Raw genomic sequence first — 57,671 nt, 5'->3', positions numbered from 1 at the left:
CATCGACTAAAGTATCTCTACGTTCTTGATAAATACCGCGGTTTTTCTCACAAAAAGCAGCGCCATTTCTTAGTGCAGCACATGCTGCTTTTTGAATTGGTAAAAACACTCCGTAATCTGTATTTGATTTAAACTGAGTAAGCGCACGAACAATTTCTTCATTTCCAATCATATATCCGATACGACTACCTGCTAAACTATAACTTTTTGATAAAGAGTTGATTTCTACGCCAACTTCTTTAGCGCCAGGTACAGAGAGGAAGCTAATTGGTTTATTACCATCAAAATAAAATTCAGCATAAGCAAAATCATGGACAACAATAATGTTATGCTTTTTCGCGAATGCAATTACCTCTTTAAAGAAATCTTCATGAGCCATTGCTGGAACAGGATTCCCTGGGAAGTTTAAAATCATCATCTTCGCCTTATTGGCGATTTCTACAGGGATAGCTTCTAAGTTAGGTAAGAAATCATTTTCTTTCTTTAAAGGCATGTAGTAGGATGTTGCACCAGCCATTTGAATGCCTGTTTCATAAGCTGTATATCCTGGATCAGGAACTAATATAATATCTCCCGGATTCGCATAAACCATAGGTAAATGAACGAGTCCATCTTGTGACCCCATTAATAATAAAACTTCTTTATCGGCATTTAAAATAACGTTATGAGTATTGTTGTAATATTCAGTAACAGCTTCGTGAAATTCTTGAATACCACTTAATGTGTATCCATAGCTTTCTTTTTCACTTGCTGTATGTACCATTTCTTCTCTTACAAAATCGGCAGGCGGCATATCAGGATTCCCGATACTTAAATCAATCATTTTATGACCTGCTGCAATTTTTTCTTTTTTATAGGCCCCTAATTCACTAAATATAGAAGATTGGAATGCTTTCATTCTAGTTGCTAACGTGTAAGTCATCAAAACCCCTCCTAAAAACAGTGTTTTCTTTCTGCGTTTTTAATTATTCTGAAAACACATGGTTACATTTTATCATTTTTTTATGAAAATTAAAACGATTGACAAATTTAGAGGGAGGATTCGTCTTTTTTGAAAGGGGCGCAGTAAATAAGAATCGGTTAACTGAACTGTCTATTATATCTTTCTATACTGTTTAGGATGTTTTATAGTTTTTGTTGAGTATTTCCCGCATATTTTGGATAAAAAAGAACACGAAAACGAGGCCTATTATACCACTAAGCCAATAGTATGAATTTCCTGTCGTGAATTTTTCATAAAATGAAAGTGCATTCCATAGGATTAGGATAATGGAACAGATTGTTGATACAATTAATGAATTTAAACTTCTCAAAAAAAGCACTTCGCAGTAAAAAATGTTATTATATAATATTACATTTAAATTAAAAGATTTAAAAGAGGGAAATGTTTTTGAGAAAGCTTTCTAAAGTAAAATAACGCAGAAAATATTTTCTGCGTTTTATATGGAGTGTAATCATTTCTTTTTATATGTACATAATCTTTCCACTGCATAAAAGTATACATTTAATGTACTATCAACAACTTTTATAGTTTGATCCGACGTAAATGAGTTACCATAATCAATATGATACACATTAGAATCCTTTACAAATGAACCTTTGTATAAATCTTCTTTTTTCTTTGTTGTTTGCATTTCCACTAAATTTTGAATGATTTTTTCTTTCTTTTCTTCTTTTACAACTGTTTCAAATTTATAAAATGCAGGACAAAGACCATTTTTGTTGTCAACGACTTCCCAAGAACCGTAAATATCATTATTGCTACATCCACAAAGTAGCATGATGAATATTGGAATAATTAATACAAACTTTTTCATTTTGTGCTCCTTTCTTTTCATTTTCATTTAACGTGCGAATCCGATAGGGATATTGTAATAAATAAAGTTTAAATTTTTATAAAGAATTATTTAATTTCACATAAAAATTTAGAGGGAATTGAATAAGCATGAATCTAGTGTAAAGTCAGATTCATGCCTAGTGTGCTATCTTATGTTTTGTTTTTTGTGGATAAATGAAGCGGATAGAAGAATGACAATGCCATTTAAAATATATATATTTACAATAGAAAATATTAGGTTGCCTGCTCCAAAACTAGCTTTATTGAATATAGAAGTGAAAGCTGAAGTAGTCAAAAAGATAATGGGAGTTAACAGTAAAAATATGAAACCTGCCACAATTCTTCTTTTAAAGTTATGTTGAGAAAGGGAAATGGCTAAAAAGTTTAGGATGCTAAACATAGCAATTACAAAGAGAAGGATAATAACTAGCTGTACGCCCTCAGACATTTTCGCACCTCCAGGATATCTTGTTAATATACTATATTCGAATGCAAAAGAGGGTACTCCTTTAAATAATTTCAATAAGTGTAATAAATAAAGTTTTATATAAAAAAGAAGCATGGATTAATCTAATAGGATCCATGCTTCTTTGTTTATGTTATAAATTCGCAGATTGCGGCGGTTGTTTTTCATACTGTTTCTGTTTAGAAAGCGATATGAAAATAATTAATAATGAAATGACGCCGAAAATTAAGACCATGTACTGTAATCCAATCGTATCTAAGAAGAAACCTGTACCGAGTAATACGATTTGGAACATAACTCTCTCAAACATATTACGGAATGAGAAGAGACGGCCGTGATAGCTTTTTTCCACTTTTGTTTGGAAAATTGTCGACATGATAGGGAAGAAGCAACCGACACTAAAACCAAACAAACCAAATGATGTAAGAGACATCCATTTTATATCGCTAAAGAACAATGAAAGGTGTGCAAAAGCGGTACAAATAGCGAAGAAATATAATAATTTTTCAGGTTTGAAATGATCAGATAAACGTTTTATAACGAAGGCCCCTAACATAAATGCGACACCTTCAATTGTATATATAAATCCTTTAATCGTTGGATCATGTTGCATTTCGCTAATATTAATTACCATTAAATTAAATCCAGCTATAAATAATAGAGGGATAATACTTAATATAAGTGCTGTGAAAGCAATTGGAATTCCTTTTAAAATACGAAATACTTCCATAAAGCTATTATCTTTTGCAGCTTGTTTACTTGGTGTTGTTGATTTCTTATCTTTAAATTGTAGGAAGAAAGTCGAGAGGAATAATAAAGCGTATGCTGCCATTGAGAAGGCATACATATACTGTAAACTCATTACAACTAAAAGAATTCCACCTAGTGAAGTACCTGCAATACGAGCGATTGTACCTACATTCATATGTACACCGTTCATTTGTAATAACTCATGCTCACGTACGATGAGTGGAATTACAGATTGTAATGCAGGAAAATAAAATGCAGCTGAAATTTGAAGCGCAACCATAAATGCAATCATAAAGGCGATACTTTCAAATTGGATAGCGAAAAACATAAAAATAACACTAATAACACGACCAAACCCGGCATAAAGAAGAACTTTTTTCTTTTCATACTGATCGATGACACGACCAGCCATAGGACCAACTAGAACACCTGCTAATAGTCCGATAAATAATATAACTGATTTCATGAAATCAGAAGGGACATATTTTTGCATAAATTCAAGGTTGCCAAGAATACCAAGCCATAACCCTAGACCAGCAATAAACTCCCCAATTAAAACGATCCAAACATTTTTATTACGCCACATAATGTAAAACCTCTCCGTCTTTTAAAATGAAAAACTCGTATATAAAACCTCCTTATTTTATGTATTATTTTTAACGAACTTTTTTAGAGTCAGAGTCTATATTACGTGTTTCATGAGTGGATTTCAATCTTTTTGATTTGTCAAAAATTTGATTTGTTAGTTGATAAAATAAGTAAATCAAAATGCAAATATTAGAGGGGTGAAAACTAACTAAAAGTAGGAGTGAATATCGAAAAAATAAAAAAGCAAGAACGTATAGCTACGTCTCGCTTTTCTCAATAACATTCACTTTGCAGCATTTAAGCTCTTTTCCAATAGCTAAATCACTAAAAGATAATGGATCAACAACATCGGCACTTGCACCGTAATATATCACAATAACGTGATGTTTCTCTTGATGCTTTTTGTAATTAAGCAGAATATTCTTCTTTACGCACTTCGAAAAATTCATTACGACGTAAGTAATTATATACTTTCTCGGAAACCTCTTCTTCTTCAGACATTAAGAAACGATGATCAAAAGCATAGAATGATTGACCTTTAATTAATTTTACGTAGTATATTTTACACGCCTCCTCTAGCAGAATTGGAACTTACCTAATAATATGATGGCCTAGATGTACATGAACCATACTTGGAGTTTCAAAGGATGGAAGGAAAGAAGTTAAGCGCATTGAAAAAGCTTACAAAACTGTAATGTTGTTGTCACGTTTTCCGATAGTTAAAAATAACCAATCTCCTCTATACTACAAATAAGTTACATAAAATTAGGGGGTAAAAAGATGGATGAAGTAATTGGAGAAGTTGTAGCAGGTATTTGTGAATTTGTAGTTGAAATAACGGCAGATGCTATTGGTAGCCTAGCTTCAGGAAATGAAAAAAGGGAAGATGAAACTATATAGAAGATTAACAAACAGATTTTAGCATACTTAAAAAACTGTGAGATACATTCTTACAGTTTTTTATTTTTTCAAAGCATTATATGTAATCTGTCTAAAAGAGGAATTGAAAATATGAAATAGAACTTATTAGTTATCTGAATCGTGTAAATAACAATAGAAAGAAGATGATAAAATGAATAAAGAAGAGCTTGTAAAACAACAATTTGGTAATAATGCGGAAAAGTATGTGAAAAGTAAAATTCATGCAAAAGGACCGGATTTACAATATGTAGTTCAACAAGTTGAGTCTCGTCATAATAATCGTCTTCTTGATATTGCTACTGGCGGTGGACATGTTGCAAATGTTTTAGCTCCATTGTTTAAAGAAGCAATTGCTTTAGACTTAACAGAAAAAATGTTAGAGAATGCGAAAAATTTTATTATAAATAATGGACATGAAAATGTAACTTTTGTCGCTGGAAACGCTGAAAGTTTACCGTTTGCCGATAGTTCTTTTGATACGATTACGTGCCGAATTGCAGCACATCATTTTACGAATCCAGCTCAGTTTATTTATGAAGTAAATCGTACGTTAGAAGATAATGGATTGTTTATTTTAATAGATAATGTTTCACCGGAAAATAATGAATTTGATACATTTTATAATTTTATAGAAAAAAAGCGGGATCCGAGTCATGAACGAGCGCTGAAAAAAACAGAGTGGATTACTTTATTAGAGAAAAATACTTTGCAAATGCAGTCATGTCTTACTTTTGACAAGAAATTTGAATTTGACTGGTGGTGCGATATGATGAATGTACCTTTGCAGAAGCGGGTGAAGTTAACAGAATGTATGATGAAAACATCAGTTGAAATGCAAGAATTCTTTAACATTCAATATGAAAATAATAAAATCATATCGTTTTATACTGAAATGGCATTGTTTGTATGTAAAAAAAGTTCGACATTAAAAAGATAAATTTCTTGCAGTCTTTTCAAAGTACGTTATACTTAGTAACAGAGAAAATGAGAATTGAGGAAATGTAATAATGATTCGCGTACGTATTGAAGGAACTGAAGAAGAAATGCTTGAATTTATGGAGAAAATGCCGGATATTCCTGGATTTGAAAAAACACATATGAGAGAACCGAGAAAAGGAAATAATCCAAAATACGATTCAAGTAAAAATGTACTAGCATATTTATCTTATAAAAAGATTGAAGTCGCCAATAAATAGGCGGCTTTTTTAGTTTGCACCGTTTCACAGCCTTGTCTTTTTTACATAATAATAGTAGTAGATAATGCTGAAGAGGGGTGAGTATAGTTAATAAGAAAATCATCTTTTTTGGAGACTTTGGTATTGATGATGCTGTGGCGTTAATTTATGCAAATAAAACATGTAAATTAGATATTATAGGTATTGTTGCTGAATATGGGAATGTATCGCGAGAAATTGTAACAGAAAATGTGTATTTTTTAGAAAGATACTATGCTACAGAAGTAAAAATCATTGAGGGTGCAGCAAGACCGATGACGGCTGAAGAACCTTTGTTCTTTCCAGAAATTCATGGAGATCACGGTTTAGGTCCAATTATTCCACCTGATATGAGGATTTGTAAACGGGAAAATTTTTGTGAATTAATTAAGTTAATTGAACCTTGTCCAGAAGATATTATTATTGTAGCGACTGGGCGATTAACAACATTGGCAACTTTATTTTTATTATATCCAAATGTCATGGATAAAGTATGTTCGTATTATATTATGGGCGGTGCTTTTTTATTTCCTGGTAATGTTACTCCTGTATCAGAAGCAAATTTTTATGGAGATCCAATCGCCGCAAATATCGTGATGAAGTACGCAAAGAATGCGACTATTTATCCGTTAAATGTAACGCAAGAAGCCCTAATTACTCCTGAAATGGTGGATATTATCAATAAAGAAGGAACAGGGCAGGCGAAACTTATTAAGCCAATGATTGATTTTTATTATGAGAACTTTTATAAAAAAGAATACCCTGGTATTGCTGGAAGTCCAATTCATGATTTACTTCCGTTTATTTCGTTTATAAATGATGATATTTTTGAATATAAAAAATCAGCAGTTTGGATCAGTACGACAAATGACGTAACAAGAGGACAAAGTGTGGCAGACTTTAGGAAAATAGCTGAGCCGACACGATTTGATGATCGGCCAATACAAAGAATTGCGGTTGGTTTTAACTATCCTGCATTTAAAGAAGAGTTTATGCGGACAATATTGAAGCCTGATTGTCCATAATCTGTGAAATATGAAGGATTTCCACCATAAATTGAAAAAATGGTTGTTCATTATTTTGAAATAATCTAATAGTTGGGCTGTATGAATAACTTATGAAAAATGTAACATAACTAATGGTAAGCAATTGTTTCTAATTATATTTTGATTGGTGAAACATAAAGGAGGGTATCATATGATTTGGTCATTAATCGTTGGTGGTATATTAGGATGGCTTGCTAGCTTAATTACTGGCAGGGATGTACCAGGTGGTGTAATTGGTAATATTATTGCTGGTATTATCGGGTCTTGGATTGGTACGAAATTACTTGGTAGTTTCGGCCCGGTAATCGGCGGATTTGCAATTATTCCAGCTTTAATCGGTGCGATTATTTTAATCTTCATCGTAAGTTTCTTATTACGAGCAATGCGAAAATGAATGACAGGACTGTTTACATTTGTAAGCAGTCCTTTTTATATGTTATGCTAGTATTATACATTCAGGAGGTGTCAGCATTGAAAACATTTACAGTAAATTTCCATCAAGAAGATAATGCTAAAGCGACAACAGTACATAAATTAAGTGAAGAGGACTTCAATAAAGCAACAGAAAAAGGTACTCGTCATCTATTTGATTTAGATACAAACGTTGGATTCTTCGTATTCTTTGACGCAGAAGATGCAGAAGGAAATGATCAATACTTAATGCTACAATATGAAGGAGATCATGAAGAGCCAACTGCGTGCTACGGATTTGATTTAAAACTATACTATCAATTTTTAGCACTATACTTAAACGATCTTGAATTCCAAGGCGAAACGGATGAGGAAGAGGAAGAATATGGCCCAATTCATCATTTAGCTCACTTACTTTACCATATTGTTGAAGATGGTAAGTCAATCGAAGTGTAAAAATACATATGTAAAGCTGTCCTATTTGGACAGCTTTTTTCATTTTCTCAAGCAAAATATACAAAATTTCCGCTATAATTTTTAAATATCTTGATAATTATATGTATAGGAAGTGAAGTATTTGTTTACGATTGAGAACTATAAAAATTCATTAATAAAAGGACTAGAAGCAAAATCTTCTGATTTGATTGAAAGGTTAAAAGCGACAACACAGCTTAATTATTATAAAGAAATAGATTTATTAGATTTTACTGTTTTTGTTCAGTCATTTGAACTGTCTATCGTTATGTTTTCAATGGATGGAGAAGCTAATGAAGTCTTTTATGAGGGAACTGACGAAGAGATTTTTTCTGGTAGCTATGATGTAATGGATGACGTTACATATTATACGTTTAGTGATGAACAATCTGATGAATTTTGGGATTTTCACGAAAAAAATGATGAAAAGTTATCTGAAATTGAAACAAAAGCTATAGTAGAATGGTTTGCGGTATGCTGGAATAAAGCTGGTGGTATGAATGTTAAATTACCATCTTACTTTAGTTTTCATGATTATGATACATGTTATGATTTGCATAACGGTAAATGGATTTCTGATGGTGATAAATGGTTTGATTAAACAGAAAAGGCAACAAAGAAGGCTCATCTTTCTTTGTTGCTTTTTCTGTTTAAGGAAGGATTGCAGTGTAAATGGCGAGAAGGGATATATAAGGAGATGGAAAACATGATAAACAATACAATTCCAAGTTTTTTGAAATTATGGGAAAGTAACGAAGTAGAATTAGCTGTCCTCAATCAATACTTCACTTCGCATCCAGAGATATTTGAAGAATACTTTAAGTATCATTGTCCTAAAACGAAAGAACGTCTTTCTAATGCCATTAACCTATATCCCGCAAAAATAGAAGATATTCGTATCATTGCAGAATCACTACCAATCATTATTCAAGAGGTAACGAATGAATATCATAATAAATTTCACTTTGATGTAAAAATGAAATTTCACTTATTTGTTGGAGGATTTGGCTCTAATGCATTTGTAGAAAGAGAAATTATTGGAGACATGTTTTTTGCGGCAGAAAAATTATCTCCTCATTTAAATCACCTTCGTGTTATTGTCGCTCACGAAATAGGACATATATATCATAATGTTATGTTACAAAATGATGGAATGGACTGGAGGAAAGCAGAGTGGGCCGATGCGACAGTTAATTTGTATCGTGAAGGTGTTGCAACATATTTATCAAAACAAATTATGAAAGGTTTAAATGAATCAGTATATTACTCATATGACAATGATGGTGAACGTTGGTTACAATGCTATATAGAAAATGAAGAACATATAAAGAAACGTTTTTTGGAAGATTATATAGAAGGATGGACGTTTGAAAAAGAGAAAGAGTGGTTTCGGTTATCTGGCGGACAGTATTTTGGATACAACCGACTCGGTTATTTTTTAGGAACTGCTTTTGTAGAATATGTTGTACAAGCATGGGGAGAGAGTGAAGTATTTACTTTTTGGAATAAACACAATTTAAAAAGTAGTGTATTGGATTGGTTATCGAAATGAATAGCATTTAATAGGGAGCTGAAATGTATGAAATTGTATGTAAAGATTGTTTTATTATTTCTTACTTTTACATGCATATTTGCCTTAGCGGCATGTAAAGGAACAGATGAAAAAAAGGAAACAAACCCAACTTCGGAAAATAGTAAAAACGAACAGAATAATTCTTCTGAACAAAAGAAAGAGCCTGAGGTTAAATCAAATACCGATTCAAATTCGAAAGATACAGTAATAAATCAAAAATCAATTAACCACGTTAAAAATTTGTTTGAACTAGCGAAAGAAGGAAAAGTGCCTAATGTTCCTTTCGCAGCTCATACAGGAGATATCGAAGAAATAGAAAAAGCGTGGGGGAAAGCTGATAAAACGGAGCAAGCAGGAAACGGAATGTACGCAACCTTTACAAGTAAAAATGTTTCCTTCGGTTTTAATAAAGGATCACAAGTTTTTGATGTACGCTCCTATCATGCAGAGCTAAAGTTAATTACATTACAAGAAATTGAAAAGGCATTAGGAAAACCAAACTCAGTTAAAGTAAATGGTGAAGATAAAATATATGTATATAAAGTAAACAATCAGTTTGAGTTAAAATTTATCATTCCAAAATCGACTGGTAAGGTAAATCATATTTCGGTATTTTCGCCAGAGGATAGTATAAATAAAATGGCAGGGTAATAAAGAAGGCTATCACCAAAGGTCATCAAGACTTTTGTGATAGCCTTCTTTTTACTGTTAAAAGGATGAGGAAAGCAGCCTATAAAACATGAGGAGTATGCTCTGAAATGTCTTTTTTTATTTTATTACGCTCTAAATTGTGAACAAAAAGAGCTTGAATAATGCCCCCAATTATTAAGAAACAAGCACAAATATAAAATAGCATACTGCCGTTTAGTTTGCTTAATAAAACCGCACCAATAACAGGACCGCACGTTCGAGATACATCCCAATGTAAGCCGTAAATTGAAAAATACAATCCACGTTTATCTGAAGGAGCGATTTCTGAAACGAATCGAAGTAAATGATTTAAAGCAATACTTCCACCGATGACTAAAAAGAGTAATGTGAAAAATAGTGACGCGATTGTTGCTGAAAGCCCGTAGCCAAGTGCAGCTACTGTATAGCAGGCATAAGAAATAATGATGATTTTAGCCATGGAAAATCGCTCAGACCATTTCACGAGGAAAACTTGCAGAAAGATTTCCATAATAGCTTTGCATGTTGAAATAAAAACGAGTATGAGTTCGAAATCCGGAAAAGTATGTTTCACGAAGATAAGATAATTCGTCTCAGTTTGTGCATAAAAAAAGCTAATAGGAAGTGTAGAAACCATAAGTCCAAATACGGCGTAATGTTTGCGTACAAAATGTTTTTGAGATGATCCTTCAAGCTTTTGCGTTGGTGTTGTCATTGCCGGAGCGGTTTCTGGAAGCTGTGTCCAAACAACGAGTGCATATACTATAAGTGCAATGCTTTGCACCGTAAATACATATTCAGGATGAGTCTTATAAAAAATAGCACCAATTAAAGGGCCGATTAGGGTACCTATTGCTCCCATCGTTTGCAGAAGAGAGAAGATTTCTGCTTGCTGCCCATGTTTTGTTAAATCAGCTATTTGTGCACGTTGAGCAGGAATATATAAGGAACGGCCAATCCCATTTATGACATATAACAAAGCAAATATAAAAACGGATTGAGCAAAGATGAAGCTACCGATTGCAACGCTTTGTAGCAATAAGCCGAGTAACATAATTTTCTTTCGTCCATATTTATCAGTGACTCTTCCAGCAATAAGTGTAAATATAATGTCCGAAAGCGGTTGTAACCCGAAAATAAGCATAGTCATCATAATATTGCCGTTTAGCATCTTATTAACGTAAATAATCATAATAATAGCTAACATTGACTCTGTTGTTCGAGTTAATAATTCACCGCACAGTCTAATGATAATTGGTTTATTGTAACGTAATAAAAGATGATTCAATATTATTTCCTCCTTTCTATATTGAAATGATATGATGAAAGGAGAATTAGAAAAAGGGTAGAAAGAATAGGGAGTATTTTTCACCTTTTAGGGGGAAGATGATGTTTATTTTAGATCAATACATTGAGCTATGGATTGCCTATGGGAAAGGGAAAAAAGAAGGAGAACAATTAGAAATAACAGTGCAAAATATATCCGAAACATTATTTTGTACAGAGCGTAATAGTAAATTAATTATAAAAAAATTAGATGAGTTAAATTGGATCGTTTGGTTTCCAGGTCGCGGGAGAGGGAATCGCTCTAAACTAATATTTCAAAAGCAACCGATACCATTGATTTTAGCTAAAGGAAAAGAGATAACGAGAAAAGGGGATGTGAAAAGCGGAATTTCATTTGTGGAGCGCTACAGCTCACAATTTCCGTCAGTAAAGAAAGAGTATGAAGTTTGGGTAGATTCAATATTTGGTCATAAAATAGAAAGGACATCCGAAGGGAGAAGAGATGTCCTTCGTTTGCAGGTTCAAATGAATTTAGATATTGCATTAGATCCGGTCTACGCTACAATGCGTTCAGAATGTCATATGGTAAAACATATTTTTGATACGCTCGTATATGTAAATGAGCAATCAAACTATATAGAACCAAGACTTGCTTTTCACTGGGAATATAATGATGCTGAAAAGATATGGACGTTTTATTTACGAAAAGGAGTACACTTTCATAATAGAAAACAACTTACTGCACATGATGTTATACATTCATTAAATCGATTTATAAAAGCTGAAAATAACCCACACGCGTGGATGTTACAACATATTGAAAGCGTCCGCGCAGTAGATGAATATATTATTGAAATTCAATTACATACAGAAAATAGCATATTTTTACATATGCTAAGTTCAGAACAGTGTTCTATCGTAAATGAAGATGAAGCGGAAAACCTCATTGGAACAGGCCCCTATAAATTAAGCGAAAAGAATGCACATTTATTTGTATTAGAAGTACATGATTTATATTATCGTGAAAGATCTTTTCTTGACCGAATTGAACTATTGAATGTAGAACAAAGTGTAAATACATACGATATTTTAGTAAAGGCGCAGTATAAAGATCAAGAAAAACATAATAAAGAATTATCTCGGCTTGAGTTGAACGTGACATATTTAACATGTAATCTTGCAAAAGAAGGACCAATGCAAGATGAGCTGTTCCGAAAAGCGTTATATAAAATCATTCATGGCCATGCAATCATTAAAGAACTTGGCGGAGAACGTGGAGAAGTGGCAAAGGAACTATTATTAGCTAGTGACAGCATAGTAGAGATTGAGGAGGAGATAGAAAGTTTAATTAAAGAGAGTACGTATCATTATGAAGTGCTACAACTTTACACATTTACAGGACAAGATCATGTTGAAGATGCGCGATGGATACAAAAAGAGTGTGCGAAGTATGGGATTCGTGTAGAAAATAATTTTCTTGAAATAGAAGATCTGTTAGAAATAAGTACGATACAAAAGGCTGATATGATGCATGATAGCGCAACAATTAGCGAACGAATAGAAGATAGTTTGCTATATATGTTTCTTACAAAAAACAGTTTTATTCCAGGGCATAGCAACATGGATTTTCATAAAACGTTGTCCCCTTATTTTAAGCAAGAACAAGTAGAGAAAAGAGTTACACTGTTACGCGATATTGAGGAGACTTTGTTACGTCAAATTCAAGTTATTCCTTTATACCGTAACAAACAACAAGTAACTTCTCACGAAAAAGTACAAAATATAATGATTAATTCACAAGGTTGGATTGATTTTTATAAAATATGGTTTAAACCTTGATAGATAAAGGTTCTTATGCATTTTTCATGAGATGTGTAAGGGCCTTTTTTGTATGTAAAATAGGGTTGTTTTACACGTTGTTACGCTACTTGTGATAAAAGTCCATTTACAACGTAACAGTGTTATGTTACATTGTTATCAGGAAGGAGTGTTATACAGTTGAGTACAGATTTAATTTCAAAAAAAGATTTATTAGAACTTACTGGTATTTCATACGGACAGTTATATAGGTGGAAAAGGAAAAATTTAATACCGGAAGATTGGTTTGTACGAAAGTCTACATTCACGGGTCAGGAGACATTTTTTCCGAAAGAAAAGATTTTAGAGCGAATTGATAAAATCCAAACGATGAAAGAGGATCTATCACTTGATGAACTAGCGAATATGTTTTCACCGAGTGTGAGAGAAATTCTTTTAACAAAGGAAGACATTTTACGTAAGGGGATTGCATCAGAGCCAGTTTTACAATTCTTCATAGAACAAACGAATAAAACAATAGAGTTTCAATTTGTAGATATTCTTTATGTGTACATGTTAGAAGAATTACTACAATCGGGAGAGATTAGTTTAGAAGAAGGAAAAATGGTCTTGCAAGTTTTACGTGAAAATTATGAAGCAATTAAACATAAAACTTGTGATTTAATCATTGTCCGAAAGTTAGGGATTTCTACATGTTTCTTAGTTTCAAACGTGGACGATTTAATTTTTGAAAAAGGAACCAAAATCGTTTTACGCGAAGCGATTATGAAATATACCGAAGCATTAAAAACTAAATTGTTGTAGTGGAGGAGAAAGTATGCGTACAGATAATTTGATTATAAATGGTTACGGTTCATCGAATGGCGGCGAGTTTCATAAAGTGCAATTAAACGGAAAAGGAACTGTGAATGGAAATGTTGAATGTGAGCAATTTGAATGTAATGGTTACGGTGCCGTTACTGGAAACTTGAAAAGCAGCAATGCAAGAATTAGTGGATCAGGTAAAGTCGATGGTACAGTACTTGCAGAAACGATGCGAATTGATGGGAAAGCAACAATTACACAAGATGTGAAAGCAAACAGTTTGAAAATTGCAGGAAAAGGTACGATAGGTGGAAATGTCACTGGTGAAGAATTTAAAGTCAATGGTCAAGCGACAATTGATGGTAATTGTGAAGTGGATACTTTTTCTTCAGAAGGACAATTTACAATTGGTGGATTATTAAGCGCCGATGAAATAAATATTAATATTCACGGTACATGTCGAGCGAAAGAAATTGGTGGTCAAACGATTAAAGTAAGACATAGATCAGGTACATTTAGTAGGCTATTTAAAACAGTATTTGGCTTGCAGTTAGAAGCTGAGCTGCTTGAAGGTGACAATATTGATATTGATTATGCTCACATAAGAACGGTAAGAGGAAATAATGTTACAGTAGGACCGAACTGTGAGATTGAACTGATTGAATATACCGGTGAGCTTACTGTTGATAAAAGCGCAAATGTAAAAGAAATTAAGCAGGTTTAATGGGAGGGAGTAAGTAATATGGAACATCCACATAGTCTCATAGTAAATGGTTCCGGTAATTCAGCAGGCGGAGATTATAATAAAGTGAAGATTCGCGGTGAAGGAACGATTACGAATGCTATGAGTTGTAATGAATTTAAAACGTATGGTACGAGTGATGTACGCGGTGATATAAAAGTGAAAAATTATGTTGTGTATGGAGATAGCGAAGTACAAGGAAATGTAGATGCGGAATATGTAAAAGTATATGGTAATACACAAATTCATGGTGATGCACATATTGAAAAAACAAAAGTTAGAGGTATGATAGATATTGCAGGAAAGTTTTCAGGTGATCTTGTCGATGTAAAAGGTGCTTTAAATGTGAAGGGAGATATTGAAGTAGAAGATTTATCATTAACTGGTGGTCTTGAAAGTGATGGATTACTAAATGCTGAAAATATTCAAATCTCACTTCGTTATGAAGGAAGTACGGTAAGAGAAATTGGTGGTAAAAAAATTACTATTCGTAAAAAAGCGAGATTTCTTCCTTTTACTAGTCATGTTGGAAACCTCCAAACTTCAATTGTTGAAGGAGATGATATATATTTAGAACATACGATTGCTGAAGTAGTGAGAGGAAACAATGTTACAATTGGCCCTGGTTGTGAAATTAGTGTTGTAGAATATCATACTCGTTTTAATCAAAAGGGTAATGCAGTCGTAAAAGAACATAAACAAATATAAGTAGTACGAGGGAGAGCAAGGTTATGGTTGAGAAGAATAATAAGCTCGGCTTTGTTGTGGCGGGCTTATTGCTAGGTATTTTAATGGCATCAATGGATAATACCATTGTCGTAACAGCGATGGGAACGATTGTTGGTGACTTAGGAGGCCTTGAAAACTTTGTATGGGTCGTTTCTGCCTATATGGTCGCAGAAATGGCAGGTATGCCGATATTCGGTAAACTATCAGATATGTATGGTAGAAAAAGGTTCTTTATTTTCGGTTTAATCGTCTTTATGATTGGTTCGGCACTTTGTGGTACAGCTGAAAACATTACACAGTTAGGTATTTATCGTGCGATTCAAGGTATTGGCGGCGGGGCATTAGTACCAATAGCATTTACTATCGTTTTTGATATTTTCCCTCCTGAAAAGCGCGGGAAAATGGGTGGTTTATTCGGAGCAGTATTTGGTTTATCAAGTATTTTTGGACCGTTGCTTGGCGCGTATATTACAGATTATATTAGCTGGCACTGGGTATTTTATATTAACTTACCGCTTGGCGTTTTAGCACTTATTTTTATTACATTCTTTTATAAAGAGTCACGAGTTCATAGAAAGCAAAAAATTGATTGGTTTGGGGCAATTACTTTAGTTGGTGCAGTAGTTTCGTTAATGTTTGCGCTTGAACTTGGTGGACAAAAGTATGACTGGGATTCTAGCTTTATTTTAAGTTTATTTGGCGGATTCGCTATTTTAATTATTGCATTTATTTTTATTGAACGTAAAGTAGAAGAACCAATCATTTCGTTTGAAATGTTTAAACAACGTTTATTCGGAATGAGTACCATTATTGCATTATGTTACGGTGCTGCGTTTATGTCAGCAACTGTATATATTCCGTTATTCATTCAAGGGGTATACGGTGGTAGCGCAACAAACTCAGGGTTATTACTTTTACCGATGATGTTAGGATCAGTCGTAACAGCGCAATTAGGCGGATTTTTAACGACAAAACTTAGCTACCGAAATATTATGATTATTTCTGCGGTTATTATGCTAATTGGACTATTTTTATTAAGCACATTAACGCCAGAAACAAGTCGTGCATTATTAACAGTGTATATGATTATTATCGGATTTGGAGTTGGATTCTCATTCTCTGTACTAAGTATGGCAGCTATTCACAACTTTGGTATGGAACAGCGCGGATCTGCGACTTCAACGAGTAATTTCATTCGTTCATTAGGAATGACGCTTGGTATTACAATCTTCGGAATGATCCAAAGAACAGGTTTCCAAGATCAATTAGAAGAAGCATTTAAAGCTATGAGCGGGGGAATGAATACAAACGCTTTAGGAGATTCAAGAGCTATTTTATCAGAATCGGCGAGATCTCAAATTCCGCCGCAAATATTAGATAAAATTATTGGCGCTCTTTCTAATTCAATTGTTCAAACATTTATGTGGGCATTGGTGCCAGCTGGTTTAGCATTCATATTTATTTTCTTTATGGGAAATGAGCGCATGGTAATTAAGAAACAACAAAAGAATAATAAGAACGAAACATCAAAAGCGTAATGAAAAAACTCCTTTCCAATTGGAAAGGAGTTTTTTCGTATATACAGATTTAGATTAGCCTTCGATAATTTCGTATTCTTCGTCTGCAAGTAATAAAATTTGTGTTTTCTTACCTTTGTTTTGAACTTCGATTACATCGTATGCACCTAAGTCTCTTACTTTGCTTTGAGAAGCGTTAACCATAACTTCCATAGAATCGATTAAGATATCTTCTTCAATGTATGATTCAGGCAATGCCATATCTTCAGTTTCTAATACACATGCATATAGATTTTGTAAGTTTTCAGCAGTTGGATTTTGTTCCTCAACATCAATGATGTTTTTTACTGCTTCCATATTTTCTTCTTTTGCTTGGTATACTTTAATTTTAGCCATTGTTTTAATCTCCTTTATAACGTAATCGTAGAGGCTACACCTCATTATAACGTTTTTTTCATGAAAGATGAAATTGTTATATGTATTTATAGTAAAAATTATGTGTTATTTCTTGTTCTTAGTGTGAATTCTTACGTTAAAGTTATATTGTCCAAGCTTTTTTATACTCCGCTCATATTATATGTATTAGATAAAAACATATAGGGAAGGGATGGAGTGTAAGTGGATTGTGAGCCGAAACGTGATTGTGGATGTTGCCAAAATAGTATATGTGAATTTTTACAAAGTCTTGAACCGTATACTAAAGTTGAGAGTATTGTAATAGCAGGAAATGGAATTGTTGTATCTTATTTTCTTTCATTTAATAAGAGGAATGGTATCGTATCCTTCGTACAAGAGGACAATGAGGTTATTTTTGTAGATTGCTCTAAGATTGATGCAATTCGAATAGGAAAAGTTTGTAGTTGTAAAACGAAAGTTAAATTTATTGAAGAGGATTTTAGTCTACTTGGAAATGTTTGTCCGCAATGTTTAACCGAGGGAAGTACACTCTTTTTTGACTTTCACAATCCAGAATTGAATTTATCACTGCAAGCAAAAACAATTGATGCACCTAGTTGTACTGAATTTACAGATGAAAATGGCAATGCAGTGAAGCAGGTTACAATAGTTGGGGAAGCGATTGTTTCTAAAGACTTTGTTCAAGTGCCTGAACTATTAAACTTTCGATTAGTTTTATCCGATACGGCTGGGAATTCTTTGAAGTTTGGAATACTGTTCATTAATTTCCCAGATCTTACGTTTATTATTCTTTTCGCATCGAGTGGATACCTCAACATTTCGAACTGTTTGAGAATAGAGAGTGGAACGGGTAATGCTGAAATAGAAGAAATGAAAAAGATGATAAAGAATGACAATAATACGTACAAGTCAATTATTAACCTGACTAAAATATATAAAAATGGCGCTACAGAATCCTTTACTTCTAAGAAGGAGATATAACGTATTCATATTGATTAACCCTCTTACAAGATAATGAGGGTTAATCAATATGCCAATTGGATGGTATTAACGAAAAAATTGCTTTGTTAATATAAATGTTAGTAAAGCAAATAAGAAAAGGGCTATTGAAGTAGCCCTTTTTTAACAATGTAAATAGTTGTTAGTAACTTTTATTAAGATTAATTAATGATTGTGTTATTTACTAAATTCTTTTTGAGCTCCCACGTAGCTTCCGATGATATTTTGATAACTTGGAAGATGTTTAGCAAGTAAAGCTCCAAAGCCTTCAACATCATTTCGCCAGTCACGCTGTAATTCAGCTGCAACGCTAAACCAATTCATTAATTGAACTCCTCCATTTAATCTTACAGTTATTTAGATAGGTTTGGTATACGTGTAAGAGTTTTTCAATAAATTGGCTTTATTTAGATATAAAGATGTGTATTTTGAAATTGCAAAAGTGAATTTTACTTTTTTGATTAGATGTTATAATAATTTTATATTTATGAATAATATATAATTATATGGAATTTATTAGACGATTGCTTATATGTAGAATAAAAGGACTTATGAAAAAAAGTAGAGGTACATTGATTCTAATGAAAGCAGGAATGTGAATGATATATGAAGCGAATATACAGACAAGAGAAAAATTAGTTAATATGTTCGAAGATTTCAATAACGTTGTTTTACTTTCTTATTTACAAGGTCATATGGGTAACGCTTGGGTAAATAATCTCGAAAATCCAACGGTAGCGCAAGTTACGGTAGGGATTTTCACATTTTACGCTGGGGATCCAAATGTGAAAGAAACAGAAGAATTACTACGTAACATTCCTGATAGAATGTTAGTAATCGTAAATAGTGAAGAGTGGAAAAAGCGTTTAGAAACATTTTACGAAAGAAAAATAGATAAGTTTTTACGTTATAAATTCAAACGAAATGCGGAAATTTTTGATCGCTCAAAATTACAATCTTTAATATCAGCGCTTCCAAAAGGTTACGAGTTACAAAGAATAGATGAACATATTGTAAATATCCCTACATTACATAAGGTCTCTGAAGATTTTACAAGTCAATTTCAATCAGTAGAAGATTATATAAAACGAGGTATAGGGTATAGTGTTTTGTATAAAGGAGAAGTTGTATGCGGTGCATCATCATATAGCATTTATGATGATGGGATCGAAATAGAGGTTGCGACTGATCACAATCATAGAAGAAAAGGATTGGCGACTATAGTTAGTGCAGCGCTAATCTTGGCCTGTTTAGAAAAAGAGATATATCCAAACTGGGATGCAGCGAATACTACGTCTGCTAAACTAGCAGAAAAGTTAGGATATGTTTTTGATAAGGCGTATGATACTTATTTTGTGGATAATAGATGAAATCGTTTTAAATAAAAGAGCAGCTAGCATAAGCTAACTGCTCCTATCCAAAGGGGGAATAGAGAAATAGAATCATGTTACTTACATTATTGACAGAACATTGATTTTTAATCAATCGTCTATAAAAGATGAGATAAAATATTTTTGATTAATCCTGAGGCTCCAATTAAGAGTACTGATAGAAAAACGATTGAGAATATACTTTTTTTAGGTTTTTTAAACTCTATGAATAAGTTAATAATGGCACCAATCGCAACAACAATAAAGATAACGAGTCTTACTACATCTATCATGAATAACGCTCCTTTTAATTACTTAATTGTATTATATAGGAATTAATCTTGTGATTGGTTTGTTGGAATGCGATTTAAGGTAATTTTAAACAAAATAACCTTTTTAGAAGAAAGAAGTTAGGCGAATAAGGAAATGTATGTAGCAATGGCTTAACCTTAAAAAGTATATAAATAGGCTGATAGCAATCAAATAAATTATTGTTATCATCTGAATTTCAAGGTATATACTGTTATAAAGTATTAATATGAAATACTTTATATTTTTTAAGTGCTCTCTTTTAAATTCACTTACAATTTAAAGAGTAATACATGTTTATCGTAATGATCCAAACACCAATTATATTTTTCTAGAATAATTGGATGAACAACTTCTTTCGCAGTATCGACCTCAGTATAGCCATATTTCTTATAAAAGTTTTCTAATTCCTCAAAAGGAAGACAATATACATTTTCTACTTGTAAATTTTGCGCTGTTTCTACTAAAAATGAAACAAGTTTCCCAGCTAATTGTAGCCCTCTAAATTGAGGCAGAATAAAAATCCCACCCATTTCTATAGTATTTTCATCTACTTGGACTAATCGCCCAACGCCTGCATATTCATTGTTGTATGTAATGATTGCAACTTTATCTCTCTCTAAATCACTTTGTACAAATCCTATCGATTCATATTGATTATTAATCCATTCTAGGTCATTAGATGTAGCTAATTGAATACTCATTAGCATCCTCCTTTGGAAAACTAGCGCTATCTTCATTATATAGAACATAAGATGCTATATCAAAAGAACCTTGATATAGCACATTTGTTAAATTTGTTAGTTGAAGGTGTGGGTTTGCTGGTATTGAAATGATGACTTCAACAAACAGAGGATAATGACCTTGTGAATTTAGTGTTACATAGTCAAAAATTAGTTTAACAAGAATTGTTTCAAAAATCATCTGTTAAACAAGTTAATAAACAAGAAACTGTTATTAGAAATTCTAGAAATGTTACAGTTACGACTACGGATACAGACATAGCAGTAAATGTTCAAATTCTTCTCCAAATTTTATTAGCTTTACTAGTAAAATTAAATATTTTATAAAATATTTAACCTGTTTTTTATATGCTGCTTTTTAGTGATAATATTCACTGTTTTAATTCTAGTACAGGCTATAAATATTAATCATAACTGGACTAATATTTAACAGTGCCTAAATAATAATGTAAACAAACAATGTGATGGAAAATAAAGTTTGGTTATTTTTTTTGAAATTTAAAAGCCATTTCCTTTATTGGATTTGGCTTTTAAATAGTATAAATTTGAAAAAATCACATTAAATTAAATAATTTATATATAATAATTATTATAAAAATATAAAATTATTCGTGCTATAGAAAAAATAACAATAAACGAGTGGTTAAATTGGAATGATTTTTATTAACAGTTCAAGTTTTGAATAATAGTGCATACAATATAAAGTGTTTTCCTTTCTTCATTTAAGTTTTACGTATATAATTTAAAAGTACTATTTTTATTTTATTATTTTATATTTATAACAGAATAGAGGTTTAAAAATGGGTGTTAAAATCATTACGGATAGTGCGGCGGATTTACCGGTAGAATTGCTGCAAGCATATGATATTGATTTAATTCCACTCCGTGTTTATGATGAAGCAGAAACAGAGTATTTAGATGGAGTAACATTAGAGTCAGTTACATTATTGCAAAAAATGAGAGAAGGCGCTGTTTATAGAACGTCATTGCCTTCACTTGAAACTTTCCAAGAAAAATTTGTTTCTTATGCAAAAGAAGGTAATCCTTGTATATATTTAGCTTTTTCATCTGAACTGTCTGGTACATATCAATCATCAGTTCTCATTAAAGAAGAAGTAAAAGAAACATATGCCGACTTAGATTTAGAAATTATCGATACGAAATGTGCTTCGCTTGGTCAAGGGCTTGTCGTTTTAGAAGCTGCTAAAATGGCAAAAGACGGCGCATCAAAAGAAGATATTTTAAAGCGTATTGATTTTCTAATGAATCATATGGAACATATCTTCACTGTAGCTGACTTACAGTACTTAGTGAGAGGTGGACGTTTAAGTAAAGTAGCAGGTTTTATCGGTGGTTTATTAAACATTAAGCCGATTTTGAACGTGGAAGAAGGAAAACTTGTCCCACTTGAAAAAGTACGAGGGAAAAAGAAAGTATTAAGCCGTATTGTTGATATTATGGAAGAGCGCGGAAAAGACCTTAAAGGTCAAACAATCGGTATGACTCACGGTGACGATTTAGAAACAGCTGAAGCATTAAAAGCATTAATTACGGAAAGATTTGGCTGTGAAGTATTTATCGTAAATACAATTGGTGCAGCAATCGGCGCACATACAGGTCCTGGCGTTATAACATTATTTTTCTTAAATGAAGTAGAGTAAAGGATTGATCATTTGATCAATCCTTTTTTTCTTCAAGGTAATGCTACTACTTCTGTAGCAGATGAGCTGAAATAATTTAAGAAATTATTAGATATGGGCGTTATTATAGAAGATGAATTTAATGCGAAGAAAAAGCAGTTACTAAATATATAAATTAGCATGAAAATGCTAAATATAAGATGTTAAAAAGGTGATTCTGTCTTGAACAGAATCACCTTTTTTGTGTGTTGAAGTCTTTTGTTTGTAAAAATCTAAATATTTCAAGATGTTAAAATTTAGTTATCTCATATATAATTGTTTTACGGGAGATATCTGTAACTATTTGTAAAAATAGGAGGCGGCTATGAAAATGTATGAAATTGCTAGGTGGGAGTTAGATTCATTGTATTCGAATGAGGATATCCTATCTCCAATATTGGAGTTGAAAGAACAATTTTTTGTAACAAAAGATATAGGGATTCTTTCAAAACTTATACAAGCTATTGAAAAAGCAGAATACTATTTGTACTGTCGATCGGCTGAAGAAAGTGTTGTATCGGATATTACTAGATTGACTGTGAAAGTAAAGGAATTAAAAAGTGAAGTGCAGCAAGTAATACTACAAAGTGAAGTGGAAATTACCAATAATACTAGGTTACTAAAAGATGAACTTCATGCGTGGGAAAACATGTACATACAATTAAGGAATAGGATAGAAATAGAGCACAATAATAAGCAATTATCATTTGGACAAGCAAATCATATTGCAATGAATAGTGATAATGAAAAGGAAAGACTAGAAGTATTCGAGTCATTAACATGTGCTTTACATAAGGGAAAAGAAATTTTTGCTACTGTATTAAATCAAATAGGAAGATTGCGTAATACAAAGAGTAATGAATTAGAAGATAGAGAGATTTTAGCAGGGTCGCTTCATGCGAATGGTATTTCAGAAACTGTAATATTGCAAATGTGGAATGCGGCAGAAGAAAATCTAGATAAATTAGTTAGTGCTTTAAATGTGTATAAGAAAGGTAGAGCTTCGATTACATGGCATGAACTTATGACAGTAAAGGAAAATAATGAGGCTATTATTCCTTTTTCAGTAGCAGTACAAAACATATACGATGCATTAAAAAATATAGATAAAGAATTAGCAGAATTTGCACGTAATGCGATAGAAAGTGGTTGGGTAGATGCGGAACCGAGAGAGAATAAACCACCAGGTGGATTTTGTGCTCCTTTTTTTAGTGAGAAAGAATCACGAATCTCTATGCGTTATGACGGCAGTATCGATAGTGTAAGAGTACTTGCTCATGAACTAGGACACGCTTGGCATTTTTATAATATGCGTTTTGAACAATCCTCTTCTTTTTTAGATGATTATTTGCCAATGAGTACAGCAGAATCAGCGTCTATTTTCTTTGAAACTACGCTTATAAATTATCTAATTCAAACTACAGATAGTATAGATATGAAAAAGTCATTGTTAAGTTGGAAAATAAGAAACTGTTTTAATTATGTAATGGCAATTCGAGCATCGTTTGAATTTGAGAAGAACTTTTATGAAAAATGTAAAGAAAGTCCTTTAAGTGCTGATGAAATCGAGAAATTATCTATAGCAGCGCAAGAAAAAGCATACGGGAATGCATTATCAGAATATCAGCCGTTTGTTTGGATGAAATATGTTCAGTTTTATATAGCAGATGTTCCTTTTTATAATTATCCATACACATTTGGCTATTTAGTTAGTTTTAGTTTATTAAAAATAGCTCAAGAAAGTAAAAGTACTTTTCACTTGAAATATAAAGAGTTTTTACGAGAAACAGGAAAATTTCCAGTAGAAGAACTTATGAAAAAACATTTTGAAATAGATATAATGAGCTATGAATTTTGGGATAAAGCTTTTAGACAAATTTCTAAAGATATTGATGTATATTTGCAACTTATGTAAGGGGAGAGTATAGTGAATCACCAACTTATAAAGGGAATACCTTTTTCAACTTTAGAATATGCAAAAGCTATAAGCTTATTAAAAGGTTGGCTACATGAACAACAAGAGAAACCAAGGTTTGTAGTAACTGCAAATCCTGAAATTGTTATGTCTGCAAAGGAAAATACGGATAAATCAAAACAGTTTAAAAAGATGTTACTATCTGCGGATTTAATAACAGCAGATGGGATTGGCGTTATAATTGGCTCGAAAATATTAAAAGGAAATTTGAAAGAACGTGTTACTGGGGCAGATATCACTCACGATTTAATAAATTATTGTAACGACAATGAATATCGTGTCTTTCTTTTTGGAGCTGCGCCAGAAAGTAATAAAAAAGCATTAGAAAAATTAAATGAGCAGTTCCCAGGAGCAAAGTTTAAAGGACAGCATGGATTTGTAAATGGTGAAGAAATAGAGGAAGTAATAATGAAAATTAAGCAATTCAAACCGCATTTATTGTTAGTAGGACTAGGTTCACCAAAACAAGAAGAATTTATCTATGAAAACATACAAACATTAAACATTCCGCTATCTATAGGTATCGGAGGCATGATTGATATAATATCTGGTACTATAAAAAGAGCACCGAAAATAATGAGGGATACTGGAACTGAATGGCTGTATAGGTTACTTTCACAGCCAAAAAGATTAAAGAGACAACTTGTACTTCCGAAATTTTTATTGTCGGTTATGGTAGAGAGGATGAAAGGAACGCCAAGTTAAGAAAGGATAAAAAAGATGATAGAGCCGTTATCTAATGAAAAAGCTAAAATGATATTACAAGAGCTGCAAGTAGAGTGCGAATCTTTATTTGAATTTAAAATTCAAAAAGTAATTCCTATTCATCGTGGTTGGTTAAACTTGAAGTGGAAACTCGAAACGGATGTAGGGAACTTTGTATTAAAGCAATATAATAAAGAACGATATAAGTTATATGACCCATTGAAGTTATTGCAAGCATTACAACAACAGCAAAGATTACATAATAATGGTGTAAGTTGTCCAAAGTTGTTAACTTATAAAAATAATGTAATGCATATATCAAAGAGTGATGAAAGATTTATAGTATTAGAACATAAAGAAGGTAATCTAGTCTCACCGGGAAAGGTGAATGAAAAGGAAATCCACTCTCTTGGTCAGACGATAGGTCATATGCACAAATTGTTAAATGACGGCAATTTAATAGAAGGAGAAATCCCTAAATTTGTTCCGCCTACTAAAGAGGAAAGGTTAACACATTGGGAAGAGAAAAGGAGAGAAGCAGAGAAGCTAGGAAAAGAGCACATTCTTCCCTATATAAAATTACAACAAGAGGCAACACAATTGGTAAATGTAGATCAATTTTATAATAGTAAAAAGGGATGGGTACACCGTGATCTATGGGTAGATAATTTCTTATTTCATAACGATAAGGTCTCGGCGATTCTTGATTTTGATCGTATGGATTATGATTATTTTGAGTTAGACATTGGGCGTGCGGTTATATCGTGTGCATTAGATGAAGGAATATTAAATAAGGATCTTGTTGCATTATTTTTAGCGGGGTACCGCAGTGTAATAGACTTTTCGATAGGGAGTATTGTTCGGGCAATACAAATGCTTTGGTATATGGAGAGTACATGGTGGATTCAGGCCAATATGGATCAGCATAGTGTACCACCTTCACGTTTTGCGGATGAAATGAATTGGATAGCTGAAAATTACGGTGCATTAAATAATATATTGGCAGACTTATAAGTGAAAAAGGAGACTATATTCATGAATAAAATCGGCATTATCGGAGCAATGCAAATTGAAATAGACTTACTTTTAGAAAAATTAGTTGTACAAGAAGAACAAACAATCGCAGGAATGCCTTTTTACGCTGGAGAATTCATGGGAACAGAAGTAATTATTACACGTTCTGGTGTAGGCAAAGTGAATGCAGCCGCATGTACGCAAACGTTAATTCATAAATTTGATGTAGATGCCATCATCAATACGGGTGTTGCTGGCGGGTTACACCCGGAAGTAAAAGTTGGTGATGTAGTTATTTCAACGAATGTTACCCATCATGATGTAAGTAAAACTCAAATGAAAAACTTATTCCCGTTCCAAGAGGAGTTTATCGCAAGTAAGGAATTAATAGAGTTAGCACATATTGCATGTAATAGTAGTAGTTTACATATGGAGATTCATGAAGGAAGAATTGTCAGCGGTGAATGTTTTGTTGAAGATTCCAAACAAAAATCGAAATTAATAGACGAATATGCACCGCATTGTACAGAGATGGAAGGTGCAGCAATTGGACATGTTGCTTATATAAATGAAGTACCATTTCTCGTTATAAGATGTATTTCTGACAGTGCAGACGATGAAGCTCAAGTTTCCTATGATGACTTCGCGAAAACTGCCGCAAATTATTGTTCAGAAATTATCGTTGAGATGCTTAAAAATATATCAAGTAAAACTGTATTGTAATACAAAAGGGGAGAATGAAATGTTGCAAGCATTAATTTTTGATATGGACGGAACGCTATTTCAAACAGATAAAATTTTAGAATTATCGTTAGATGATACATTTGATCATTTAAGATCATTACAATTATGGGATACGGTAACACCTATTGATAAGTATCGTGAAATCATGGGTGTGCCTTTACCGAAAGTTTGGGAAGCTTTATTACCGAATCATTCTCTTGAAGTAAGAGAACAAACAGATGCATATTTTTTAGATAGACTTATTGAAAACATAAAGAGCGGAAAAGGTGCTTTATATCCGAACGTAAAAGAAGTTTTTACATATATAAAAGAAAAGAATTGTTCAATATATATTGCTAGTAATGGTTTAACTGAATATTTACGAGCAATCGTATCTTATTATGCTTTAGATCAATGGATTACTGAAACGTTCAGTATTGAACAAATAAACTCACTTAATAAAAGCGACTTAGTTAAAAGTATTTTGAACAAATATGATATAAACGAAGCAGCGGTAGTCGGGGATCGTTTATCTGATATAAACGCAGCTAAAGATAATGGCTTGATTGCAGTTGGTTGCAATTTTGATTTTGCACAAGAAGATGAGCTTGCCCAGGCAGATATAGTGATAGATGATTTACTGGAGTTGAAGGGGATATTACCTGTTTTGCAGAAATAATAAAGGTATTTAATTTATAATAAAATCATTTGAAAAAATAATATAATTGTTTAAAAATCCTTCTCCTATTAATGGAGCAGATTAGTTCAATAAAGTATCAAAAAAAGAACTTGTAGCTTCTGAAGAATTGTGATAAAAGAAAGATTATAAATTCAAAATAGCCTCTGTTATATAGAGGTATAGAGATTATAATTCATTTGTGATGAATTAGTAATAGTTTGATTTGTTTAAAAACTGAGTAGAGGATTATAAAGTGTGCAGTTTTGCCAATTCCTATATGTCTTATTTCACGGAGTAAAATATGCTTAAAGATAATGTTAAAATTAGTAATATTCCTACGGTTTTATGGGGAGATAAAAGTGAAAAAATTTTTATTGCAGTACATGGAAATATGTCAAATAAGGAAGATGCAGTTATTCAAAAATTAGCTGAAGAAGCTAATCAAAAAGGTTATCAAGTATTAAGTTTTGATTTACCTGAGCATGGAGAAAGAACAAATGATAATACACCTTGCAAAGTACAGGTTTGTGTTAGTGAATTATCTATAATTATGAATTACGCAAAAGAACATTGGAAACAAGTAAGTGTGTTTGCATGTAGTATCGGAGCTTATTTTAGCCTTTTAGCCTATCAAAATGATGTGATAGAAAAGGCATTATTTTTATCACCAGTAGTTAATATGGAACGAATTATCGAAAATATGATGAAATGGTTTAATGTAACCCCAGAACTTTTGCAAAAAGAAATGATTATAGAGACACCGATTGGTCAAAAGTTATATTGGGATTATTTATGCTATGTAAAAGAGAATCCTATTAGTACATGGAATACAGATACATATATTATGTATGGAGCTAAGGATGAACTGTGTGAATTTGAAACTATAAACTATTTTACAAAAAAACATCGTTGTGAATTAGAGGTCGTGGAGACAGGTGAACATTATTTTCATACTGAAGAACAGTTAAAGATATTTGAACTGTGGTTACATAAATATTTAGATTAATAAATTATAACTTAACTTGAACCTGAACCTGTTAGAGAAGAATGGTGAATTTAAAAACTGATATTATATTTGAGAGACACTATAAATGTATTCATTTAAACAAACAGCTGCTTTAGTTCAATAAGACTTAAACAACTATATTATCGATTTACATCTGAAGTGAAGAATACACATACTACGAATTGAATAAGATAACAATCATAAAAATGCTCAGAATAAATAATTCTTGAGCATTTTTATGTATTTTCATATTAAGCGGGGAATTTACTTGAAAGACATACATATTCAACAAATTGAAGATTTAATGATATACGAACACGATTATCTCGTTGAAGAAAGTAAAGAAGAAGGATTTAATTTCTTAATAAGACTAATAAGTGAGTATGAAAATAAAATAAACACATTTAACAAAACTGGTGAATGTTTATATGGCATTTTTCAAGGAAAAAAGTTGATTGGAATAGGAGGGCTGAATGAGGGTCCATATACAGAAAACAATAAGATTAGCCGATTAAGGAGATTTTATATTGCAAAAGAATACCGCCGGAAAGGATTAGGGAGGTTATTATTAGTGAGAGTTATAAGCGATGCGAAAAAATATTTTAATATTGTTGTTTTAAATACAGATACAGTACAGGGTGACAAATTTTATACTTCGATTGGATTTGTGAAAGGGACAAAATATATGGGAGCGAGCCATTATTTGAACTTATATAAAAGGATGTAGTGAATTATTATTTACCTCTCCGACAGAACTTTTGTTCTATTTTATGTATATTGATGTTATAATTTATATGAATATGATATTAGAATGGGGAATTGGATGATGGGAGAAAATAAAATTATTAATGATTTCAATGAATATTCAATTTGGATAAATACATTGAAAGGTATGAAAGAGGAATTGTGGGTGGCACCAATATCAGAGGGGAAATGGACTATTGGCGAAATCATATCTCATATTATGAACTGGGATGACTATCTATTACGTGAGACATTATCATCAGTGAGAGATGGAAAGGGAATGGAGTTCCCTGATTTTGATACATATAATAAACTAGCATCTAGTTATGCCAAATCCGGTATATCTAAGATGAAACTTCTTGAAGAAGCAAAAGCTAAAAGAGAGTTACTCGTAAAAGAACTTAGATTACTGTCTGCTGAAAATCTAAAGAAACCTTTAACTGCCAATGGAGTATCACATTGTCCTCATACTGGAACGCCGTATTCTCTTATAAATATTATTAAAGAATTTGTAGATCATGATAACCATCATAAAAGACAGGTTATTCATTTTTTAAATGAAAATGCAGTTGCTAACTGATAAAGAAAGATCCCACAAATGATATTTATGGGATCTTTCTTACATTATAATTTAACATTCATTTCTTTCAATAGTCCCTTAGGATCACCTTTTACATAATAAAAATGCGGATTATTTTCATCATCGTAAAGCATAATATAAGGTTTTTCGTTAAGTGGGAGGAGAATAAGTACTTCATCAATTGTTGTATGTAACCACCGATTTGTAATAGAAACTGGTTTAGATAAAGGGATTTTTATCATGTGACCATCTTTTGGGACGACGTTTAAGTTTTTAAATGGGCCAGTAATGGATTCAGCGTATTGAACAGCTTCTTTTTGAATAGCTGGATCTAAAGATTGTTTTTGAACGACCATTTCTTTTTGACAATCAAATACTTCAATTTGTTGATTTGTATTTGCGAACGCATTTGTTGATAATAAGAAGAAAAGAAGAGTAATGACCCAGATTTTTTTCATCATAGTACAACACCTCGTTTTTACTATACCCTTAATTGGTTCAAATATTTTTCTGTCACATACATGTAACAAAGAAGTTGTATGATACAATTGATTTTTGTTTAAAAGCAATGGAGGATAATGCATGAGAGTATTAATCGCAGATGATGAACAGGATATGTTAAGGATTTTAAAAGCTTATTTTGAGAAAGAAGGCTTCGAAGTTTTCTTAGCGAAAGATGGAGAGGAAGCACTTCAAATATTTTATGATGAAAAAATTGATTTAGCTATTTTAGATTGGATGATGCCGAAACATAGTGGTATTACTGTCTGTCAGGAAATAAAGAAGAACTCAAGTGTAAAAGTATTAATGCTTACGGCGAAAAGTGAAAGCGAAGATGAATTAGCAGCGCTTCAAGGCGGGGCAGATGAGTACGTAAAAAAACCATTTCATCCAGGTGTACTCATTGCTCGAGCGAAAAAGCTTATACAGCACGATGATGTCATTCAAGTTCAAGATTTGAAAATAGATTTCACTAAAAATAAAGTTTATAAAAATGACAAAGAATTAGATATTACAAAAACAGAGCTAGAATTAATAAAATGTTTTTTAAATCATAAAGGGATGATTTTAACTCGTAAAAAATTGTTAGATATCGTATGGGGATTTGACTATTTTGGAGAAGAGCGAACTGTTGATACACATGTAAGAAGATTACGTAAAAAAGTAGGAGAAAATATTATAAAGACGCACCGCGGGCTAGGATATAGTTTGGAGGAGCAGAGTGAATAAACTTGGAAAAAAGCTATTTCTCAGTATTTCGTTAACTGTGATTCTTATTTTTACGATTTCTTTATTATTAATTAACTACCTTTTACCGAAATATAATATTTACAAAACACGAGAAAGCTTAGAAGGGATTACAGCACAAATACAGTCTATACCGAGCGAACAATTGGATGAAGCAATTACGAGCATTGAAAATAAAGGGAATGTTACGATTGCGTATACATCAATTAACAATTCGGAAGATCAAATTAATGATGAGTTACGTATGCAACTTACAAGGAAAAGAGTTGCCCTTAATAAACTTTGGATTACAAAAGAGGAAATAATAAAAGTAAAGAACTTCGGGCAATCGAATAAAATATATGATCAAGAGAAGATGAAATCTAGTTTTTTTGTGAAATACATTGCGAAAAATGATATGCTGATTTTAGTAGGGGTTTCGATCGCACATTCAAATGAAGTGATAAAAACATTAAACTCATTTTATTTATACATATTAGGTATTACGATTTTTCTTATTATCGTACTTGTATGGGTACTTTCAAAAACAATCACCAGACCATTGAAAGAATTAAGTGATGTTGCAGAAGATATTTCACGTTTAAAATTTGAACGAGCGAAAGTGAAAACAAATGATGAAATAGGAGACTTAGCTACTAGTATTAATATTATGAGTGATAAACTACATGAGGCACATGAAGATTTAACAGATCGAAATGAACATTTAAAACGATTTATGGGTGATGTGACGCATGAATTAAAAACACCAATCGCGTTAGTGAAAGCATATTCTATGGGAATAAAAGATGGTCTAGATGATGGTACATACATAGATACAATCATTAAACAATCGGATCACATATCAAACCTAATTGAAGAGTTATTACGATTTTCTAAACTAGAAAGAGATGTGTTACAAAAAGAAGAATTCTCTATTAAATCACTAGTTCAAAGTATATTAGATAAGCATAAAATTGAACTGGAGTCGAAGGAAATCGATTTGCAAGTGAACTACAATGTTGACGATGCAGTTGTTTATGCTGATGTAAATAAAATGAGAATGGTGTTTCAAAATTTAATTTCTAATGCGATAAAATATACAGCAAATCAAAATATAAAAATTACTTTAGAAGATCAAAATGAAAATGTATATTTTCAAATTCAAAATGGTATGAATGCTGAACATATGAAAGATATCGATAAAATTTGGGAACCTTTTTACGTCTTAGAATCTTCTCGTAGTAAAGACCATTCAGGTACAGGATTAGGCTTAGCGATTGTGAAAAGTATTTTAGAAAGACATGGTTTTGACTATGGCGTATCTACTATAGAGGGCGAAATACGGTTTTATATTCATATGAAGAATGACTAATTCAATACTATTAGAAACATCGTCTATTAATAGGCGATGTTTTTTTATTGATTATATGATAGTAGTAAGTCAGAATATATAACCTTGAAAGAGTGTTCTACAAATTTCTCAAGTTGTTGTATAAAATATAAACTGAATTTTCTGTAATTTTATTGTATAGTAAAAGGAGAGATATATGGGGAGGAAAGAGTATGGGGAAAAAGAAAATAGCAACATTATCAGCAATATTATCTTTATCAATTACGTCAGGAGTTTCTAGCATGACTGCGTATGCAGACAATAAAGAAACAAACTACATAAATGAGAATGACGTGAAGTTAAATGGAAAAGTTTCAGAAGTGTTACAATCAAACACAAAAATTGAATTAGAAAATGGGATGACAAAACCGATTTATTCGCTTGATGAAGCAATTATTGAAAATTTATTTGTAGAAACAGAAGTTGATAGTGATCGAGATGGAAAAAAGGATCGAGTATCGGTAAAAGTTATGCGTCCAAAAACAGATTCGAATGTGAAAGTTCCCGTTATTTATGAAATGAGTCCATATCGATCAGGCTTAAAAGATGTTCCTGTATATAATGTAGATGAAGAATTGTATGCGTATGAAGGGAAACCGTATGGAGCTGTTAATCTTGGTTCATACGGAAATTATTATGTGCCAAGAGGCTATGCAGTCATTTTAGGTGAAAGTATTGGAACTGGGAAATCAGATGGATGTCCGACGACTGGGGATGAGCAAGAAATACTAGGGACGAAATCTGTTATTGATTGGGTGAACGGGCGTGCGAAGGCATATACAGAAGATGGGAAAGAAGTAAATGCTAACTGGTCTACTGGAAATGTAGGTATGACAGGAGTTTCTTATAATGGTACGTTACCAAATGCAGTTGCGACGACAGGCGTTGAAGGGTTAAAAACGATTATTCCAATTGCAGCGATTAGTAGTTGGTATGATTATTATCGTGCAAACGGTGCAGTCATTGCGCCAGGTGGATACCAAGGAGAAGATACAGATAATATGGCAGAAGCAGTATTAACAAGGGAAAATCCTGAAGTTTGTGGACAAGTAATAAAAGAGCTAACAATTGGACAGGACCGAAAAACTGGTAATTATAATGCTTTTTGGGATAAACGTAATTATGTAAAAGATGCTAAAAACGTAAAAGCGAGTGTATTTGTTGTTCATGGTTTAAATGATTGGAATGTAAAGACGAAGCAGTTTGCGCAATGGTGGGATGCGCTTGGAGAGAATGATGTCCCTCGTAAAATGTGGTTACATCAAGGTGGACATGGTGGAACATCAACGAATGACTGGCAAAGAACACAAAATAAATGGTTCGATTATTGGTTGTATGGAATTGAAAATGGCATTATGAATGAACCGATGGTCGATGTACAACGTGAAAATAAAACTTGGGATAAAATAAAAAATTGGCCGGATCCATCAGCTGTGCCGTCAAAAGTTCGTATGTATTTAAGTAATAAAGCAGTTAATTTACCATTAAGTATAGGTTCTGTTAATAAGGTGTTTTCATTCGTAGATGATGCAAAAATGAAATCAAACCAATTAGTAGCAAACCCAGAATTAGATGTAGCAAATCGATTAGTGTATACAATGCCTGTACTGCAAAAAGATACGCGTATAAGCGGAACACCAAAGATTTCAATTACAGGAAATATTGATCGGTCTGTATCAAATTTAACTGCTCTACTTGTTGATTATGGAGGAGCGAAGCCAGAGGTCGTAACGAGAGGGTGGATGGATCCACAAAACTTAAAGAGTATAGAAAATTCAACAGCGATTCAACCAGGCAAAGATTATACATTTACATGGGACATGCAGCCAGATGATTATGTATTTAAAGCGGGGCATCAAATTGGGGTCGTTTTAATTGCTAGTGATTATGATTATACAATTAGACCGAAAGCGGGCACGAAGCTGACAGTGAAATTAAGTGAAGTGACATTGCCCATTGTAAAATAAATAGTTATGAATAAAGAGCTTACCGCATAGTAAGCTCTTTACATTTTGAAAGGGGAGTTTATTAGGAATTTTTATTGGTAGATACAAAAATGCTTACAACAAATAAAAAAATTGCATTCATGATCAATAGGCCACTAAAAGTAAGCCCAGCAAAACCTCCAGCGAATCCATCTCCTACTTTTTCACCAATTACGTGCAAAGTGGTGAAGAAAACAATGGGGGAAGAAAGAATGAAAATGCAACTGGCTATTTTCCATATTCGCTTATACTTCTTTGCTATAAAGAAAATTAGAGTATTAAAAGTAAAAAGAAGTAAAAAAAATATAATTAATGAATTCATCGTATCCCCCTTTTAGAAAAAAAGTATGAATTTTCATTATTTACATTTTTATTTTAAAGGAAATATTATACAATATGATTATATTCTATGGAAAGCGAGTGATATATTATGACAGTCAGCTCTTTCGAGTTTTCATTAAAAATAAAGGTACAGGAAGATTAATTGAATTAAAATCTTCCGTACGTAAAAAACGGAGGAGAAAATAAATGTTTAGTTTTTATAGTACACTTTGCACGGAACTTTATGATTACACAAAGCCTGTCGGTTATTCTTTAAATGGTGATATTGAGTATTACCAAGAACGTTTAAAAAATTGTAGAGGAAGAATTCTCGAAGCAGCAGTAGGATCAGGGCGAGTCATCATCCCACTTTTTGAGGCTGGTTTTACAGTTGATGGGATTGACTATTCACCTGAAATGCTAGAATCGTGCCGTATACGATGTAAAGAGAGAGGCTTGCAACCTAATTTATATGAAGGAAGCTTACAACAATTTTCACTTCCGTATAAATATGAGGCAATTATCATTCCTACTGGATCTTTTTGTTTAATTGAAAATCGTGAGGATGCTATAAACGCATTGAAATGTTTTTATGAACACCTTAGGCCAGGCGGACGATTAATCGTAGATATTATGCTTCCGCATGACTGGAAGACGGGGGAAATTCATACATCGACTTTTTCTTTGCCGAGCGGAGATGGAATTACTTTAGAAAATAAATCAATTGAAATAGATTGGCTGAACCAAGTTACTCTATCATATTTAAAATATGAAAAATGGAGTAGAGGACAATTAGTACAAACAGAATTGCAACGCTTTGCGATACGTTGGTATGGAGTAGAAGAGTTTAGACTTCTTTTAGAAAGTATAGGTTTCTCAAACATTACGTGCTTTGCTGACTATGTTTATGAAAAAGAACCGTCAAATGCAGATCAAATGTTTACTTTTGAAGCTGTGCGTAACGAAAAATAAAGAACGATCTATTAAAACAAGGCAGTCGGTACACTATCGACTGTCTTGTTTTAATTGTGAAATCCTTACATTTTGTTACGTTTTTATTGTCCAAGCATTCTGCTACTAACTACATATACTATTTATGTTAAAGTCAGCTACTATTTTATATAGGGCTGATAGTTTCTTGAAAATGTTATTTTAGTGACGTGGGAGGAATCAATTTGGAAAACGTAGAACAAGATAGAATTGAAAATCAAGTGTATTCAAATCGTGTAGTAAGATCAGAATTTGATGCGAATTGGGAAACGTGTATTTCAAAAAGTGGCTATGTAATTTATGTAGCAACAAGTAATAATGCTGAAGTAATAGTACTTCTTGCAGATGGTTCAAGTAAATTATTAATTTTCGAAAAAGGCGGTAAAGTAGTAGTAGGTGGCGGTGGAACAAGTCATTACAGTAAGCCGCATATTGCGAGAAATATTTAAGGTAGAATATGCTATTGGAGAAGAAGCTGGAAAGCGGTTAGTTATTCATGCTCTAAACATGAATGACTAACCGCTTTTATTTGTTTAAATCATTTTAGTAGAATTTGATTTATTACAAATACTTTTGGATGATCAGAGAAGTATGAAGGGGATTGTACGGATCAGTATTTGAAATATAATGTAGGGTTTGAAGAATCCTATAAGCAATATAAAAAAGCATTTCCTATTTCGGGAAATGCTTTTTCTATGTTATAGTATAATAGTGTTTTAAAACAATGATATTTTAATATATTTCAAATTTTGTTGTGTATTATTTTTATATTAAATTAGTTGTGTAAGTATTTTTTTATATAAGGAGTAATAATTAGAGAAATGAAAAATATAGACTTTATACTAGAAAGTGATGAGGCATTAAAACCGTCTGAACGATTAGTACTATTATTATTAGAGAAGCATAGAATGTTATATACGAACGATCTATTGGCATTATCTAATTTATCATATAAAACATTAACGGATTCATTAACGGCGCTTGTATTAAAATCATATGTGTTAAAGGAAACAGGTAAGGGCAGAAGACAGAATTGTTATAGATTGGTATGATAAGACTACTGATTTTAGAGGGTTTATATTAATATTTATCGAATGTAAGGATAAATTATATTTTTGTTTTCAAATGAAAAATGCGAAACGAGGTAAACTTAAATATTTTAATTTCGTTTTTGTTAATGATAATTTAGTCATTTTTAAAAATAGAAAAATAAAATAAACTGCATAAAACAGAAATAAAAACACAATCCGTTTTTAAAACGGATTGTGTTTTTATTGGAATAATATTATTTGATGAATGGAAAACTGGAATGATTATTCTACTTCACTTGTATACTTTTCAGGTAATAATTCCATTACGTTACATTTTACAAGTTCACCATTATAAGAAAGTATAACGTTCGTATTTTTTCCGTAATCACTTATTAATTCTCGACACATACCACATGGAGCAACAACCCAACATTTTTCAATATCTTCATGAGGGTGTGGGTGAGCGACTGCTACAATGGTATCAAATTCATGATCACCTTCTGGAATAGATTTTCCGATTGCCATAGCTTCGCCACATACTGTTATTCTTCCAACGTTGGCTTCAACATGTACTGCTGCATAAATATTACCTGTTTTAGTTCTTACAGCTGAACCGATATAATGACGGCCATATTTATAGTTTTTTTCGATTACTTTTTCAGCAGCTTTAATTAAATCATAGTCTTCACTATCTAAAGGCATTACTTGTAACATAATTTCTCCTCCATACTAAACATGATTAGCATTATTTTAGCAGAAATTTAATATTTAAAATAAAAGATAGGAATTAAATAGATAATATTATTATGTAAACTATCATTTTAAAAGGAATATATAATAATCAATAGAACATATAGAAGAGTGTGATGATGAGAAAACAGCCTATGATATTGCATTAGAAAAAGAACATAATCACCTTTTACATTATTTGCAACAGGGAGTGAACGTGTGGTGAATAAATGGAGTGTAGGTATATTTTTATTTAATGACGTAGAAGTGTTAGATTTTGCAGGGCCATATGAAGTTTTTTCTGTAACCGAAGGGCAGGAAGAAAAACCATTTACTGTGTATACAGTTAGTCAAAATGGAAAAATGATTACAGCAAGAAACGGATTAAAGGTACAGCCGGATTATAGTATTGAAGATTTACCACCAGTTGATATTTTAATTATTCCAGGCGGTCTAGGAGTTAGAGAAAATGAAGTGAAAAATGATATTATTATAGATTGGGTTCGACAGCAAATGAAAGAAGTAAAGCTAATGACTTCAGTTTGTACTGGAGCGTTATTACTTGCGAAAGCCGGTTTGCTTGAAGGATTAAAAGTCACAACACATTGGGCAAGTATTCAAACATTCAAAAAAGATTTTCCGAATGTAGAAGTAATGGAGAATGTGAAATTTGTAGATGAAGGACATATTATTACATCTGCCGGTATTTCAGCCGGTATTAACATGTCATTTCATATTGTGAAAAATTTGTTAGGTGTGGAGATTGCTGAGGAAACGGCAAAAAGCATGGAATATGATATTGATTTACAAAATTAAAAAAGCCCAATTAGGGCTTTTTTCTTATTTTGAATGTAAATAAGTAACAACCTTAAAAGATGATTTATGCTCCAAATCTTAGTTCTGAAACAGTAATTCCAGTTCTTTCGAATGTACGACAATGCATCTTTTTCTCCTTGTAAGAATGTTAAAACAAGGAGAAATTTGTATGTAAAAAAACTCTTCTACAATAATAGAAAAAGATTAACAGAAACTACTATTTTATGGCAGCATACATAAAAAAATGCAATATAAATATGGAAATGTCGTCGAATACTATCTTTAATTGGTTAATTTGTGAGATATTTTTGTGAAGGAGCTTATTTTATAAGAATAGAATTATAGTTAGTAAGAGATCATGCCGATGGTAGTGAAAATATATGTGTTAGGGGGATTTCATAATGAGGAAACTCAAGCGAATAAATGTTCCTAATTTGCAAGAACAACTATCACAGTCTAATGAGAATCGAGCAATTAATAAGAAAAAACTAAGGCGATTTATACTCATGTTTATATTTATTGCGGCGGCTACTTTGTACGTTCAATTTATTTTAACGAAACAACAAGAAATAATCGTTGAAAAACAAGATACAATAACGAATCAAAAAAAACAATTGGTTTCTTTAGAGAAAGATCAGGCTTCTTTAAAGACTAACATAGAAAATTTAACAGACGATGAGGAAGAAATTTTGAAGTTTGCGAGAAAAGAATATCAATTTTCTAAGTCCAATGAAACTATATTTGTATTGCCGAAGTAGTGTAATAAAACAGTTAGTGATAGCTAGCTGTTTTTTCATGTATGAATGGCATGGTACAAGAAACAATCACATATTGTAAAAATGAAGAGTTTGAGCTGTTTTTATAATTATGGAATATATACCGAAATAAATGTTGTTAAAATTCTGTCAATTGTATTATAATACAAGTTAAGCGAATACATTTTTTAATCAACGTTGAGTTTATCACTCATACGACTATTAAGAAAACCGTTATCCCGTATTAGAAAGGAAGATAGCTGTGTACGCTTCAAATACAATTTATGTCGTAGGGGATGCGAAAGCACCTCAAAATAATCCCATTACCGAAAAGTTCAAAAGTTATTTTGTAGCATTTGTACTTGTTAAGGAGACTGGGGAAATTGTAGATGCAGATTGCTCAGCGACAATTGCATTAACATCTCAATTCGTTAAATATTTATTTCTACATAAAAATATTAATGACCCAGCGTTAGTAATGGAAATAAAAGATCGTTATTTCGGTTCATCTCAAAAGGCATTACTTGTAGCATTAAAAGATGCACAGAAAAAATATAATCAAATCGCTGCTTTGTCTACCCATTCATAGACAAAATCCAGCCGTAAGAATCTTCTTATGGCTGGATTTTTTTATTTTCCATTAACCTTCTACATGAAAAGTAAGTGAAAGAGGAGATGGATTGCTCCAAAATAATTGAGAATTAAGGTTCCATTTTGCCAGACAACGAAAGGATGAACAAAATGAAAATTACCGATGTAAAAGTAAATCGTAGACGTGTAAATCTCCATACACCGTTTAAAACGGCGCTTCGTACTGTAACCGAAATAGAAAGTATAGATGTATATATTCATACAGATGAAGGAATTGTTGGCAAGGGTGCTGCAGCCGCAACACCAGTTATTACGGGGGATTTCGCTAACGGGATTGAAGAAGCAATTTTAGGGCCGATGCGTTCAAGTTTAGTTGGTCAAGATATCATTCAGTTTCAGCAGTTACTACAGCACATACAAATGAGTTGTATTGGAAATCCAAGTGCGAAAGCGGCGGTAGATATCGCTTTATATGATGTGTATTGTCAATTTCAAAACGTTCCACTTTACGCACTATTAGGCGGGAAGAAAGAAATTCATACAGATATTACGGTGAGTGTAGATGAGCCTTTCGTTATGGCAAAAGAAGCAAAGCAACATGTAGAAAAAGGGTTTCAAACTTTGAAAATTAAAGTGGGGAAATCTGTTCATTTAGATTTAGAACGTATTGAAGCGATTCGAAATAGTGTACCAAAAAATACGACGTTACGATTAGATGCAAATCAAGGATGGAATCCAAAAGAAGCGGTTTCTATCATTAAAGAAATGGAGAATCGTAATTTAAATATCGAATTTATTGAACAACCTGTTCATGCGAAAGATTGGGATGGGTTAAAGTACGTCAAAGACAATGTGCAAACGCCTATTATGGCAGATGAAAGCATATTTTCAGCCAGTGATGCATTGAAAATCGTGCAAGGAAGATATGCAGACTTAATCAATATTAAATTAATGAAATGTGGTGGCATTCGGGAAGCGTGGCGTATTGCAGATATAGCAGAAGCAGCTGGTGTGAAATGTATGGTGGGGAGCATGATGGAATCTTCTCTTTCTGTTAGCGCTGTTGCACATTTGGCGGTAGCTCATCCTAATATTCATTATTTCGATCTTGATGCGCCGCTTTGGTTAATGGAAGAGCCGGAAGGAATGACTTATTCGGGCTCAAAGGTAAACCTTCAATCGACAGTGAATAGTAAATCTTAGGAGAAGAGACTAGTAAACTACCTTTTAAGGGGGATATTTATGAAAAAAGTAGGAACTGCATTTTTAACAACTTTATTTATATTTTCATCGTTTACATCAGCAAATGCTGAAGAGAAGAAAGATAGTAAAGCGTTTATCGATGTATCTGCCGCAACACTTTGGACTGCACCTGATTCATTACGACCAATTGATGTGCCGAGTGCTACAAATCCAGTTGATTTGTGGAAGTGGACGAAATCGATGACACTTGACGAGAAACTTTGGTTAACAAATGCAAATAAATTAGAAACGCAAGCGCTACTCGGTCAAGAAGTAACGGTTGTTGATAAAAAAGGTGATTGGGTGAAAGTGTTAGTCCATGGTCAACCAACACCGCGAAATGAAGAAGGTTATCCAGGGTGGATGCCTGAAAAACAATTAACATACAATCAAGAATTTGCAGATAAAACAAATGAACCTTTCGTATTAGTAACGAAACCGACAGCGATTTTATACATTAATCCTTCTGAAAAACATAAATCGCTTGAAGTCAGCTACAATACGCGTTTACTACTATTAAGTGAAGATTCAATTTCATACCGCGTGTTGTTGCCAAATGGTCAAAAGGCATGGTTACGAAAAAATGACGGAGCGGTTTACCGTTCTCAAAATGATATTCCAACTCCGGCGGCTGATGATTTAATAAACACAGGAAAAATGTTTTTAGGATTACCGTATATATGGGCTGGTACAAGTGGTTTTGGGTTTGATTGCTCTGGATTTACACATACAATTTATAAATCGCATGGTATTACAATTCCACGAGATTCTGGTCCGCAATCGAGAAATGGAGTTGCAGTTGATAAAGAACATTTACAAAAAGGAGATTTAATCTTCTTTGCACATGATCAAGGAAAAGGAAGTGTTCATCATGTGGGGATGTATATTGGTGATGGAAATATGATTCACTCACCAAGAGCTGAAAGATCAGTAGAGATTATACCGCTAAATACACCTGGATATATAGAAGAATACGCTGGTGCTCGTCGTTACTTACCTTAAAAAATAGAGGGGGTTTTCAAATGAAAAAAGTTGTTCGTTACTCATTAGTTAGTACTCTATTAGTTTCTTCAATTTTAGTTGGCTGTGCAAAAGAAAAAACAACGACAAAGCCGAAAGATGAGAAGAAAGTATTACAGTTACTAGAAACGGGTGAAATTCCGTCGTTAAATTCAGGGAAAGTAACAGATGCAGTATCATTTAACGTTTTAAATAACGTAATGGAAGGATTATTCCGCTTATCGAAGAATGATGAAGTGATTGAGGCTGGAGCACAAAAATATGAAGTTAGTAAAGATGGAAAAACATATACATTCCACTTACGTGATGCGAAATGGTCTAACGGAGATCCAGTAACATCGCAAGATTACGTATATGCTTGGAAACAACTTATTAATCCAGATACGGCTTCTCAATATGCATACATTGCATACGATGTGAAAAATGCGGAGAAAATAAATAAGAAACAACTAGGGTTAGAGGAATTAGGAGTGAAAGCGACGGATGATAAAACGTTCGTTGTAGAGTTAGAACATCCTGTACCGTATTTTACGAAACTACTTATTTTACCGTCCTTCTATCCAATTAACGAAAAATATGCGAAAGAGCAAGGCGATAAATACGGTTTAGAAGCAAATAAAGCAGTATACAATGGACCATTTACATTATCTGATTGGAAGCATGAAGCTAGCTTTACAATGAAGAAAAACGATAAGTATTGGGATAAAAAAGAAGTAAAGTTAGATGAAGTAAACTATCAAATTGTAAAAGAAATTTCAACGGCGGTAAATTTATATGAAACAGATAAAGTTGATAGAGCTGTTATTTCTACAGAATTTGTAGATAAATATAAAAATAATAAAGAGTTAAAACAATATACAGATCCAGTTATGTACTTCTTCCGATTTAATGAAAATGTACCGATTCTTAAAAATAAAAATGCACGTCTTGCGCTAAGTACAGTTTTTGATAAGAAGGGACTCGCAGATTCATTTTTAAATGATGGATCGGTTGCAGCGAACTATTACGTACCAAAAGGATTTTTAAAAGGCCCAGATAAGAAAGATTTTAGAAGTACGGCTGGTGAGTTTAATAAGACAAATGTAAAACAGGCGAAGGAATATTGGGAGAAAGCAAAACAAGAGACAGGTACAAATGAAGTGACGTTAGAACTATTAAATTATGACTTAGAAAACTTTAAAAAAGTTGGAGAGTACATTAAAGAGCAGCTTGAGAAAAACTTACCAGGATTAAAAGTGAATGTGAAATTACAACCACATACGCAAAAATTAGCACTTGAGAAGAAGAAAGAATATGAAATGTCGTTATCACGCTGGTTACCGGATTATCCAGATCCAATGACTTACTTAGAAGTATTCCTTTCTGAAAGCAGTGTTAATAATACAGAATATGCAAACCCAGAATATGATGCGTTAATTAAGAAGATTAAAACAGAATTAGGTAATGATGAAAAAGCTCGTTGGAAAGCACTGCAAGATGCTGAAAAAATGCTACTGGATGATGCAGTAATTGCACCTGTATTCCAGCGTGGATTATCATACTTACAAAAGCCGTATGTGAAAGATTTATATGTACATCAATTCGGTCCAGCAACAAGTTTAAAGTGGGCAGATGTACAAAAATAAAGGATGAGTAAACAGACTCCACGTGTGTGGTAGTCTGTTTTTCTTATTTAAAGTTAAATAAATAGCTCGTGTTATAAATTACTAGTCTGTAAACAGAGATTGGAGGGGCATGATGTTTATGTTGGTAGAAAAGAAAGTAATAGGTACAAAAAGATTGTTCATGAGGAAATCAATTATAGAAAATGTTGATCAATTTTATAACATATTAAAGAAAGAAGCTGTTGGTAAATGACTTGCTTAATCAAGAGGAATGTCAAAAGAAGAAGAAAATGATTATATCGGACAACTTATATTACATTGGGGACATTATAACCTCGGGGTATGGTTGTTATTTAATAGTAAAATTGGAAAACTTTTAGAGTGTTGTTGTTTAAGAAAGGTAAATGAAGCGTGTGAAATAGAAATTATGTATTTATTTAATCCAGAATATCGGGGGAATTGATACGCATCAGAAGCAGCAAGGGCTTCCATTCAATATGCAATAGAGTCTATGAGTGTAAAAAGAATAATTGCTAGGGTGAAGATAGTAAATGGGAATTGATTTCATTACATTGAAATGACAAAAGGGAACGTAAAAAAATGGGTTGATAACAAATTAGAAATAGTGTAAAATTACACCAAATAACACATAGGTTACTTTCGGAGGTGGAGGAATTGAATAAAGAGCTTACAATCGAACTCATATCAACAAAAATAAAGTTAATTCGTACGGAAAAAGGATACACACAGGATAAAATGGCTGAAGTTCTTGGTATTTCAAAAAAAACGCTTGTTCAAATTGAGAAGGGACGAACAAATGCAGGATGGACGAATACCGTAGCAATTTGTGCATTGTTTAGGGATAGCGAGGTTTTACAGTCTAGTCTAGGAGATGATCCATTAGTAGTCATTACAACTTTAGCACATAAAAGCATGAACAACGCCAAACAGAAAACACTGGGAGGAAAAGTCTGGTGGAAACAAATTCAAGAAAAAGGTAACTATCGTTTACAACAAAATCTAATTAGTCAGCATTACCGTATTTTAGATAAACAAGATTATCGTTGGTTTAACTCGTTTGATTTAGAAGACGCAATCGGTCACCTTGAAAAATTAGCAGCAGACTCAGAAAATCAATAGACTACAATGACCCAAAATAAATAGGAGGAACTTACATATGCTCATCTTAAGTCTTCTTTGGATACTATATACACCCTATCTCGTATTATGCGGATTTGCGGGTGGGATTTATTTAATAAAAACAGGGGTCAAATATCATAAACTACTCGTGAGTATTATGGGATTACTCAGTGTTTCCTTTGTCGTACTGCCTTATATTTTTTGGGGGCTGGGCGTTGAGGGTAGTCAATATCTTGATATCCCAACCGAATTATACTGGATCCTATTTTCTTTAACGGGGCTACTATCAGGGTTTATAGGTTTACAGTCAAAAATTAAAGGCATACGCAATATGGGATTTATTATTTTTACTAGTGGAATAATCGGAGTCTTTTTCTATTATTTAATGTCTGTACCTGGTTCTATGTATATCAGATAGTTTTTTCTAAATTCGACTTATCTACTACTATATGATACTGAATTCAAAAGGATAGTAATACAGAGGAGATGTTATAGAGTCTCCTTTCTACTGTGGTCAAAATGATTGAGATCTTTGCTAATGCACGCCTGTTTAAATTTCTTAGTATTTAGTAGATAACGAATATCAAAGAGAGTATCATAAGAAAGCTGAATATAATAATAATTAATATACTCAACTACTTGGACACTTGTCTAAGTGGTTTATTTGTTATAAAAAACTGTTAAGTGTAGATAAATTTGCTAAATCAGTAGATAAAGCAGCTAAATCTATACATAAGCAAGCTCCGATGGTCGAAGGAGTAACAAGATTTGGTGAATATGGGGAGTTAGAACAGAAAGCGAGGTTTTGCATATAAGCATGATGTTGATTATAGTGGACGTATATTATCTCATTTTAAATTTAATATATCACCTGATGGATTATAGACATTATATATATTTTTTCATGTCTTAAAAATAAAATTATTAGTAAAATTCCAGTGTGAAATATATGTAGAATCTTGTATAATTAACGTGTTTCTATGGAAACATTTTCTTGCGCTATTTATATAGAGCTTTATAGAACAAGGGAAGAAATACATACATGTATATAATAGATAAATAGAATGGAACATGTATAGAGAAAAAGGAGAAAAAAATGACGTGTCAAAAACAAGGGTTACAATTTAATCGCGATAGAAAGAGGAACAAAAAATGAAAATGAAGCATGCTTTTGGTCCCATAATTTTAGCATGTGTGCTTTTTTTCATTATCGTACTAATCCCATCAAAAAGTTTAGTATCAATTATTAGTGATAAGAAAGTAGAAGATGCGGCAACTTCCTTACAAAAAGAAAAGTTACAAGGTGTTTTCTTGCAGCGGAAAATGTTAGAGAATTCGCAGTATTTACCGATGTACGGTTCATCTGAATTTTTACGAATGGATGCATACCATCCGTCTAATTACTTTAAAGTAAATCCCGCGGGTTTTACACCATATTTAATCGGGATTGGCGGTACACAAAGTTTAGCTCACATATTAAATATGACGTCTACAGTGGATGAATTGGAAGGTAAAAAGGTAGTCTTTGTTCTATCACCACAGTGGTTTACAAAGACAGGGGTATCACAAGGGGATTTTACTAACAATTTCTCAAAGCAACAGGCATATCATTTTATTTTTAATGATAAAATAAAGGTAGAAATGAAGAAGCAAATTGCGAAACGACTATTAGATTATAAAGTTGTTCAAGAAGATGATATATTAAAAAATTCATTAGAAGGTATTGTGTATAATGATACAAAACATAACATAAAAGCAGGTTTAGTAAAACCACTTGCTTATATGCATCGAAATATTTTAGATCATAGAGATTTATTTAACTCTTTATTTAAGATTGAGCCGATGAAAGAAAAGACAAATGTGGGACTACGTTCAATTTCTTGGGTAGATGCACGTAAACATGCGGAACAAGAAGGGGAAGCGGAGTCTACTACAAATACATTTGGAATTGAAAATCCATACTACTATAAACATAATTTAAAGAAAAAATTAAAAGGATTAAAAAACTTTAGAGCGAATGAATCATATGAAGAATCACCAGAATATGATGACTTGCAAATTGTTTTAAATATTTTTAAAGAGAAAAATGTTAAGCCGCTCTTTATTTCTGTACCTGTAAATGGACCATGGTATGATTACGCTGGTTTCCCTAAAGAACGCCGAGAAGTGTATTATAAAAAAGTTCGGGAACAAGTTGAGAAAGCAGGATATCCAGTAGTCGATTTCTCTGGCCATGAATATGATAAGTATTTCTTAAAGGATACAATTCATTTAGGTTGGAAAGGCTGGATTTACTTTGATGAAGCAGTGCAAAACTTTTATAATGAGAAATAAGTTAAGAGAAAAAGGAACGGCTATAAGCTGTTCCTTTTTTAGTACAGAGGATTTTGATGTGGACAATTCGGGAATGCATGTATATCTTGAATTTGTCTAAAATCATAATGCTTCATTGCGAACTGAGCTTGGTAAAGGTATTCATAAACATATAATTGACCATCATGTGCTGAACATAATACACCAGAAGTTCCTTGCCCATTAATAAAGGAAATGCCTATAGGGCGTCCAATTAAGTAAGGTAGCTTTTGTTGCCAATGCATAGGGAAATCAATCCTTTTTGAGATAATATACGAAATCAATGAGTGAATTGTTGCTTTTCCACGTAAATCTTAAGTTGGAGGTTTTTTATGTAGTTTCTAGAAGTTATATATGAATCGGTTATAAGTGTGAACGAGGAAGGAATGAATTATGGAGAAAGAAAGTATTCTGGAAGAAAAGTTAGGTTTAATAGAATGGTGTCAAACATTTAAGTGTGTAACTCATGATGTATGGTTTGAATCTTTTAGAAAAGGTTCATGGGGAATTGCAGATGTGATTTCACATTTTATTGTTTGGGATGTGTTTTTAATAAAGTATAGAATTCCATACTTTATAAGTGGACAATCTGTACCAAATGTTCCAATAGATGTTGAGGAAATGAATAAGGGAGCAATGAAATATGCGAGATCTGGTATTTCAAAAGAAGAACTATTAGATCAATTTAGTGTTACTCGTAAAAAATTAGTAGATCAAATTGAGCGAATTCCTACCCAATATTTTGATAATGACTACCAATTTGGCACTAAAAAAGTGAGATTAAATAATTACTTTTCATCACTCATTCAACATGACTTAAAGCACAAAGAAGAAATAATGCAATTTCTAATATATAATCAAGCATATAATAAAAACCGCTATAATTCTGAATGAATGTATAGCGGTTTTTATTTGGGATTTTAAGCAAGATTTTTACGTTTTTTTGTCCATTTTTTAATGACAAAGTATAAAAGGATAAGTACGACACCACCGATTGCGAATGATTTCACATACGGTCCAGCAATATCATTAATATTCTCCCAGTTTTCACCTAGTTTTTCACCTAAATAAATGAAAATGATAGACCAGGGGATGATCGCAAGTGCTGTTAATGTAGTGAAACGTAGTAAGGGCATTTTTGTAATACCAGCAGGAATTGAAATCGCATGGCGTACTACTGGAATGAAGCGCGCTGTGAAAATTACGCCAGTTCCGTAACGATTAAACCAATCTTCAGCAGCGTCTATTTGTTTTTTATGTATGAAAATATATTTTCCGTAACGTTCTAAAATAGGGCGTCCACCGTATCGTCCAATCCAATAAATAAAGATTTGAGCAATAACACCGCCAATTGTACCAAATACAACTGCACCTAAAAATGAGATACTACCATTGAAAACTAAGTATCCTGCATAAGCAAGGACAATTTCACTTGGAATAATCTCAATCATAAGTCCAAGCATAATGCCCCAATAACCTAATCCTTCAAAAAATGTTAATACTGAATGAATAAAACTACTTACCATTTGTTGCACCTTCTAGTTTATGAATTTTTGAATAGGTTAACCTTTTATTTAATAATATAAAAGATTAACTATATGTAGATTATACCTTATTTATATAAAGGATTGCTATTTCAATTCTTTTATGTCTCTCATAAGTATTATAGCAAAGGAAATAAGCCCAGTTTTCTTGAAGAGATAATGAAAGGATTATTAAAAATTTCTCATAAAAAAATAGGAGCATTTCTGCTCCTATTTTTTATGGCTTCACATCTAAGTTCTGTAAAAATAACGTTGCTGTTACGTAACGTTTCGCTAGCATTTGTACATAAGCGGTATGCACAGATAATGTCGCAATAATAATGGCGTTACGAATTGCTTCGCGTTGCTCGTTATTAATTTGATCGAACTTGCTTGCGATTTTATCAGCTTTTTCTTTTACGATATTTTCAATTGTATGAACTGTATCTGTTGCATTTAGTTGTAAGCAGTTCCCTTGGTTAAGTTCTTCAAATAGAGAAGAGTATGCTACATATAAATGAACAGGATTGATTAAATCATCACTTCGATCAGCTGGGTCATTAACGATTAGGCGTAATAGCTTACGAATGGATTCAAAATCAAGTGCTGTTTTTAAATCTTCGACAATGAATAGTAAGGCTGCTTGTTCAATTGAATATTTTTTCCCTTTTTGAGGAGAGCCAATCATTTCTTTTATATCTCGTTTCACCCAGTTTTGCATAGCAGTTACAGAGAAACTTGTGTTTTCGATCTGATTGCCAAGCGCGACTATTTCATTTAAAGAAAAACCGACGTCTGTATCGTCAATTTTAATCAGTTTTTCGAAAATAGGTGAAAGTGCGGTAGTAATAAAAGCAGTTACGCTTTGTCCGCTTTCAATATCTTTTTTATGTGACTTTGCCCAAGCTTCTTGTAAAATACCGAGAGGCTTTTTCGTATTCCATCCTCTTAATGATAGAAGGAGGGTTGCCATTTCGTTTCGTGTGAGATGAAATGTTTCCATCTTTTCACCTCCAAAATAATAAAAAGTTCTTATGAACTTATAATATGTTTTGTTTCATTTAAAGTCAATTCAGTTTTGCTTAATTTTTCCTTTGTCACTAAACTGTTGGAAGTAAATAATACTTGCATATTTCGACAAAAGTTCATATAATGAGTTCATAAGAACCTTTAAATGTTCTTAAAAATAAATCTATCATTCTGAATTTACTAGAAAGGTAGATTTCACATATATCTATATAAAAGGAGAATGGATATAATATGTTGAAAAAACTTGTAGCAGTAATGACAGCATTCATGGTGATTTTTGGGGCTAGTAGCTTTATGTTCGTAGATCATGCGGCAGCGAAAAGTTACAAATCTGGTAAAAAATCATTTACACCAAGTTCAGGTCAAAAATCAAAAGTTGATTTAAACAAAAAAGATTCAAATGTAAATTCTCAAAAAACGACTCCAGATTCAAAAACAAAAGCAACAAACACAGCACCAAAAAGTAATAAAGGAAGCTTTATGAAAGGTTTATTACTAGGTGGTCTTGGTGGTTTACTAATGGGTAGCTTATTTGCAAATATGGGAGCTCTTGGTTCTGTATTAGCGTTTATGGTAAATATGTTAGTAATGGCTGGTATCGTAATGTTAGCAATTCGTGCATTTAAATACTTCAAAGATCAACGTAAGAAAAAGGCAGATGAAGTAGCATGGAAACAATAAAAATTTCTGAACAAGAACTTATCAATGCGCTTTGCGTATATATCGCTGAAAAAAGACAAGTTGGTCCAGAAGAAGTTTTAGTTGAACTCATGTATGACGATGACTACGGATTCTCTTCTGAAGTAGAGGTAAATGGTCGCCAGCAAATTTTAATCCAAGCGAACTTAATCGAAGCACTACGCTTATTGCTTGACAGAGAATATAATGTCAATTCATTTGCGGCAAGATTACAACTTGAATTAGATGATGAAGAAGGTATTTACGCATTAGCGAAATTTAATAAATCAGATGAGTAGGAAAAAGAGCTGTTGAGAGTAATCTCAGCAGCTCTTTTTAGTATGTGCATATGCAAGGGAATAATCACGCCAAATTTCATTCATTTTGCGTCTACCGACATCAATCATCGGGTTAAATTGAATGGCAGCTTGTTGACGTACAGCATGTACATGTTGGACCGCCTGTTGCAACTGTTGTTCAACCGAATGGGATATTTTATTTGCTTGTTTTACAATTGAATATCCAGCAACAGTTCCTTGTGCCATTGCGATTTTCCCGCTTTCAATGCCAGTTATATTGCCGGCTACAAATAAACCTGGAAGAGGAGTTTCCATTGTTTCGGAATGGAGAGGAACGTGTCCGCCTAATTCCAGAATGTAACGGAACGGACAGCCAGCTACAGCGGCTAGCTCAGCAAGAGGATATAAGCCGCCGGCAATACAAACGAAGTCTGCCTCATATATTTGTTCCGATCCAGTGATGATGTTCCCTTTCGTATCAATATTAGCAACGCGTACACCTTCAACTTGATCTGTTCCGATAATTTCAAGTGCTGCTTTTCGAAGATGAAGAGGTGTGCCGTTTATTTTCATTCCAATGTTTGGATAGAAGGTTAATCCAGCTTGTTTAGCCCAATTATATTTCATTAATTTACTACCTATACGTAATAAAGGTGACGGGGCAAGGTGTGCAGCATGTAATAGAGAATTTAAAACTTCCTCTGGTTCACCAGCCTTTCGACTTAATTCACTTTTTTCAGGAAGTACGATATGTTCAACTTTAATGCCTGCTAATTGTAATTCATTTAAGATAGCGAATGACAAAATGTTAGCACCAATAATTACTCCTTTTTTTCCAACTTGAACGCGATGAACATTTGTCATTACTTGTGCTGCCCCAATCGACATGACTCCTGGAAGTGTCCAACCAGGGAGGGGGATAGAGTACTCAGCAGCGCCAGTAGCAAGTAAAACGAACGATGCTTCTAACGTACCGATATTCGTATGTACGAACCAAGAATTTTCATCTTTATCTAAATTGTAGACGGAAATACCGCATCGGATATCAACTGAAAGTGATTCTGCTTCATCACGAAGTCGCTTCGATTCTTCAATTCCGTTCCACCATTCTCCAGAAGGCTCTTGATGCAATTGTCCTAACAATCTTCCGCCAGGTTTCATAAATTCATCAATAACAAGTACATTTAGTCCAAAACGAGCACAAGAGATAGAGGCTGATAAACCCGCTGGTCCGGCTCCGATAATTATGACATCACTCATCGCTTTTTCACCATCTCTCTTACGATATTTGGATGCTGTTTACCACTATCAACAATCATATCTTTTTCTACAACAGTTAAGCATGCTCGTACGTTTGCTTGATTGTTTACGGTGACGCGGCATTCAGAACAATGTCCGATATTACAGTAAATACCTCGTGGCGTCCCGCTATCTTCATGCACTCTTAATGTTCTTATTCCGTTTGCAAGTAAAGCGGCCGCAATCGTTTCATGTTCATATGCTTCGTATTGTTGACCATTAAATTGGAAAGTAATGTGCTTATTACTATTTAAACTCCCTAAAATAGGGTGATTTGTAATTCTACTCATTTACTTTCACCTACCGATCCAAAAGTAACTGCGCGCACTGGTGGTTGATATTTTAATGGGATTTCATTAGTAGTTACGTCGGGATTTGCACTTTCGATCATTCGATCTATCATCATTCTACATGTGCGGCCACCGCAAAATCCCATGCCAGCACGTGTTCTTAGTTTTAATTCTCTTGCCGAGCATTTATATTCAGCGATTGTCGATTGAAGTTGACCGTATGTAACTTCTTCACATCGACAAACAATTAAGTGATCTTTATTCGTCATATGTATTCCTCCTCTAGTTCGGTTTGCACAAATTATTTAATGCAAAAACTATGCCAATATAGAGGAGTGATGTTTTATTGTAACCCAAGTTTTTTTAAACGGTTATATAAAGTGGCTCTCGTAACACCAAGCTGTTTCGCGCATTCTAATTTATTCCCATTCAAAATGCGTAAAGCCCTCTCAATGACTTTTTTCTCATGTTCATCCATCTCTTCTTGCAAAGAGAGAATTGTATTATTGTTGCTGAGCAATAGGGAATGAGCCGCATGGTCGTCTAACGTTTCAGTTGTATGAAATGGTAAATATTCTTGTTTTATAATACCGTCAGTCGCAAATACGACAAGTCTTTCAACAACGTTACGAAGCTCGCGAATATTACCTGGCCAATTGTAATGAAGTAGTTCATGCATAATACTGGAAGGTAAGTCGCGAATTGGTCTGTTATAGTTGATTGAAAAATCGTTTAAGAAAGAGTATGTTAATTCGATAATATCTTCGCGTCTTTCGCGTAGCGGTGGAATATACAAGCTAACTACATTGAGGCGATAGTATAAATCTTCTCGAAACGTACCTTTTCTCATTTCTTCTTGTAAATCACGATTTGTTGCAGCGATAATACGGAAATCAATATTAATCTCCTTTTCTCCACCAACTCGGTAATATTTTCGTTCTTGTAGTACGCGCAAAAGTTTTACTTGCATATCGAGCGGCATTTCTCCAATTTCATCAAGGAATAATGTACCGCCTTGCGCGAGCTCTATTTTACCCTTTTTTCCTTTACTATTTGCACCAGAAAAAGCCCCGCGCTCATACCCGAATAATTCGCTTTCAAATAACGCCTCTGGAATGGCACCGCAGTTAATCGAAATAAAAGGTGCCTTCGCTGCCTCACTTGCTTCATGAATTGCTTTCGCAAATACTTCTTTTCCAACACCACTTTCGCCGAGTATTAAAACAGTTGATTTCACCGAACAAACCTTTCTAGCTAATTGTATTGTTCTTTGTATAACGGGGCTTTTTCCATTCATTGCAAGAAAAGGATCGGATTCATCTTTATACTTTGCTACTTCTTGTTCTAAACGGTGCATTTCATGTGACATATTAAATAGTTTTTCATTTAAAGCAACTTGGTTTGTCACATCAGTTTCTGAGACGACCGCTCCGATAATTTCATCGTTACAGTAGACTGGGTTTGAATTGATTAATACGAACAAATCTGGCCGAGGCTGATGGAACTGAGCGATTATACTTTTTCCGTCATGTAATGATTGCAAAATTTCCAAATCTTTATAGTCAAAAAAACGAGTGATAGGTTGTCCAATAATTTCAGTATGCTTGACTGAAAAAATCTTTTCGGCGCCATCTGTCCAAGTACGAACACGTTCTTTATCATCGATGACTGTAACAGAAGAATCAGTAGTTTGTATTACGGTGTTATAAAAAGATTGTAGTTCATAGTAAGACTTAACAAGAAACGGAATGATTTGCTGAACCGTTATACAACATAAAGGATCTTTATTTCCATTCATTATGATAACGACTAGTTCATTGGAAAACGCGTTAATTAAAGTGGTGAATGAGTCATCTTCATATATAACTGCGCAGTTATATATTTCTGTAGTAGAAGGTCGGTAATAAAATTTTTCGTCAACTTGTTCAATGGGGTGCATGCTGTATGTACGATCAATGGATAAAGTTTTTAGAAATTCTTTTATTGTGGGAAATGAGAATGCCATATTGTCCTCCTGTTATGTATAAAAATTTTGACAGTGATAAAAAAATAATACACCTATTTACGATAAATTTAAAATATTTTTACAAATAAAAATATTATTTATAAAAAGTGTATATATGTAGAGTTGGCACGTCAATTGCATAAAAGAAAGTGAGAGGTTTAGGGGAAGGAGGAGTATTTTGTGAGACACTGCGACGTTTTAATTATAGGTGGTGGAATAATAGGATGTTCTATCGCTTATTACACTTCAAAATACGGAAGAGACGTAACAATCATTGAAAAAGGAGAATTTGTCAGTGGGACGTCTTCACGGTGTGACGGGAATATTTTGGCTATTGATAAAGACCCAGGGTTTGATAGTCAAATGTCGTTAGTAAGTCAAAAGTTAGTAACTGATTTAAGTGAAGAGTTAGAGCATTCATTTGAATATAGGGCACCAGGAAGTATTCTCGTATGTGAGTCAGACGAAGAAATGGAAGCTGCGCAGCAATGGGTAAATCGGCAAAAAGAAGCTGGATTACCGTTTCGAATGCTCGATAGGCAAGATATAAGAGAAGAATCACCATTTTTCGCAGATGATTTATTAGGCGGGTTAGAATGCGCAACGGATTCGACTGTAAATCCATATCTTCTTGCTTTTTCACTTCTTGCAGAATCGAAGAAATATGGTACGAAAGCTTTTAATCTTACGGAAGTAAAAGAAATGAAAAGAGATATAGACGGTTCCTTTATTGTAGAAACGACAAATGGGACGTTTAATGCAAAGCAAGTGGTGAACGCAGCTGGTGTGTGGGCTCCGAAAATCGGAAAAATGTTAGATGTGAATATACCAATTGAGCCGAGAAAAGGGCATATTATTGTAGCTTCAAGGCAAGAACACGTTGGCTGTCGTAAAGTAATGGAATTTGGTTATTTAATCTCTAAATTTGGTGGAAAACGAAAAGTGGATGCTTTAACTGAAAAATATGGGGTAGCTCTAGTATTTGAGCCGACAGAAAGCCAAAATTTTTTAATTGGTAGTAGTAGAGAGTTTGTAGGGTTTCATACAAGGATAAATAACGAGGTAATTAAATGTATTGCGAACAGAGCAATTCGTTTTTATCCGAAAATGGCGGATATGATGGTGATTCGTTCATATGCTGGATTACGCCCGTGGACAGAAGATCATTTGCCGATCATTTCACGTGTGGAACATATCCCGAACTACTTTATTGCAGCAGGACATGAAGGGGATGGCATTAGTCTTGCAGCAGTTACTGGGAAAGTGATTGAAGAGTTATTAAATGAAAAAGAAACAATCATTCCTATTGAACCACTTCGTTTGAGTCGTTTTACAGAAAGGGTGTTAAACGGATGAGGTCACAAAGAGTCTTTACGACGATTGATACACATACAGGAGGGAATCCAACGAGAACGTTGATTAGTGGACTGCCTAAGTTAAGTGGAGAGACGATGGCAGAGAAGATGTTACATATGAAAAAGGAGTATGACTGGATTCGTAAATTGTTAATGAATGAACCGCGTGGTCATGATGTAATGTCAGGAGCACTATTAACAGATCCAAGTCATCCTGAAGCAGATATTGGTGTTATTTACATAGAGACAGGTGGATATTTACCAATGTGTGGTCACGATACAATTGGTGTATGTACAGCTTTAATTGAATCAGGTTTAATTTCGGTAGTTGAACCGATTACTTCTTTAAAGTTAGATACGCCAGCTGGTTTAGTTGAAGTAAATATTTCTGTTCAAGATGGAAAAGCGAGAGAAGTCTCCTTTTGTAACATACCAGCTTTTTTACTGAAAAATATTACTGTAGACGTCGAAGACATTGGAACTGTAGAGGCTGATATTGCATATGGCGGGAATTTTTATGCCATTATCGATGCGAAATCAGTAGAGTTAGAGTTAGTACCAGAAAACGCATCTACAATCATCGATAAAGCGGTTCTTATAAGAAATACAATTAATGAGAAATTTGAAATCATTCATCCAGAGTATTCGTTTATACGAGGATTAACGCACATTGAATTTTATACAGACCCTACTCATGAAAGTGCACATGTGAAAAATACAGTTGTTGTTCCACCAGGAGGAATTGATCGATCTCCATGTGGTACAGGAACATCAGCGAAGTTAGCTGTATTATACGCAAATCAAAAAATCGAAATGGATGAAGAGTTTATTCATGAGAGTATCGTGGGCTCTCTATTTAAAGGCTGTGTCATAAATACGACATTTGTAAAAAATATTGAAGCTGTCGTAACGAAAATTACCGGTTCAGCTTGGCTTATGGGGATGCACAGATTTTTTTACAATGAAAAGGACCCACTTAAAGAAGGCTTTTTGCTAATTCCGCCGATGGAACATGAAACGGAGGATGTAAAATGAACATTCAAAAAATGTATACGGCAGTAGACGTACATGTAAATGGTGAAGCATTTCGTGTAATGAAAGATGTACCATGCAAATACTACTCCAGTTTGGAACAATTAAACGAGCAATTTTCAGGTGAATTAGCAGAAGAAATGAAGCTCTTATTAAATGAACCACGTGGTTTTATCGGTTTAAATGGATGTATTGTCGTTCCTTCTATTCATACGGAAGTCGATGCAGCTGTATTATTTTTTAATCATGAAGGATCCATTCCGCTTCATTATGGAGGCATTGTGGCAGTAATAACGATGTTACTAGAAAGCGGGTATTTAAAAAAGAGAGAGACGAATCAATACAAAATAGAAACGTTATCTGGCATATTTGTAGTCCATGCGTATGTAGAGAATGATGAAGTTGTATCTGTTTCTTTTGAAAGTAAACTATGTTATGTGATTGAGCAAAATTTACAAGCTGATAATATAAGTTACTCTCTCATTCAGGCAGATAAAGTATATGCAGTTGTAGAAAAGGATACGTATTCGCCAGAAATTCGTATTGAAAACATTTCTGAATTGAAAAAATGGGGAGAAGCTACACTTCAAACTATACAAAAACAGTCGTTAATAAAAAGACTAATTTTAGTAGATTCCACGCAAAAAGAAAAGAACCATATAAAGTCGATTACATTTCATGAAGATAACTTTATCGTACGTTCACCAGGTTTTGTTTCTACTATTGTGTCTTATGTTCATGCGTTATTTAAAAATGATTATATAGTGGATAAACCTTTTATAAATGAAAGTATATTTAATAGTTTTATAACAGTTGAAAAAGTGAAGAAGGAAGAAAAAGGTTACATTTTCCGTTTTGAAAGTAGAGGATTTATTACAGGTATGCAGACGTTTCTATTAGATCCTACAGATCCGTTTCCATCAGGATTTTTATTAAAATAAAATATGAGAGGGAGAGATACATATGAAAAAAATTAAAGGGGCATTTCCAGTATTAATCACACCGATGGATGAGTTTCAAGAGATTAATTGGAACGGTGTAAAACAAAACGTAAACTACTTTATTGAGCAAAAAGTGGCTGGCATTATTATTAATGGAAGTACAGGAGAGTTTGTTAGTTTATCAAAAGAAGAGCGATTTAAAATGGTAGAAACAGTATTAAAAGAAGTTGATGGTCGT

Annotated in this window: 63 protein-coding genes and 6 pseudogenes (2 of these 69 cut by a window edge); 49 read left to right on the top strand and 20 right to left on the bottom strand. The window is 33.1% G+C overall.

Annotation, left to right across the window (positions count from 1 at the left end; translation table 11 throughout):
* The 5 genes from ACYVEC_RS23515 to ACYVEC_RS23495 all read right to left on the bottom strand — a co-directional run.
* On the bottom strand, positions 1-922 hold the 5' portion of the coding sequence (locus ACYVEC_RS23515) for an LL-diaminopimelate aminotransferase (RefSeq protein ID WP_063221526.1). The gene continues 278 nt to the left of window position 1, outside the view; only the first 922 of its 1,200 coding nucleotides appear in the window; it begins with the start codon at positions 920-922; its stop codon lies beyond the left edge, outside the window.
* Positions 923-1,454: 532 nt separating this feature from the next.
* On the bottom strand, positions 1,455-1,817 hold the full coding sequence (locus ACYVEC_RS23510) for a hypothetical protein (RefSeq protein ID WP_063221525.1): 363 nt from the start codon (positions 1,815-1,817) through the stop codon (positions 1,455-1,457).
* 165 nt (positions 1,818-1,982) lie between these two features.
* Positions 1,983-2,285: a hypothetical protein gene (locus ACYVEC_RS23505; protein ID WP_063221524.1), complete on the bottom strand. Its 303-nt coding sequence runs from the start codon at positions 2,283-2,285 to the stop codon at positions 1,983-1,985.
* 151 nt (positions 2,286-2,436) lie between these two features.
* A complete protein-coding gene (locus ACYVEC_RS23500; RefSeq protein WP_275719252.1) occupies positions 2,437-3,639 on the bottom strand; it encodes an MFS transporter in 1,203 nt (400 codons plus the stop codon).
* Between the two features lie 410 nt (positions 3,640-4,049).
* On the bottom strand, positions 4,050-4,202 hold the full coding sequence (locus tag ACYVEC_RS23495) for a YqbF domain-containing protein (protein WP_071680000.1): 153 nt from the start codon (positions 4,200-4,202) through the stop codon (positions 4,050-4,052).
* Positions 4,203-4,713: 511 nt separating this feature from the next.
* Here ACYVEC_RS23495 and ACYVEC_RS23490 point away from each other — a divergent pair.
* The 8 genes from ACYVEC_RS23490 (at position 4,714) to ACYVEC_RS23455 (ending at position 9,931) form a co-directional block, all read left to right on the top strand.
* A complete protein-coding gene (locus tag ACYVEC_RS23490) occupies positions 4,714-5,499 on the top strand; it encodes a class I SAM-dependent methyltransferase (protein ID WP_199677829.1) in 786 nt (261 codons plus the stop codon).
* A gap of 70 nt (positions 5,500-5,569) precedes the next feature.
* Positions 5,570-5,758: a DUF3970 family protein gene (locus tag ACYVEC_RS23485; protein WP_000621879.1), complete on the top strand. Its 189-nt coding sequence runs from the start codon at positions 5,570-5,572 to the stop codon at positions 5,756-5,758.
* Positions 5,759-5,835: 77 nt separating this feature from the next.
* On the top strand, positions 5,836-6,801 hold the full coding sequence (locus tag ACYVEC_RS23480; protein WP_063221519.1) for a nucleoside hydrolase: 966 nt from the start codon (positions 5,836-5,838) through the stop codon (positions 6,799-6,801).
* Positions 6,802-6,973: 172 nt separating this feature from the next.
* Positions 6,974-7,216: a GlsB/YeaQ/YmgE family stress response membrane protein gene (locus ACYVEC_RS23475; RefSeq protein WP_000638308.1), complete on the top strand. Its 243-nt coding sequence runs from the start codon at positions 6,974-6,976 to the stop codon at positions 7,214-7,216.
* Positions 7,217-7,293: 77 nt separating this feature from the next.
* Entirely contained in the window at positions 7,294-7,689 is a 396-nt protein-coding gene (locus ACYVEC_RS23470) for a hypothetical protein (RefSeq protein ID WP_000847587.1), read from the top strand.
* 121 nt (positions 7,690-7,810) lie between these two features.
* Positions 7,811-8,308, top strand: a complete 498-nt coding sequence (locus ACYVEC_RS23465) for a hypothetical protein (RefSeq protein WP_063221518.1) — start codon at positions 7,811-7,813, stop codon at positions 8,306-8,308.
* A gap of 105 nt (positions 8,309-8,413) precedes the next feature.
* Positions 8,414-9,259 (top strand): aminopeptidase, encoded by an 846-nt coding sequence (locus ACYVEC_RS23460; RefSeq protein ID WP_063221517.1) that lies wholly within the window; start codon positions 8,414-8,416, stop codon positions 9,257-9,259.
* Between the two features lie 27 nt (positions 9,260-9,286).
* Complete coding sequence (locus ACYVEC_RS23455) at positions 9,287-9,931, top strand: YjgB family protein (RefSeq protein WP_460508561.1); 645 nt, start codon at positions 9,287-9,289, stop codon at positions 9,929-9,931.
* A gap of 79 nt (positions 9,932-10,010) precedes the next feature.
* On the opposite strand, the gene ACYVEC_RS23450 is transcribed toward ACYVEC_RS23455, so the two are convergent.
* Positions 10,011-11,237: an MDR family MFS transporter gene (locus ACYVEC_RS23450; RefSeq protein WP_063221515.1), complete on the bottom strand. Its 1,227-nt coding sequence runs from the start codon at positions 11,235-11,237 to the stop codon at positions 10,011-10,013.
* Positions 11,238-11,338: 101 nt separating this feature from the next.
* Here ACYVEC_RS23450 and ACYVEC_RS23445 point away from each other — a divergent pair, with 101 nt between their 5' ends.
* From ACYVEC_RS23445 to ACYVEC_RS23425, 5 genes are all read left to right on the top strand, one after another.
* Positions 11,339-13,075: an ABC transporter substrate-binding protein gene (locus ACYVEC_RS23445; RefSeq protein WP_199677826.1), complete on the top strand. Its 1,737-nt coding sequence runs from the start codon at positions 11,339-11,341 to the stop codon at positions 13,073-13,075.
* A 159-nt stretch (positions 13,076-13,234) separates the two neighbouring features.
* Positions 13,235-13,858: a YhbD family protein gene (locus ACYVEC_RS23440; protein WP_063221513.1), complete on the top strand. Its 624-nt coding sequence runs from the start codon at positions 13,235-13,237 to the stop codon at positions 13,856-13,858.
* Between the two features lie 13 nt (positions 13,859-13,871).
* Positions 13,872-14,582: a polymer-forming cytoskeletal protein gene (locus ACYVEC_RS23435; RefSeq protein WP_063221512.1), complete on the top strand. Its 711-nt coding sequence runs from the start codon at positions 13,872-13,874 to the stop codon at positions 14,580-14,582.
* Between the two features lie 18 nt (positions 14,583-14,600).
* On the top strand, positions 14,601-15,308 hold the full coding sequence (locus ACYVEC_RS23430; protein ID WP_063221511.1) for a cytoplasmic protein: 708 nt from the start codon (positions 14,601-14,603) through the stop codon (positions 15,306-15,308).
* A gap of 23 nt (positions 15,309-15,331) precedes the next feature.
* Positions 15,332-16,867: an MDR family MFS transporter gene (locus ACYVEC_RS23425; protein ID WP_063221510.1), complete on the top strand. Its 1,536-nt coding sequence runs from the start codon at positions 15,332-15,334 to the stop codon at positions 16,865-16,867.
* Positions 16,868-16,921: 54 nt separating this feature from the next.
* Here ACYVEC_RS23425 and ACYVEC_RS23420 read toward each other — a convergent pair whose 3' ends face one another.
* Positions 16,922-17,242 carry a hypothetical protein gene (locus tag ACYVEC_RS23420; RefSeq protein WP_063221509.1) on the bottom strand — a complete coding sequence of 107 codons (321 nt, stop codon included), beginning with the start codon at positions 17,240-17,242 and terminating at the stop codon, positions 16,922-16,924.
* 222 nt (positions 17,243-17,464) lie between these two features.
* Between ACYVEC_RS23420 and ACYVEC_RS23415 the strand changes: the two genes are divergently transcribed.
* Positions 17,465-18,244 (top strand): BC_2878 family exosporium-associated protein, encoded by a 780-nt coding sequence (locus tag ACYVEC_RS23415; protein WP_063221508.1) that lies wholly within the window; start codon positions 17,465-17,467, stop codon positions 18,242-18,244.
* Between the two features lie 195 nt (positions 18,245-18,439).
* On the opposite strand, the pseudogene ACYVEC_RS23410 reads toward ACYVEC_RS23415, so the two are convergent.
* A pseudogene (locus ACYVEC_RS23410) lies at positions 18,440-18,604 on the bottom strand (isochorismate family cysteine hydrolase YcaC); the annotation flags it as partial.
* Positions 18,605-18,861: 257 nt separating this feature from the next.
* Here ACYVEC_RS23410 and ACYVEC_RS23405 point away from each other — a divergent pair.
* Positions 18,862-19,632 (top strand): GNAT family N-acetyltransferase, encoded by a 771-nt coding sequence (locus ACYVEC_RS23405; RefSeq protein WP_063221507.1) that lies wholly within the window; start codon positions 18,862-18,864, stop codon positions 19,630-19,632.
* A 119-nt stretch (positions 19,633-19,751) separates the two neighbouring features.
* On the opposite strand, the gene ACYVEC_RS23400 is transcribed toward ACYVEC_RS23405, so the two are convergent.
* Both ACYVEC_RS23400 and ACYVEC_RS23395 read right to left on the bottom strand, forming a co-directional pair.
* Positions 19,752-19,925 carry a hypothetical protein gene (locus tag ACYVEC_RS23400; RefSeq protein ID WP_080468303.1) on the bottom strand — a complete coding sequence of 58 codons (174 nt, stop codon included), beginning with the start codon at positions 19,923-19,925 and terminating at the stop codon, positions 19,752-19,754.
* Positions 19,926-20,213: 288 nt separating this feature from the next.
* Positions 20,214-20,645 carry a GNAT family N-acetyltransferase gene (locus ACYVEC_RS23395; protein ID WP_063221506.1) on the bottom strand — a complete coding sequence of 144 codons (432 nt, stop codon included), beginning with the start codon at positions 20,643-20,645 and terminating at the stop codon, positions 20,214-20,216.
* A gap of 198 nt (positions 20,646-20,843) precedes the next feature.
* Here ACYVEC_RS23395 and ACYVEC_RS23390 point away from each other — a divergent pair.
* The 10 genes and pseudogenes from ACYVEC_RS23390 to ACYVEC_RS23345 all read left to right on the top strand — a co-directional run.
* Positions 20,844-21,011: pseudogene (locus ACYVEC_RS23390) on the top strand (spore coat protein); the annotation flags it as partial.
* Positions 21,012-21,484: 473 nt separating this feature from the next.
* Positions 21,485-22,345 (top strand): DegV family protein, encoded by an 861-nt coding sequence (locus ACYVEC_RS23385; protein ID WP_063221505.1) that lies wholly within the window; start codon positions 21,485-21,487, stop codon positions 22,343-22,345.
* Positions 22,346-22,384: 39 nt separating this feature from the next.
* Positions 22,385-22,498, top strand: a pseudogene (locus ACYVEC_RS23380) (SHOCT domain-containing protein); the annotation flags it as partial.
* A 196-nt stretch (positions 22,499-22,694) separates the two neighbouring features.
* Positions 22,695-24,278, top strand: a complete 1,584-nt coding sequence (locus ACYVEC_RS23375; RefSeq protein WP_460508593.1) for a M3 family metallopeptidase — start codon at positions 22,695-22,697, stop codon at positions 24,276-24,278.
* A 12-nt stretch (positions 24,279-24,290) separates the two neighbouring features.
* A complete protein-coding gene (locus ACYVEC_RS23370) occupies positions 24,291-25,043 on the top strand; it encodes a WecB/TagA/CpsF family glycosyltransferase (protein ID WP_063221504.1) in 753 nt (250 codons plus the stop codon).
* A gap of 15 nt (positions 25,044-25,058) precedes the next feature.
* The gene (locus ACYVEC_RS23365) at positions 25,059-26,057 is read left to right on the top strand and encodes a phosphotransferase (protein ID WP_063221503.1); all 999 of its coding nucleotides are present in this window, start codon (positions 25,059-25,061) and stop codon (positions 26,055-26,057) included.
* A 21-nt stretch (positions 26,058-26,078) separates the two neighbouring features.
* Positions 26,079-27,459, top strand: a pseudogene (locus tag ACYVEC_RS23360) (5'-methylthioadenosine/adenosylhomocysteine nucleosidase).
* Positions 27,460-27,760: 301 nt separating this feature from the next.
* Positions 27,761-28,465: an alpha/beta hydrolase gene (locus ACYVEC_RS23355; RefSeq protein WP_063221500.1), complete on the top strand. Its 705-nt coding sequence runs from the start codon at positions 27,761-27,763 to the stop codon at positions 28,463-28,465.
* 268 nt (positions 28,466-28,733) lie between these two features.
* On the top strand, positions 28,734-29,192 hold the full coding sequence (locus ACYVEC_RS23350; protein WP_063221499.1) for a GNAT family N-acetyltransferase: 459 nt from the start codon (positions 28,734-28,736) through the stop codon (positions 29,190-29,192).
* A 99-nt stretch (positions 29,193-29,291) separates the two neighbouring features.
* A complete protein-coding gene (locus ACYVEC_RS23345) occupies positions 29,292-29,789 on the top strand; it encodes a DinB family protein (RefSeq protein ID WP_460508545.1) in 498 nt (165 codons plus the stop codon).
* 44 nt (positions 29,790-29,833) lie between these two features.
* Here the strand turns inward: ACYVEC_RS23345 and ACYVEC_RS23340 are convergent, their stop codons facing one another.
* Entirely contained in the window at positions 29,834-30,250 is a 417-nt protein-coding gene (locus tag ACYVEC_RS23340; protein WP_063221497.1) for a hypothetical protein, read from the bottom strand.
* Between the two features lie 121 nt (positions 30,251-30,371).
* On the opposite strand from ACYVEC_RS23340, the gene ACYVEC_RS23335 reads away from it, so the two are divergent.
* From ACYVEC_RS23335 to ACYVEC_RS23325, 3 genes are all read left to right on the top strand, one after another.
* Positions 30,372-31,019 (top strand): response regulator transcription factor, encoded by a 648-nt coding sequence (locus ACYVEC_RS23335; protein WP_063221496.1) that lies wholly within the window; start codon positions 30,372-30,374, stop codon positions 31,017-31,019.
* Positions 31,012-32,388 carry a sensor histidine kinase gene (locus tag ACYVEC_RS23330; protein ID WP_460508541.1) on the top strand — a complete coding sequence of 459 codons (1,377 nt, stop codon included), beginning with the start codon at positions 31,012-31,014 and terminating at the stop codon, positions 32,386-32,388. Before ACYVEC_RS23335 ends, ACYVEC_RS23330 begins: the two co-directional genes overlap by 8 nt.
* Before the next feature lie 191 nt (positions 32,389-32,579).
* Positions 32,580-34,373: a Xaa-Pro dipeptidyl-peptidase gene (locus ACYVEC_RS23325; RefSeq protein WP_063221494.1), complete on the top strand. Its 1,794-nt coding sequence runs from the start codon at positions 32,580-32,582 to the stop codon at positions 34,371-34,373.
* 61 nt (positions 34,374-34,434) lie between these two features.
* Here the strand turns inward: ACYVEC_RS23325 and ACYVEC_RS23320 are convergent, their stop codons facing one another.
* Positions 34,435-34,713 carry a hypothetical protein gene (locus ACYVEC_RS23320; protein ID WP_098557370.1) on the bottom strand — a complete coding sequence of 93 codons (279 nt, stop codon included), beginning with the start codon at positions 34,711-34,713 and terminating at the stop codon, positions 34,435-34,437.
* A gap of 206 nt (positions 34,714-34,919) precedes the next feature.
* Here ACYVEC_RS23320 and ACYVEC_RS23315 point away from each other — a divergent pair, with 206 nt between their 5' ends.
* The 3 genes from ACYVEC_RS23315 (at position 34,920) to ACYVEC_RS23305 (ending at position 36,754) form a co-directional block, all read left to right on the top strand.
* Positions 34,920-35,684 (top strand): class I SAM-dependent methyltransferase, encoded by a 765-nt coding sequence (locus ACYVEC_RS23315; protein WP_460508536.1) that lies wholly within the window; start codon positions 34,920-34,922, stop codon positions 35,682-35,684.
* A gap of 203 nt (positions 35,685-35,887) precedes the next feature.
* Positions 35,888-36,151, top strand: coding sequence for a hypothetical protein (locus ACYVEC_RS23310; protein ID WP_000432423.1), 264 nt, complete (start codon positions 35,888-35,890; stop codon positions 36,149-36,151).
* Positions 36,152-36,523: 372 nt separating this feature from the next.
* Positions 36,524-36,754 (top strand): hypothetical protein, encoded by a 231-nt coding sequence (locus ACYVEC_RS23305; RefSeq protein ID WP_000789031.1) that lies wholly within the window; start codon positions 36,524-36,526, stop codon positions 36,752-36,754.
* Positions 36,755-37,015: 261 nt separating this feature from the next.
* On the opposite strand, the gene ACYVEC_RS23300 is transcribed toward ACYVEC_RS23305, so the two are convergent.
* A complete protein-coding gene (locus ACYVEC_RS23300; RefSeq protein ID WP_460508533.1) occupies positions 37,016-37,447 on the bottom strand; it encodes a cytidine deaminase in 432 nt (143 codons plus the stop codon).
* Between the two features lie 151 nt (positions 37,448-37,598).
* On the opposite strand from ACYVEC_RS23300, the pseudogene ACYVEC_RS23295 reads away from it, so the two are divergent.
* From ACYVEC_RS23295 to dltD, 11 genes and pseudogenes are all read left to right on the top strand, one after another.
* Positions 37,599-37,688 (top strand): annotated as a pseudogene (locus ACYVEC_RS23295) (ankyrin repeat domain-containing protein); the annotation flags it as partial.
* Positions 37,682-38,278: a DJ-1/PfpI family protein gene (locus tag ACYVEC_RS23290; protein ID WP_199677823.1), complete on the top strand. Its 597-nt coding sequence runs from the start codon at positions 37,682-37,684 to the stop codon at positions 38,276-38,278. The pseudogene ACYVEC_RS23295 and the gene ACYVEC_RS23290, both read left to right, overlap by 7 nt.
* Before the next feature lie 401 nt (positions 38,279-38,679).
* Positions 38,680-39,036 (top strand): FtsB family cell division protein, encoded by a 357-nt coding sequence (locus ACYVEC_RS23285; protein ID WP_460508530.1) that lies wholly within the window; start codon positions 38,680-38,682, stop codon positions 39,034-39,036.
* Between the two features lie 259 nt (positions 39,037-39,295).
* Positions 39,296-39,622: a DUF3870 domain-containing protein gene (locus ACYVEC_RS23280; RefSeq protein ID WP_000271324.1), complete on the top strand. Its 327-nt coding sequence runs from the start codon at positions 39,296-39,298 to the stop codon at positions 39,620-39,622.
* A 143-nt stretch (positions 39,623-39,765) separates the two neighbouring features.
* Positions 39,766-40,827, top strand: a complete 1,062-nt coding sequence (locus tag ACYVEC_RS23275) for a dipeptide epimerase (RefSeq protein WP_142332770.1) — start codon at positions 39,766-39,768, stop codon at positions 40,825-40,827.
* A gap of 39 nt (positions 40,828-40,866) precedes the next feature.
* On the top strand, positions 40,867-41,868 hold the full coding sequence (locus ACYVEC_RS23270) for a C40 family peptidase (RefSeq protein WP_063221488.1): 1,002 nt from the start codon (positions 40,867-40,869) through the stop codon (positions 41,866-41,868).
* Between the two features lie 20 nt (positions 41,869-41,888).
* Entirely contained in the window at positions 41,889-43,511 is a 1,623-nt protein-coding gene (locus ACYVEC_RS23265) for a peptide ABC transporter substrate-binding protein (protein ID WP_063221487.1), read from the top strand.
* Between the two features lie 118 nt (positions 43,512-43,629).
* Positions 43,630-44,049: pseudogene (locus tag ACYVEC_RS23260) on the top strand (GNAT family N-acetyltransferase); the annotation flags it as partial.
* A 116-nt stretch (positions 44,050-44,165) separates the two neighbouring features.
* On the top strand, positions 44,166-44,630 hold the full coding sequence (locus ACYVEC_RS23255; protein WP_336448403.1) for a helix-turn-helix transcriptional regulator: 465 nt from the start codon (positions 44,166-44,168) through the stop codon (positions 44,628-44,630).
* A gap of 37 nt (positions 44,631-44,667) precedes the next feature.
* Positions 44,668-45,048, top strand: a complete 381-nt coding sequence (locus ACYVEC_RS23250; RefSeq protein WP_460508523.1) for an ammonia permease — start codon at positions 44,668-44,670, stop codon at positions 45,046-45,048.
* Between the two features lie 734 nt (positions 45,049-45,782).
* Positions 45,783-46,964, top strand: a complete 1,182-nt coding sequence (gene dltD, locus ACYVEC_RS23245; protein ID WP_063221484.1) for a D-alanyl-lipoteichoic acid biosynthesis protein DltD — start codon at positions 45,783-45,785, stop codon at positions 46,962-46,964.
* Positions 46,965-47,002: 38 nt separating this feature from the next.
* Here the strand turns inward: dltD and ACYVEC_RS23240 are convergent, their stop codons facing one another.
* On the bottom strand, positions 47,003-47,227 hold the full coding sequence (locus ACYVEC_RS23240) for a hypothetical protein (protein WP_063221483.1): 225 nt from the start codon (positions 47,225-47,227) through the stop codon (positions 47,003-47,005).
* A gap of 148 nt (positions 47,228-47,375) precedes the next feature.
* On the opposite strand from ACYVEC_RS23240, the gene ACYVEC_RS23235 reads away from it, so the two are divergent.
* Positions 47,376-47,876, top strand: coding sequence for a hypothetical protein (locus ACYVEC_RS23235; RefSeq protein ID WP_063221482.1), 501 nt, complete (start codon positions 47,376-47,378; stop codon positions 47,874-47,876).
* A gap of 26 nt (positions 47,877-47,902) precedes the next feature.
* Here the strand turns inward: ACYVEC_RS23235 and uptA are convergent, their stop codons facing one another.
* Together uptA and ACYVEC_RS23225 are read right to left on the bottom strand one after the other, a co-directional pair.
* Positions 47,903-48,508, bottom strand: coding sequence for an undecaprenyl phosphate transporter UptA (gene uptA, locus ACYVEC_RS23230; RefSeq protein WP_063221481.1), 606 nt, complete (start codon positions 48,506-48,508; stop codon positions 47,903-47,905).
* 235 nt (positions 48,509-48,743) lie between these two features.
* Positions 48,744-49,508: a DUF1836 domain-containing protein gene (locus tag ACYVEC_RS23225; protein ID WP_000447231.1), complete on the bottom strand. Its 765-nt coding sequence runs from the start codon at positions 49,506-49,508 to the stop codon at positions 48,744-48,746.
* A gap of 257 nt (positions 49,509-49,765) precedes the next feature.
* On the opposite strand from ACYVEC_RS23225, the gene ACYVEC_RS23220 reads away from it, so the two are divergent.
* Both ACYVEC_RS23220 and ACYVEC_RS23215 read left to right on the top strand, forming a co-directional pair.
* The gene (locus ACYVEC_RS23220) at positions 49,766-50,215 is read left to right on the top strand and encodes a hypothetical protein (protein WP_060631188.1); all 450 of its coding nucleotides are present in this window, start codon (positions 49,766-49,768) and stop codon (positions 50,213-50,215) included.
* Positions 50,203-50,511: a YxcD family protein gene (locus ACYVEC_RS23215; RefSeq protein ID WP_460508518.1), complete on the top strand. Its 309-nt coding sequence runs from the start codon at positions 50,203-50,205 to the stop codon at positions 50,509-50,511. Before ACYVEC_RS23220 ends, ACYVEC_RS23215 begins: the two co-directional genes overlap by 13 nt.
* 24 nt (positions 50,512-50,535) lie before the next feature.
* Here the strand turns inward: ACYVEC_RS23215 and ACYVEC_RS23210 are convergent, their stop codons facing one another.
* From ACYVEC_RS23210 to ACYVEC_RS23195, 4 genes are all read right to left on the bottom strand, one after another.
* On the bottom strand, positions 50,536-51,771 hold the full coding sequence (locus ACYVEC_RS23210) for an NAD(P)/FAD-dependent oxidoreductase (protein WP_460508515.1): 1,236 nt from the start codon (positions 51,769-51,771) through the stop codon (positions 50,536-50,538).
* A complete protein-coding gene (locus tag ACYVEC_RS23205) occupies positions 51,768-52,100 on the bottom strand; it encodes a (2Fe-2S)-binding protein (protein WP_063221478.1) in 333 nt (110 codons plus the stop codon). Before ACYVEC_RS23205 ends, ACYVEC_RS23210 begins: the two co-directional genes overlap by 4 nt.
* Positions 52,097-52,369: a (2Fe-2S)-binding protein gene (locus tag ACYVEC_RS23200; protein WP_063221477.1), complete on the bottom strand. Its 273-nt coding sequence runs from the start codon at positions 52,367-52,369 to the stop codon at positions 52,097-52,099. Before ACYVEC_RS23200 ends, ACYVEC_RS23205 begins: the two co-directional genes overlap by 4 nt.
* A gap of 74 nt (positions 52,370-52,443) precedes the next feature.
* A complete protein-coding gene (locus ACYVEC_RS23195) occupies positions 52,444-54,105 on the bottom strand; it encodes a sigma-54 interaction domain-containing protein (RefSeq protein WP_460508510.1) in 1,662 nt (553 codons plus the stop codon).
* A 180-nt stretch (positions 54,106-54,285) separates the two neighbouring features.
* Here ACYVEC_RS23195 and ACYVEC_RS23190 point away from each other — a divergent pair, with 180 nt between their 5' ends.
* The 4 genes in view from ACYVEC_RS23190 to dapA are tightly spaced (at most 22 nt apart) and all read left to right on the top strand, a layout consistent with a single transcriptional unit that may run on beyond the window.
* Complete coding sequence (locus ACYVEC_RS23190) at positions 54,286-55,461, top strand: NAD(P)/FAD-dependent oxidoreductase (RefSeq protein WP_063221475.1); 1,176 nt, start codon at positions 54,286-54,288, stop codon at positions 55,459-55,461.
* The gene (locus ACYVEC_RS23185; RefSeq protein ID WP_336448397.1) at positions 55,458-56,495 is read left to right on the top strand and encodes a proline racemase family protein; all 1,038 of its coding nucleotides are present in this window, start codon (positions 55,458-55,460) and stop codon (positions 56,493-56,495) included. The genes ACYVEC_RS23190 and ACYVEC_RS23185 overlap by 4 nt, the downstream gene beginning before the upstream one ends.
* On the top strand, positions 56,492-57,433 hold the full coding sequence (locus ACYVEC_RS23180) for a proline racemase family protein (RefSeq protein WP_063221473.1): 942 nt from the start codon (positions 56,492-56,494) through the stop codon (positions 57,431-57,433). Before ACYVEC_RS23185 ends, ACYVEC_RS23180 begins: the two co-directional genes overlap by 4 nt.
* A 22-nt stretch (positions 57,434-57,455) precedes the next feature.
* Positions 57,456-57,671, top strand: the beginning of a protein-coding gene (gene dapA, locus ACYVEC_RS23175; protein WP_063221472.1) for a 4-hydroxy-tetrahydrodipicolinate synthase. Its footprint extends 681 nt past the window's final position; 216 of the gene's 897 nt are visible here — the first part of the coding sequence; it begins with the start codon at positions 57,456-57,458; its stop codon lies beyond the right edge, outside the window.

The organism is Bacillus sp. MN7755, assembly GCF_054771475.1.
Note: the sequence above shows the minus strand (reverse complement) of the source record. Positions and strands in the feature narration are given on the sequence as shown.

What these genes read in the sequence shown, in the direction of transcription:
- ACYVEC_RS23235 (WP_063221482.1), top strand. Translation starts at nt 47,376, where the DNA reads ATGGAGAAAGAAAGTATTCTGGAAGAAAAGTTAGGTTTAATAGAATGG.
- ACYVEC_RS23275 (WP_142332770.1), top strand. Translation starts at nt 39,766, where the DNA reads ATGAACAAAATGAAAATTACCGATGTAAAAGTAAATCGTAGACGTGTA.
- ACYVEC_RS23485 (WP_000621879.1), top strand. Translation starts at nt 5,570, where the DNA reads ATGATTCGCGTACGTATTGAAGGAACTGAAGAAGAAATGCTTGAATTT.
- ACYVEC_RS23305 (WP_000789031.1), top strand. Translation starts at nt 36,524, where the DNA reads ATGAAAAATATAGACTTTATACTAGAAAGTGATGAGGCATTAAAACCG.
- ACYVEC_RS23500 (WP_275719252.1), bottom strand. Translation starts at nt 3,639, where the DNA reads ATGTGGCGTAATAAAAATGTTTGGATCGTTTTAATTGGGGAGTTTATT.
- ACYVEC_RS23285 (WP_460508530.1), top strand. Translation starts at nt 38,680, where the DNA reads ATGAGGAAACTCAAGCGAATAAATGTTCCTAATTTGCAAGAACAACTA.
- ACYVEC_RS23510 (WP_063221525.1), bottom strand. Translation starts at nt 1,817, where the DNA reads ATGAAAAAGTTTGTATTAATTATTCCAATATTCATCATGCTACTTTGT.
- ACYVEC_RS23270 (WP_063221488.1), top strand. Translation starts at nt 40,867, where the DNA reads ATGAAAAAAGTAGGAACTGCATTTTTAACAACTTTATTTATATTTTCA.
- ACYVEC_RS23425 (WP_063221510.1), top strand. Translation starts at nt 15,332, where the DNA reads ATGGTTGAGAAGAATAATAAGCTCGGCTTTGTTGTGGCGGGCTTATTG.
- ACYVEC_RS23225 (WP_000447231.1), bottom strand. Translation starts at nt 49,508, where the DNA reads ATGGAAACATTTCATCTCACACGAAACGAAATGGCAACCCTCCTTCTA.
- ACYVEC_RS23300 (WP_460508533.1), bottom strand. Translation starts at nt 37,447, where the DNA reads ATGTTACAAGTAATGCCTTTAGATAGTGAAGACTATGATTTAATTAAA.
- ACYVEC_RS23340 (WP_063221497.1), bottom strand. Translation starts at nt 30,250, where the DNA reads ATGATGAAAAAAATCTGGGTCATTACTCTTCTTTTCTTCTTATTATCA.
- ACYVEC_RS23220 (WP_060631188.1), top strand. Translation starts at nt 49,766, where the DNA reads ATGTTGAAAAAACTTGTAGCAGTAATGACAGCATTCATGGTGATTTTT.
- uptA (WP_063221481.1), bottom strand. Translation starts at nt 48,508, where the DNA reads ATGGTAAGTAGTTTTATTCATTCAGTATTAACATTTTTTGAAGGATTA.
- ACYVEC_RS23250 (WP_460508523.1), top strand. Translation starts at nt 44,668, where the DNA reads ATGCTCATCTTAAGTCTTCTTTGGATACTATATACACCCTATCTCGTA.
- ACYVEC_RS23180 (WP_063221473.1), top strand. Translation starts at nt 56,492, where the DNA reads ATGAACATTCAAAAAATGTATACGGCAGTAGACGTACATGTAAATGGT.
- ACYVEC_RS23315 (WP_460508536.1), top strand. Translation starts at nt 34,920, where the DNA reads ATGTTTAGTTTTTATAGTACACTTTGCACGGAACTTTATGATTACACA.
- ACYVEC_RS23345 (WP_460508545.1), top strand. Translation starts at nt 29,292, where the DNA reads ATGGGAGAAAATAAAATTATTAATGATTTCAATGAATATTCAATTTGG.
- ACYVEC_RS23240 (WP_063221483.1), bottom strand. Translation starts at nt 47,227, where the DNA reads ATGCATTGGCAACAAAAGCTACCTTACTTAATTGGACGCCCTATAGGC.
- ACYVEC_RS23320 (WP_098557370.1), bottom strand. Translation starts at nt 34,713, where the DNA reads ATGAATTCATTAATTATATTTTTTTTACTTCTTTTTACTTTTAATACT.
- ACYVEC_RS23505 (WP_063221524.1), bottom strand. Translation starts at nt 2,285, where the DNA reads ATGTCTGAGGGCGTACAGCTAGTTATTATCCTTCTCTTTGTAATTGCT.
- ACYVEC_RS23365 (WP_063221503.1), top strand. Translation starts at nt 25,059, where the DNA reads ATGATAGAGCCGTTATCTAATGAAAAAGCTAAAATGATATTACAAGAG.
- ACYVEC_RS23195 (WP_460508510.1), bottom strand. Translation starts at nt 54,105, where the DNA reads ATGGCATTCTCATTTCCCACAATAAAAGAATTTCTAAAAACTTTATCC.
- ACYVEC_RS23185 (WP_336448397.1), top strand. Translation starts at nt 55,458, where the DNA reads ATGAGGTCACAAAGAGTCTTTACGACGATTGATACACATACAGGAGGG.
- ACYVEC_RS23445 (WP_199677826.1), top strand. Translation starts at nt 11,339, where the DNA reads ATGTTTATTTTAGATCAATACATTGAGCTATGGATTGCCTATGGGAAA.
- ACYVEC_RS23325 (WP_063221494.1), top strand. Translation starts at nt 32,580, where the DNA reads ATGGGGAAAAAGAAAATAGCAACATTATCAGCAATATTATCTTTATCA.
- dltD (WP_063221484.1), top strand. Translation starts at nt 45,783, where the DNA reads ATGAAAATGAAGCATGCTTTTGGTCCCATAATTTTAGCATGTGTGCTT.
- ACYVEC_RS23435 (WP_063221512.1), top strand. Translation starts at nt 13,872, where the DNA reads ATGCGTACAGATAATTTGATTATAAATGGTTACGGTTCATCGAATGGC.
- ACYVEC_RS23400 (WP_080468303.1), bottom strand. Translation starts at nt 19,925, where the DNA reads ATGATAGATGTAGTAAGACTCGTTATCTTTATTGTTGTTGCGATTGGT.
- ACYVEC_RS23405 (WP_063221507.1), top strand. Translation starts at nt 18,862, where the DNA reads ATGATATATGAAGCGAATATACAGACAAGAGAAAAATTAGTTAATATG.
- ACYVEC_RS23335 (WP_063221496.1), top strand. Translation starts at nt 30,372, where the DNA reads ATGAGAGTATTAATCGCAGATGATGAACAGGATATGTTAAGGATTTTA.
- ACYVEC_RS23430 (WP_063221511.1), top strand. Translation starts at nt 14,601, where the DNA reads ATGGAACATCCACATAGTCTCATAGTAAATGGTTCCGGTAATTCAGCA.
- ACYVEC_RS23460 (WP_063221517.1), top strand. Translation starts at nt 8,414, where the DNA reads ATGATAAACAATACAATTCCAAGTTTTTTGAAATTATGGGAAAGTAAC.
- ACYVEC_RS23215 (WP_460508518.1), top strand. Translation starts at nt 50,203, where the DNA reads ATGGAAACAATAAAAATTTCTGAACAAGAACTTATCAATGCGCTTTGC.
- ACYVEC_RS23385 (WP_063221505.1), top strand. Translation starts at nt 21,485, where the DNA reads ATGGGTGTTAAAATCATTACGGATAGTGCGGCGGATTTACCGGTAGAA.
- ACYVEC_RS23355 (WP_063221500.1), top strand. Translation starts at nt 27,761, where the DNA reads ATGCTTAAAGATAATGTTAAAATTAGTAATATTCCTACGGTTTTATGG.
- ACYVEC_RS23205 (WP_063221478.1), bottom strand. Translation starts at nt 52,100, where the DNA reads ATGAGTAGAATTACAAATCACCCTATTTTAGGGAGTTTAAATAGTAAT.
- ACYVEC_RS23395 (WP_063221506.1), bottom strand. Translation starts at nt 20,645, where the DNA reads ATGAGTATTCAATTAGCTACATCTAATGACCTAGAATGGATTAATAAT.
- ACYVEC_RS23200 (WP_063221477.1), bottom strand. Translation starts at nt 52,369, where the DNA reads ATGACGAATAAAGATCACTTAATTGTTTGTCGATGTGAAGAAGTTACA.
- ACYVEC_RS23210 (WP_460508515.1), bottom strand. Translation starts at nt 51,771, where the DNA reads ATGAGTGATGTCATAATTATCGGAGCCGGACCAGCGGGTTTATCAGCC.
- ACYVEC_RS23455 (WP_460508561.1), top strand. Translation starts at nt 9,287, where the DNA reads ATGAAATTGTATGTAAAGATTGTTTTATTATTTCTTACTTTTACATGC.
- ACYVEC_RS23475 (WP_000638308.1), top strand. Translation starts at nt 6,974, where the DNA reads ATGATTTGGTCATTAATCGTTGGTGGTATATTAGGATGGCTTGCTAGC.
- ACYVEC_RS23375 (WP_460508593.1), top strand. Translation starts at nt 22,695, where the DNA reads ATGTATGAAATTGCTAGGTGGGAGTTAGATTCATTGTATTCGAATGAG.
- ACYVEC_RS23265 (WP_063221487.1), top strand. Translation starts at nt 41,889, where the DNA reads ATGAAAAAAGTTGTTCGTTACTCATTAGTTAGTACTCTATTAGTTTCT.
- ACYVEC_RS23490 (WP_199677829.1), top strand. Translation starts at nt 4,714, where the DNA reads ATGAATAAAGAAGAGCTTGTAAAACAACAATTTGGTAATAATGCGGAA.
- ACYVEC_RS23420 (WP_063221509.1), bottom strand. Translation starts at nt 17,242, where the DNA reads ATGGCTAAAATTAAAGTATACCAAGCAAAAGAAGAAAATATGGAAGCA.